This window comes from Shewanella salipaludis, assembly GCF_012911865.1.
Classification (GTDB): domain Bacteria; phylum Pseudomonadota; class Gammaproteobacteria; order Enterobacterales; family Shewanellaceae; genus Shewanella; species Shewanella salipaludis.
In genome coordinates, this window is sequence record NZ_JAAXYH010000004.1 from 288,358 (window position 1) to 332,589 (window position 44,232).

At 58.5% G+C, this 44,232-nt stretch carries 36 protein-coding genes (1 of these 36 only partly in view); 29 read left to right on the forward strand and 7 right to left on the reverse strand.

Annotation, left to right across the window (positions count from 1 at the left end):
• The 25 genes from mshL to HC757_RS08625 all read left to right on the forward strand — a co-directional run.
• Window positions 1-1,119, forward strand: the 3' portion of a protein-coding gene (gene mshL / locus HC757_RS08505) for a pilus (MSHA type) biogenesis protein MshL (RefSeq protein WP_169563885.1). It extends 543 nt beyond the left edge of the window; the window shows 1,119 of its 1,662 coding nt (coding positions 544-1,662); its start codon lies off the left edge, out of view; its stop codon occupies window positions 1,117-1,119.
• Window positions 1,120-1,125: 6 nt separating this feature from the next.
• Complete coding sequence (locus tag HC757_RS08510) at window positions 1,126-2,034, forward strand: ExeA family protein (protein WP_169563953.1); 909 nt, start codon at window positions 1,126-1,128, stop codon at window positions 2,032-2,034.
• The gene (locus HC757_RS08515; protein ID WP_169563886.1) at window positions 2,031-3,293 is read left to right on the forward strand and encodes a tetratricopeptide repeat protein; all 1,263 of its coding nucleotides are present in this window, start codon (window positions 2,031-2,033) and stop codon (window positions 3,291-3,293) included. Before HC757_RS08510 ends, HC757_RS08515 begins: the two co-directional genes overlap by 4 nt.
• Window positions 3,290-5,050, forward strand: coding sequence for a GspE/PulE family protein (locus HC757_RS08520; protein WP_169563887.1), 1,761 nt, complete (start codon window positions 3,290-3,292; stop codon window positions 5,048-5,050). The genes HC757_RS08515 and HC757_RS08520 overlap by 4 nt, the downstream gene beginning before the upstream one ends.
• A gap of 1 nt (window position 5,051) precedes the next feature.
• Window positions 5,052-6,272: a type II secretion system F family protein gene (locus HC757_RS08525; protein ID WP_169563888.1), complete on the forward strand. Its 1,221-nt coding sequence runs from the start codon at window positions 5,052-5,054 to the stop codon at window positions 6,270-6,272.
• A gap of 36 nt (window positions 6,273-6,308) precedes the next feature.
• Window positions 6,309-6,797: an MSHA biogenesis protein MshF gene (locus HC757_RS08530; RefSeq protein WP_169563889.1), complete on the forward strand. Its 489-nt coding sequence runs from the start codon at window positions 6,309-6,311 to the stop codon at window positions 6,795-6,797.
• Between the two features lie 79 nt (window positions 6,798-6,876).
• Complete coding sequence (locus HC757_RS08535) at window positions 6,877-7,479, forward strand: type II secretion system protein (protein WP_169563890.1); 603 nt, start codon at window positions 6,877-6,879, stop codon at window positions 7,477-7,479.
• A gap of 169 nt (window positions 7,480-7,648) precedes the next feature.
• Window positions 7,649-8,158 carry a prepilin-type N-terminal cleavage/methylation domain-containing protein gene (locus HC757_RS08540; RefSeq protein ID WP_169563891.1) on the forward strand — a complete coding sequence of 170 codons (510 nt, stop codon included), beginning with the start codon at window positions 7,649-7,651 and terminating at the stop codon, window positions 8,156-8,158.
• A gap of 151 nt (window positions 8,159-8,309) precedes the next feature.
• Window positions 8,310-8,795, forward strand: a complete 486-nt coding sequence (locus HC757_RS08545) for a prepilin-type N-terminal cleavage/methylation domain-containing protein (RefSeq protein ID WP_169563892.1) — start codon at window positions 8,310-8,312, stop codon at window positions 8,793-8,795.
• Window positions 8,785-9,309 carry a type IV pilus modification PilV family protein gene (locus HC757_RS08550; protein WP_169563893.1) on the forward strand — a complete coding sequence of 175 codons (525 nt, stop codon included), beginning with the start codon at window positions 8,785-8,787 and terminating at the stop codon, window positions 9,307-9,309. The genes HC757_RS08545 and HC757_RS08550 overlap by 11 nt, the downstream gene beginning before the upstream one ends.
• Window positions 9,309-10,157, forward strand: coding sequence for a PilW family protein (locus HC757_RS08555; RefSeq protein WP_169563894.1), 849 nt, complete (start codon window positions 9,309-9,311; stop codon window positions 10,155-10,157). The genes HC757_RS08550 and HC757_RS08555 overlap by 1 nt, the downstream gene beginning before the upstream one ends.
• Window positions 10,147-10,608 (forward strand): MSHA biogenesis protein MshP, encoded by a 462-nt coding sequence (locus tag HC757_RS08560; RefSeq protein WP_169563895.1) that lies wholly within the window; start codon window positions 10,147-10,149, stop codon window positions 10,606-10,608. Before HC757_RS08555 ends, HC757_RS08560 begins: the two co-directional genes overlap by 11 nt.
• Entirely contained in the window at window positions 10,601-15,022 is a 4,422-nt protein-coding gene (locus HC757_RS08565; protein WP_169563896.1) for a DUF6701 domain-containing protein, read from the forward strand. Before HC757_RS08560 ends, HC757_RS08565 begins: the two co-directional genes overlap by 8 nt.
• A gap of 308 nt (window positions 15,023-15,330) precedes the next feature.
• On the forward strand, window positions 15,331-16,380 hold the full coding sequence (locus HC757_RS08570; RefSeq protein WP_169563897.1) for a rod shape-determining protein: 1,050 nt from the start codon (window positions 15,331-15,333) through the stop codon (window positions 16,378-16,380).
• Between the two features lie 51 nt (window positions 16,381-16,431).
• Window positions 16,432-17,316 carry a rod shape-determining protein MreC gene (mreC, locus tag HC757_RS08575; RefSeq protein WP_244623330.1) on the forward strand — a complete coding sequence of 295 codons (885 nt, stop codon included), beginning with the start codon at window positions 16,432-16,434 and terminating at the stop codon, window positions 17,314-17,316.
• On the forward strand, window positions 17,313-17,801 hold the full coding sequence (gene mreD, locus HC757_RS08580; protein WP_169563898.1) for a rod shape-determining protein MreD: 489 nt from the start codon (window positions 17,313-17,315) through the stop codon (window positions 17,799-17,801). The genes mreC and mreD overlap by 4 nt, the downstream gene beginning before the upstream one ends.
• Before the next feature lies 1 nt (window position 17,802).
• Window positions 17,803-18,387 (forward strand): Maf family protein, encoded by a 585-nt coding sequence (locus HC757_RS08585; RefSeq protein WP_169563899.1) that lies wholly within the window; start codon window positions 17,803-17,805, stop codon window positions 18,385-18,387.
• A 259-nt stretch (window positions 18,388-18,646) separates the two neighbouring features.
• Window positions 18,647-20,155, forward strand: a complete 1,509-nt coding sequence (gene rng / locus HC757_RS08590; protein ID WP_169563900.1) for a ribonuclease G — start codon at window positions 18,647-18,649, stop codon at window positions 20,153-20,155.
• Window positions 20,155-24,414, forward strand: a complete 4,260-nt coding sequence (locus HC757_RS08595) for a YhdP family protein (protein WP_169563901.1) — start codon at window positions 20,155-20,157, stop codon at window positions 24,412-24,414. The genes rng and HC757_RS08595 overlap by 1 nt, the downstream gene beginning before the upstream one ends.
• Window positions 24,338-25,174, forward strand: coding sequence for a carbon-nitrogen hydrolase family protein (locus HC757_RS08600; RefSeq protein ID WP_169563902.1), 837 nt, complete (start codon window positions 24,338-24,340; stop codon window positions 25,172-25,174). Before HC757_RS08595 ends, HC757_RS08600 begins: the two co-directional genes overlap by 77 nt.
• A 120-nt stretch (window positions 25,175-25,294) precedes the next feature.
• On the forward strand, window positions 25,295-26,743 hold the full coding sequence (gene tldD / locus HC757_RS08605; RefSeq protein WP_169563903.1) for a metalloprotease TldD: 1,449 nt from the start codon (window positions 25,295-25,297) through the stop codon (window positions 26,741-26,743).
• A gap of 312 nt (window positions 26,744-27,055) precedes the next feature.
• Window positions 27,056-28,483 carry a TolC family protein gene (locus HC757_RS08610; RefSeq protein WP_169563904.1) on the forward strand — a complete coding sequence of 476 codons (1,428 nt, stop codon included), beginning with the start codon at window positions 27,056-27,058 and terminating at the stop codon, window positions 28,481-28,483.
• The gene (locus HC757_RS08615; RefSeq protein WP_169563906.1) at window positions 28,473-29,444 is read left to right on the forward strand and encodes an HlyD family secretion protein; all 972 of its coding nucleotides are present in this window, start codon (window positions 28,473-28,475) and stop codon (window positions 29,442-29,444) included. The genes HC757_RS08610 and HC757_RS08615 overlap by 11 nt, the downstream gene beginning before the upstream one ends.
• A gap of 5 nt (window positions 29,445-29,449) precedes the next feature.
• Window positions 29,450-30,613: an ABC transporter permease gene (locus HC757_RS08620; protein WP_425313956.1), complete on the forward strand. Its 1,164-nt coding sequence runs from the start codon at window positions 29,450-29,452 to the stop codon at window positions 30,611-30,613.
• Window positions 30,610-31,746, forward strand: coding sequence for an ABC transporter permease (locus HC757_RS08625; protein WP_169563910.1), 1,137 nt, complete (start codon window positions 30,610-30,612; stop codon window positions 31,744-31,746). Before HC757_RS08620 ends, HC757_RS08625 begins: the two co-directional genes overlap by 4 nt.
• A 140-nt stretch (window positions 31,747-31,886) precedes the next feature.
• Here the strand turns inward: HC757_RS08625 and yjgA are convergent, their stop codons facing one another.
• Entirely contained in the window at window positions 31,887-32,420 is a 534-nt protein-coding gene (yjgA, locus tag HC757_RS08630; protein WP_169563911.1) for a ribosome biogenesis factor YjgA, read from the reverse strand.
• A gap of 161 nt (window positions 32,421-32,581) precedes the next feature.
• Between yjgA and pmbA the strand changes: the two genes are divergently transcribed.
• Entirely contained in the window at window positions 32,582-33,925 is a 1,344-nt protein-coding gene (pmbA, locus tag HC757_RS08635; protein WP_169563913.1) for a metalloprotease PmbA, read from the forward strand.
• Window positions 33,926-34,305: 380 nt separating this feature from the next.
• Window positions 34,306-34,509 (forward strand): ribosome alternative rescue factor ArfA, encoded by a 204-nt coding sequence (locus HC757_RS08640; RefSeq protein ID WP_211164339.1) that lies wholly within the window; start codon window positions 34,306-34,308, stop codon window positions 34,507-34,509.
• Between the two features lie 72 nt (window positions 34,510-34,581).
• Here HC757_RS08640 and HC757_RS08645 read toward each other — a convergent pair whose 3' ends face one another.
• The 3 genes from HC757_RS08645 to HC757_RS08655 all read right to left on the reverse strand — a co-directional run bounded on the left by HC757_RS08645 (window position 34,582) and on the right by HC757_RS08655 (window position 38,038).
• Window positions 34,582-35,451 (reverse strand): EamA family transporter, encoded by an 870-nt coding sequence (locus tag HC757_RS08645; RefSeq protein ID WP_169563915.1) that lies wholly within the window; start codon window positions 35,449-35,451, stop codon window positions 34,582-34,584.
• Between the two features lie 164 nt (window positions 35,452-35,615).
• Entirely contained in the window at window positions 35,616-36,527 is a 912-nt protein-coding gene (locus HC757_RS08650; RefSeq protein WP_169563916.1) for a ribose-phosphate diphosphokinase, read from the reverse strand.
• Window positions 36,527-38,038 carry a thymidine phosphorylase family protein gene (locus HC757_RS08655; protein WP_169563917.1) on the reverse strand — a complete coding sequence of 504 codons (1,512 nt, stop codon included), beginning with the start codon at window positions 38,036-38,038 and terminating at the stop codon, window positions 36,527-36,529. The genes HC757_RS08650 and HC757_RS08655 overlap by 1 nt, the downstream gene beginning before the upstream one ends.
• A 470-nt stretch (window positions 38,039-38,508) precedes the next feature.
• Between HC757_RS08655 and HC757_RS08660 the strand changes: the two genes are divergently transcribed.
• Window positions 38,509-39,225 carry an oxidative stress defense protein gene (locus HC757_RS08660; protein WP_169563918.1) on the forward strand — a complete coding sequence of 239 codons (717 nt, stop codon included), beginning with the start codon at window positions 38,509-38,511 and terminating at the stop codon, window positions 39,223-39,225.
• Between the two features lie 78 nt (window positions 39,226-39,303).
• On the opposite strand, the gene HC757_RS08665 is transcribed toward HC757_RS08660, so the two are convergent.
• Window positions 39,304-40,368 (reverse strand): M43 family zinc metalloprotease, encoded by a 1,065-nt coding sequence (locus HC757_RS08665; RefSeq protein WP_169563919.1) that lies wholly within the window; start codon window positions 40,366-40,368, stop codon window positions 39,304-39,306.
• A gap of 341 nt (window positions 40,369-40,709) precedes the next feature.
• Here HC757_RS08665 and HC757_RS08670 point away from each other — a divergent pair, with 341 nt between their 5' ends.
• Window positions 40,710-41,189, forward strand: coding sequence for a host attachment protein (locus HC757_RS08670; RefSeq protein WP_169563920.1), 480 nt, complete (start codon window positions 40,710-40,712; stop codon window positions 41,187-41,189).
• Between the two features lie 154 nt (window positions 41,190-41,343).
• On the opposite strand, the gene HC757_RS08675 is transcribed toward HC757_RS08670, so the two are convergent.
• Both HC757_RS08675 and HC757_RS08680 read right to left on the reverse strand, forming a co-directional pair.
• The gene (locus tag HC757_RS08675; protein WP_169563921.1) at window positions 41,344-42,819 is read right to left on the reverse strand and encodes a phospholipase D-like domain-containing protein; all 1,476 of its coding nucleotides are present in this window, start codon (window positions 42,817-42,819) and stop codon (window positions 41,344-41,346) included.
• 386 nt (window positions 42,820-43,205) lie between these two features.
• Window positions 43,206-44,066, reverse strand: coding sequence for a CAP domain-containing protein (locus tag HC757_RS08680; protein WP_169563923.1), 861 nt, complete (start codon window positions 44,064-44,066; stop codon window positions 43,206-43,208).
• Window positions 44,067-44,232 lie beyond the last annotated feature (166 nt).

The window sequence follows — 44,232 nt, forward strand, 5'->3', positions numbered from 1 at the left end:
AGCAACAACAACGGAGGCAATTCGAGCAACAACAGCAACTCGAACAACAGCGGCTCGAACAGCGGCAACAGCAACAATAGCGGTAACGATACAGGCAACGGCACCTTCATCCGCTCCAGGACCAAGACAGACTTCTGGGGGGAATTGCAGGCGACCCTGGTGTCCATCATAGGCAAGACGGGTGAGGGCCGGCAGGTGGTGGTGACCCCCCAAGCCGGCCTGGTGACAGTGCGTGCCTACCCCAATGAGTTACGCCAGGTGAAGACCTTCCTCAGCAGCGCCGAGCAACATCTGCAGCGGCAGGTGATCCTCGAGGCCAAGATAGTCGAAGTCACCCTGTCGGACGGCTATCAGCAGGGCATTCAGTGGGATAACGTGCTTGGGCATGTGGACAAGAACAATGTGACCTTTTCCACTTCGGCCGGCCCTGGGCTGACGGATCAGATTGCCACCGCCCTGGGCGGTCTCACCAGTCTCAAGATCCAGGGTACGGATTTCAGCACCATGATCAATTTGCTCAGTACCCAGGGCGATGTGGACGTGCTCTCCAGTCCCAGGGTAACCGCCTCCAACAACCAGAAGGCGGTGATCAAGGTCGGCCAGGATGAATACTTTGTCACCGACGTGTCCTCGACCACGGTGGCGGGCACCACGCCCATTACCTCACCCCAGGTGGAGTTGACGCCTTTCTTCTCCGGCATAGCCCTGGATGTGACGCCGCAGATAGATAACGAGGGGAATGTGTTGCTGCATGTGCATCCCTCGGTGATCGATGTGAAGGAGCAGACCAAGGACATCAAGGTCAGCGATGCCTCACTGCAGTTGCCACTGGCGCAGAGTGAGATCCGCGAGTCGGATACTGTGATCCGCGCCGCCTCCGGCGATGTGGTGGTGATCGGCGGCTTGATGAAGAGCGAGAACATAGAGACTGTGTCCAAGGTGCCGCTGCTGGGGGATATCCCCTTTCTGGGCGAAGCCTTCACCAATCGCAGCCGTTCCAAGAAGAAGACAGAGCTGATCATCTTGCTTAAACCCACAGTGGTCGGCAGCGATACCTGGCAGAACGAGTTGAAGCGTTCCAAGGCACTGCTGGATCGCTGGTATCCAGAGGCGCAATAGGTGTCCATGTACCTGCAGCATTTCGGTCTGGCCCAAGCGCCTTTTTCCCTGACCCCAAACACGGGTTTCTTCTTCGGGCTGCAGCCCCATGTCGAAGCCTTGCAGGTGCTGCAGATAGCCTTGCAGACGGGGGAGGGCTTCATCAAGGTGACCGGAGAAGTAGGCACAGGCAAGACGCTGATCTGCAGGAAACTCATCAACGAGCTGCCGGAAAAATTCCGTTGTGCCTATCTGCCCAACCCCTATCTGACACCGTCGGAGTTGCGCTGGGCCGTGGCTCTGGAGCTTGGGCTTAAATACGCCGCCAACATAGATCAACAACAACTGACCAGCCTGATCCAACAGCAATTGCTGGCGCTCAGCGCCCATGGCCATTCCATCGTCTTGGTGCTGGATGAGGCCCAGGCCCTGCCGGACGAGAGCCTGGAAGCCCTGCGGCTGTTTACCAATCTGGAAACCGAACAGCGCAAGCTATTGCAGGTGGTATTGTTCGGTCAACCCGAACTCGATGACAGACTGGCATTGAAATCCTTTCGGCAACTGCGCCAGAGGATCACCTTCAGCTATGGTCTGCGGCCGCTGACACTGGACGAGAGCGACGCCTACATCAGGCATAGGCTGGCGGTTGCCGGCCGTCAGGGGGAAGCCCTGTTTGGCAAGCGTGAGACCCTTAAGCTGGCCAAGGCATCCAGAGGGATCCCCAGATTGATCAATATCATCGCCCATAAGAGTCTATTGCTCAGCTTCGGCGAAGGTTGCAGCACTGTGGCGGCGAAACACTGTCTGGCGGCTATTCGCGACACAGAGGATGCCTATCCGGCGCGGCGCCGCGGCTGGCGCTGGCTGACCCTGAGCCTCATGGGGAGTGCGCTGCTGGCATTTGGCTTGAAGCTGTTACCCGGAGCCTGGCTATGAGCGTGATCAACCAGATGTTACAAGACTTGGACAAACGTCAGCAGCCCCATGCCCTGGCTGCCACTGCGCCGGGACAACTCGGCTATCCTGGCAGGGCGCCAACCCATAGAGGTTATTGGCTCCTGGCCTGTGGCCTGTCGCTCGTCCTGGGGGGACTCGGCGTCTACGGCGGGCTGCAGCTCTTCTCCTCGTCTGCCGCGGCCCCAGCCCTTGAGGTCGGGAGCCGACAGGCGGCCAAGCTGGAGATGGCGCCGCCTCAAGCCTTGACTAAAACTCAGGCCCAGACTCAAGCTCAAGCCCAGACTCAAGCTCAAGCCCAGACTCAAGCTCAAGCCCAGACTCAAGCCCAAGTCTTGACTCAACCCCAGGCTGAGGTCGAAACACAGAATGGCACGGCAGGGCAGACGTCGGCTCAGGGGCGTCAGTCACAAGCAGTCGCCGAACCGGGCACAGCATTTGAATCGAGCGCAGCACTTGAATCGAGCCCAGCACTTGAACCGAGAGCAGCGCAGCCGACAGAGCGGCGTGAACGTCCGTCTGCGCCTGTGCCTGTCGATACGCTTGCCAGCGGGCAGGTATCCAAGAGTGTGCAGCTCAGGCGGGCAAGGCTCGGGGATGCGGGGGAGAGCCAGCTTGCCTCACCCAAGGGCCGGATGGCGGTGACAGAGGTCAAGTTGACTCGGGTGCAGCTGGCGCAGAAACGCCTGAGCCTGGCGACCGAGGCGGAGCAAGGGGGCCGGCTGCATGAGGCCGCGACGCATTATGTCGAGGCCCTGGCGCTGGATCCCGCCCTGCATCCGGCCAGGAAGCAGTTGGCCGCGTTGCATTATGGTCAGGGCAGACTGAACGAGGCGGCCGAGATACTGCAGCAGGGACGCATGCTCTTCCCGCAGGAGTTCGAATTGACCCTGCTGTTGGCTAGGGTACAGGAGGCCGGCGGCCAGGGCGCCGCCGCGCTGGCCACCCTGGAACAGCTCCCGGATTCGAGTGAACTGGCAGGGCAGAAGTGGCTGCAACAGAGCGAGCTGGCCCAGAAACTGGGGCAATACGCCGTCGCCGAGCAGGCCTATCGTCTGCTGCTGCAACGGGAGCCCCGGCAGGGCCGCTGGTCCATGGGGCTGGGCTATGCCCTGGATTCACAACAGAAATATTCGCAAGCGGCCGAGGCCTATCGTTATGCCCTGGCACAGCCGGGCCTGTCGGCGGCGGCCGTGGCCTATGTAGAACAGCGCTTGGCACAGTTAGAGGGCAAGCCATGAAACTTAAATTAAAGATGCGTCTGGGCGATCTCCTGGTCCAGGAGCAGATCATCGGCGAATCACAACTGCAGGCGGCATTGACCGAGCAGCGCAGCACGGGCAAGAAGCTGGGCCGTACCCTGATAGACATGGCGGCGCTGACCGAAGATCAGCTGCTGAAGTTCTTGTCGCAGCAGCTCAATCTGCCTTATTTGGATATCAGCAGGCGCGCCATCGCGCCCGAGGTCGTCAACCTGCTGCCAGAGGTACAGGCCAGGCGTTATCGCGCCTTGGTGGTCGAGGCTCAAGAGGATGGCGTGCTGGTGGCCATGAGCGATCCCGCGGATCTGCAGGCGCTGGATAACCTGGAGATACTGCTGGCCCCCAGAAAACTTGCCATAGCTGTGGCCCCAGAGCAGCAGCTACTGCAGGCCTTCGATCATCTCTATCGGCGCACCGAGCAGATTGCCCAGATAGCCGGCAAGCTCGAAGAAGAGTATGCCGCCGATGACATCTTCGATCTCGCCGGTCTGACCCAGGGAGACAGTGATAACGAGACCACAGTGGTCAAGTTGCTACAGTCTATTTTCGAAGATGCGGTGCAGATGCGCGCCTCGGACATACACATAGAGCCGGGTGAGAAGGCGCTGCGCATTCGGCAGCGTATCGATGGCCAACTGCATGAAAACCTGTTGCCCGAGGTGAACATAGCCGCGGCGCTGGTGCTCAGGCTCAAGCTGATGGCCGGGCTGGATATTTCGGAGAAACGTCTGCCCCAGGATGGGCGTTTCCACATGGAAATCAAGGGCCATAAGATAGACGTGCGTATGTCGACCATGCCCATCTACCATGGGGAATCCGTGGTGATGCGTCTGCTGGATCAATCCGCCGGACTGTTGACCCTGAATGAAACCGGCATGCCGCCACAGATACTGGCGCGCATTCGCAAACAAATTCAACGCCCCCACGGCATGTTGCTGGTGACAGGGCCCACGGGCAGCGGCAAGACCACTACCCTCTATGGCATCCTCAGTGAGCTTAACACTGCGGATCGCAAGATCATCACGGTCGAAGATCCCGTGGAATACCAGTTGCCACGCATCAACCAGGTACAGGTCAACCACAAGATAGGCCTGGATTTCTCCAACGTGCTGCGTACCACGTTGCGCCAGGATCCCGACATCATCATGGTGGGGGAGATGCGTGATCAGGAGACGGTGGAAATCGGCCTGCGGGGCGCCTTGACCGGCCACTTCGTGCTCTCGACCCTGCATACCAACGATGCCGTCACCAGCGCCTTGCGGCTGTTGGACATGGGCGCCGCCAGCTATCTGGTGGCCAGTGCCCTGAGGGTTATCATAGCCCAGCGTCTGGTGCGGCGTGTGTGTAATAACTGTGCCTGCGACTATCGGCCGACGGCCCAGGAGAGCGCCTGGCTCGCCAGTGTCAGTCACAGGGACTTTTCCCGGGCCAGGTTCCGTGCCGGCAACGGCTGCCAGAGTTGCAATGGCAGCGGCTACCGTGGCCGTATCGGCATATTCGAGATCCTCGAACTCGACGACAACATGATAGAGGCCATGCGTACCGGCAATCCGCAGGCGTTTGCCAGTGCCGCCCTCAGCAGCAAGCATTTTACCCCTCTGGCCGAGTCGGCCCTGACATACCTGAGCGAAGGCATGACCACCCTGGAAGAGGTTGCCAAGTTGGTGGAGGATGTCAGCGAGACCAGGGTGCCGCTGTCCGAAGATCTCATGAGTCGTCAGAGCCTGGCAGACTGACATGGCCAACTACCAGTATCGCGGCCGCGGGGCCCGCGGCGAAGAAGTGAAAGGTTATCTCGAAGCGGCCAGCGAGAGCGCGGCCGCCGATCAGCTGTTGGCGCGGGGGGTGATCCCCATAGAGTTGCAGCATGCCAAAGAGACCAAGGAAATTAATTTCTCGTCCTTGTTTGGCCGCAAGGTGAGCCTGGATGAGCTGCAAATTTTTACCCGGCAGATGTACTCGCTCACCCGCTCTGGCATCCCCATACTGCGTGCCATCGCCGGTCTGTCGGAAACCACACATTCGCAGCGCATGAAGCTGGCATTGAATAATATTTCCGAGCAGCTGGTCTCGGGACGGCCACTGTCGTCGGCGATGAATCATCATCCGGATGTGTTCGACGCCCTGTTTGTCTCCATGATCCATGTGGGGGAGAACACGGGTAAGCTGGAAGATGCTTTCATCCAGTTGTCCGGCTACATAGAACGTGAGCAGGAGACCCGCAGGCGGATCAAGTCGGCCATGCGCTACCCCATGTTCGTGCTGTTCGCCATCGCCATCGCCATGGTGGTGCTCAACATCATGGTGATCCCCAAGTTTACCGCCATGTTTTCCCGCTTCGGCGCCGAGCTGCCCTGGGCGACCCAGCTGCTGATCGCGACCTCGAATCTATTCGTCAATTACTGGCCGCTGATGCTCCTGGGGCTCGGCGGCGGCTTGGTCGGCATACGTTACTGGCATAAGACGGAGCGTGGCGAGAAGCAGTGGGATCGCTGGAAGCTGCGCATTCCCGTGGTGGGCAGCATAATAGAGCGCTCGACCCTGTCGCGTTATTGCCGCAGTTTTTCCATGATGCTCAGCGCCGGCGTGCCCATGACCCAGGCCCTGAGCCTGGTGGCCGATGCCGTAGATAACGCTTATATGCACGACAGGATAGTCGGCATGCGCCGCGGCATAGAGTCGGGCGAGGCCATGCTGAGAGTCTCGGCCCAGAGCCAACTCTTTACCCCGCTGGTGTTGCAGATGGTGGCCGTCGGTGAGGAAACCGGGCAGATAGATCAGTTGCTCAACGATGCCGCCGACTTCTATGAAGGCGAGGTGGACTATGACCTCAAGAATGTGACCGCCAAGCTGGAGCCCATATTGATAGGCATAGTGGCTGTCATCGTCTTGGTGCTGGCACTGGGGATCTACTTGCCCATGTGGGACATGCTCAATGCGGTCAAGGGCGGCAAATAGGCGGATAGCTTAAGTCTGGTCGAGGGAGGTGACAGGATGCGGCGTGAACAGAAGGCCGAGAGTGAGTTATTGGGGGTCTATGGCGGCATGATGACCCTGGTGCCTGTGCTGGTCATAATGGCGATTATCGGATTCAAATATTTTGCCGGGTTGCCGCAACTGGCGAGTCGCAATTTGGAGCAGGAGCATACACGCCTGTTAAACGTGCTGGCCATGGTGCGTTCCCAATGGCTGTTATTGGGTAAACCCCGGGCGCTGCCGCTGAACTGGCAAACCACGGCTGACCAGCCAACTCAGGCTCCGGGGCGGGTGCGTATGAGTGGGCAGGGCTGGCCTCTGCCCGACAGCCTGGATGAGGCAGGTTGTCGGGCGCTGTGGCAGCAATTGATGGGCAAAGATCCCGCAGCCGATGCCCTGACGGCCAGTTACCGGGCGAGCGATGACACTTGTCGTTTCGCACTGGAACAGGGTGACAGCCTGGTGTATCGCCTTAATTCCGGCGGAGTCATTTTTTTGACTAATTAATAAAATATTGTTAAAACAGGGGGTTTTTTAAACTGCTTTAACTGGTAGAATAAATGCTCTTGTTATTGGGGTGCAGCAGATGAAACGTAAACAAACCGGTTTTTCACTCATAGAACTGGTGATAGTGATAGTGATATTGGGCCTGTTGGCCGCAACGGCGATCCCGCGTTTTTTAAACGTGACAGATGAGGCCGAAGATGCCAGCGTCGACGGTGTCGCCGGTGGCTTGTCGACCGCAGTCAGCTTTGTGCGCTCCCAGTGGGAGGTCGATGGCCGTCTGAACACCAGCGTAGTGCTGGACGGCACCCGCGTGTCGCTGGACCCACGTTTTGGCTACCCTACGGGCCTGAGCAATACCTCTGCGACCGCAATGACGAACGCTAGCTGCCAGGAGGTCTTCGATGCCGTGCTCCAGAGCTCGCCCCGTAACGTGCTGATCAACGCGGATGCGCGTAATCAACGCTATGTGGTGCAGGTGCTGGGAGCGGGCGGCGGCGACGCGACTTCTATCGCGGGAGCGGCGGTGACTGGTGTGGACCTGTGTCTGTATTACCAGGTGACATCGCTCGTGCTCAATACCACCAGTGGCGTGCCGTCACCCGTGCCAACCCAGACTACGGCAGGCGCCAGGGGCATTACTTATAACCCTGCTACCGGCCAGATAGACAGCTTCAGCAATTGAGTGTTAGTTTTACAATACTTATTTTTAAAGGCTTGGCTTTAAATATTGATTTTTAAAGACCTAGCTTTAAAACCTAGTTTTAAAATTTAGCTTTAATGAACGATTTTCATAATCGGTTTCAACAAACCAATAGATTCACAGTTAACAAAAATACGGATAGAGGTCTTTAATGCAAAAGCAACAAGGTTTTACCCTGATCGAATTAGTGGTAGTCATCATCATCCTCGGCATCTTGGCGGTTACCGCCGCGCCCAAGTTCATCAACCTGCAAAGCGATGCCCGGGTTTCAACCCTGCAAGGTATGCAAGCTGCGATTCAGGGCGCCAACAGCCTGGTGTACTCTAAGGTGATCATTGCCGGTAATGAGAATGCGGATACTGCAACGGTAAACATAGGAACAGGCACGGATGCGAATGTTGCTTATGGTTATCTAGTAGCGACCACGGCCAACTTGCAAAACGCACTGGAGCTGACTTTTGGAGACGATTGGAGCGTACAGGGTACTCCTACAGTTCGTGTCGCGGGTGATCCTACAGCCGACCCAGTTACCGATGCTACGCCGGGTGTGATCCAGATCAGGCCGACAGATGCGCCTGCAACCTGTATCCTGACCTATACCGAAGCGGTCAATGGTACTAGCCAACCTACATATACCTTAGCAACCGCTGACGCTTGCTAATTGTATTTTGCAAAAAGGCCTGCTCAGCAGGCCTTTTTTGTTTAAGGATTCAAACTTCGGGGATTTTTTGACATACTCAGCGAGTTAATTCAGGCCGAGTCTGTACTGCGCGCTATGGCCGCCTCCAGGCAAAGATAAGGATATTATCCAGGTGACACTTGTTGGAAAATCCCCTGCTTCAGCCGGTTTCACCCTGGTGGAGTTGGTGACCACTATCCTGTTGATTGCCATCATGGCCGTGGCTGTCCTGCCGCGCCTGCTGGGGACCTCTGCCTACAGCGCCTTCAGCCTGCGCAACGAGTTTATTGCCGAGCTGCACCGGGTGCAGCTGCAAGCCCTGAATAATACCGACAGATGCTTTCGTGTTGCCGTGAGCACCACAGGCTATCGATTGCAGCAGTTTCCCGGCCGGTCAGGCAAGGCCTGCAGCGGGACTGTGCTGGGCACGGATGCCGAACAGAGGTTCCAGGGCGGCGCCTCGCTGGCATTGCTTGCCTCCAATGGCCAGAGTTTCAACCTGGACTTCGATGCCGATGGCCGTAGCTCGCTGAACTGCAATGGCGACTGCATCGAGGTGCGTGCCGATGATACCCTGATGATCGCCATTTCCTCCGAGGGCTACATCTATGCCAACTAGCCCAGCGCGCTTTCGCTCTTCGGCCAGGCTGAAGGGCTTTACCCTGATAGAGTTGGTCGTCGGCATGCTGGTGATCGCCATCGCCATGGTGCTGCTGACCGGCATCCTATTCCCCCAGGCCGACAGAGCCGCCGGGACCCTGCATAGGATGCGCAGCGCCGAGTTGGCCCACGCCATACTGAACGAGATCTGGGGCAAGAGGTACGATGAAAATACCGCCAGCGGCGGTGTGCCCGCCTGCGGCAGCCCCACAGGCGAAGCCTGCTCAGGGGTTTTGGGCCCGGATGGCACCGAGGGGCGCGACGATTACAACGATGTCGATGACTACAACGGTCTCGGCCAAGCCAGCCGCATGCTGAACTCGAGCCAGACCTATGCCGATGCTTATCCCAACTACCGCCTCTCAGTGGTTGTGGCTCTAGGCGCCGTGCTCAATACCAAGCTGGTGACCGTCAATGTCACCACCCCCAGTGGCGAAGTGATCACTTACCATGCCGTCAGGAGCAATTACTGATGCGGCTGAACTCACGCGCCTTGCCCCCAGGTTCGGCATCAGGTTTCACCCTGGTCGAGCTGGTGACTGTGATACTGATCCTCGGAGTCCTGGTGGTCGGGGTCAGCAGTTTCGTCATCTTCGGCACCCGCATCTTCGTCGAATCCAGTTCGGTCGATCGGGTACTGAGCCAGAGCCGTTTCGCCATGGAGCGACTTATCCGGGAGATCCGCTCCGCGGTGCCGGGCAGTGTGCGACTGCGAACCGAGGCAGGTTATCAATGCCTGGAGTTGCTGCCTATTGCCGCCAGCTCCAGCTATCTGGATATGCCATTCAAACCCGGGGCCAAGGCCGAGGTGGGCACAGGCATAGCGACAACAGCCAGTGTCGCGGCCGGGCAGTTGCTGCTGATCTATCCGCTGACGCCGGCCGATGTCTACGCAGACTCCGCCGCCAGCCAGGGGAAAATGTTCAGCCTCAAGGCGGTGCAGCGCAGCGGCGACAGCTGGGATTTCACCTTCACACAACAGATCCGCTTCGATGAGGCTTCGCCCAGGCAAAGGTTCTATGTTGCCAGCGGGCCCGTCAGCTATTGTATCTTTCACGGCGGCAGCAACGACGGCGATCTGCTGCGTTACGCCGGTTACGGCATCAATCACCCCAGCCAATTGGCGCCGACGGACATGGGCGCAGGGGTGTTGATGGCGCAGGGCATAGTCAACGATTTCTCGCAGCCGGCGCAGTTGCCTATCGAGCTGACGCCCGCGACCCTGGTCAACAATGCCTTGGTGCAGCTGCGGCCCAGATTTGCGGTCAACGGCGAGAGTTTTCAGTATCAACATCAGGTGCAGGTGATCAATGTTCCTTAAGTCTGCCGGCGGATATCCACACTTTCCCATGGGGCGCCAGCGTGGCAGCGCCCTGGTGATCGCCATCTTCGTGATTACCGTCATGTCCCTGTTGGCATCGGCCCTGATCCGAATAGTCCAGGATGCGGACGCGGGTTTGACTCAGGAAGTCTGGGGCACCCGCGCCCTCGCCGCCGCCAACAGCGGCGCCGATGCGGCCTTGGCGCAGTTATTCCCGCTGACGGGGGGCGCGGGTGTCTGCAATAGCGCCGACACTGCCTGGACACCGCCGGCTTTGGTGGGATTTCATGGCTGCCGGGTCAGCTACCGCTGCACCTCGGTCAGTGCCGCTGGCTTCACCCAATACAGTATCGACAGCACAGCCACCTGTGAGAGCGGCAACTGCAGCGGCGGCGATGAAGGCAGCTGCCTGCGGGTCAGCCGCAGTGTCGAGGTCGCGGCCCGTGACTAGAACCCTGCAAATCCTGACCGCCTTGCTGTTGCTGTTGCCGACGTTGCTGCAGGCGGCGCCCCAGTGTGATGCCATCTTCACCTCGGAGCCCAGCGACAACCAGGGCACAGTGTTGACCCCGCCGGCCGATATGCCGTCACTGGGGGACCTGTATTGCAATAGAAATGGTTGCAGCGGTCACAGCAGTAGCTTCAGTCCGGGGGACTATAACTTCGGCTCAGGTTATCTGGGGAGCAAGTCTTCCATCTCCACTCAGGGGCCCACCACCAGGTTATATTTCGATTCCCTGACCATGGACAACGCCACCATGAATGCCTTCGGCAACACGGAGAACTTGTTCATCTATATCAGGGGCAGCCTGTCTATCTCGGGCAAGAATTATATCAATGGCATAGTCTATGTCGCCGGCTCGGTGAGCCTGTCCGGCAATGCCAGAATCGATGGGGCCCTGGCGGCGGGCGGTGCCATGTCTATCAGCGGTAACAGCGGGGTGAATTATGATGCCGCAGCCGTGGACAATGCCGACTTCGGTGGTTCCTGTGAAAACGCCCAGAACCCGGGGCCCGGGGAGGCGCTGGCGCTGCAATTTGGCAAGGCGAGTTCCACCAGTGTCAGCTTCGACACTCCCTTCCCCGACGGCGTGACCCCGCTGGTGTTCCTGATGCCGACCATAGACAGCAATGCTCCCAAGAGCAGTGACGGCCCTGCCTCTGTGTTTCTCGGCACAGTATCCGGCAGTGGTTTCAGCTGGTCACAACAAGAGCCGCCGGGCAACACAGTGGCTTCCCAGACCATGGCCGAGGTGCATTGGCTCGCGGTGGCACCTGGCACCTACACCCTGCCGGACGGCAGTAAGCTCAAGGCCGGCAGCGTGACCACGAATCATGCCCTGAACCTGGCCTACTCAGACTGGGTCGATGTGCCGTTGGCTACCGGCCTGGATGTGGTGCTCAACCAGTTGCAGAGCCGCAACAACAGCTGCTGGCTCACCAGTGTGTCTCAGCCCTATACCGGCGGTATCCAGCTGAATCTGGATACTTCAGAGGCCTACGACTATTACAATGGCACAGTATATTGCCGGCCAGGCGGCAATTGGGCGCTGCCCCATGACGAGACCATAGGCTATCTGGCGCTGCAGCCGGGCAGCGGCAGTCTCACGCTCAATGGCGAGCAACTGAATTATCAATTCGGTACGGGTGTGACCCATGGCGGAGGCAGCAACGATGCCAGCCTGTCGCAACAGTGTAGCTACCATACTGACTTAACCGGCTTCGGCGCTGTGCCGACTCTGGTGGCCGGCAAGAGTTCCCGTGCCGGCGTCAATGGTGGCTGGCTCAGGCGCTGCGACTTGAGTGCCACCCGGGTCAGCATGGTCAACGACGAAGATACTTATTACTACTCGGATCGTGAGCACGGGGCCGAAAATTATGGCTTCGTGGCACTGGAAAAGGTACAGCCGTCGCTGACTTGCATCAGTGACAGCTTCTCCGGCAGTTCGCTCGGGGGCAATTGGGTCAGCTCCCGCAGCAGCGGCGACTTTACCCCCTCAGTGGTGGACAACAAGTTGCGCATGACCCAGGCCGAGGTCGAACAGGCGACGGCTGTGACCTTTCAGCGGCTGTTTCCGGCGGCGGATAACCTGATCACCCTGGAGTTCGATCAGTATGCCTATGGCGGCAGTGGTGCAGATGGCATGGCGCTGGTGCTTTCCGATGCCGCGGTGACGCCGCAGCCGGGGGCCTTCGGCGGTCCCCTTGGCTATGGTTTCAAGCCGGGTATTCCCGGATTCGCCGGTGGCTGGCTGGGGGTCGGCATAGACGAGTACGGTAACTTCTCCGCCGAAGGCGGAGGAAACAGCATAGGCACCAGACGCCAGGCCGTGGTGGTGCGCGGCTCAGGCTCGGGTGAGAGCGGCTATAACTATCTGCATGGCAGTTGCAACGATGGCAGCAGCAACAGCGGTGGCGATTGCCTCAGCCCGGCGGTGGATAATAACTATGTCACCCCGGCCCATCGCTACCGGCTCACCATAGACTCCCGGGTGGCCGGGCACTCCTGGGTAACGGTCGAGCGCGATAGCGGCAGCGGTTTTGTCGCCCTGGTCCCGACTTTCGATGCGCTGGCGGAATCCGGCCAGGCGCAGGTACCGGATAAGCTGCTGCTGTCACTGACCGGCTCCACCGGCAGCGAGACCAATGTGCATGAAATCGACAACATTGAAGTCTGTGCTATCCAATCCGACCCCGTCGATGCCCAAATAGATCACTTCCAGTTCGAGCATACCGGCAATGGACTGACCTGTGATGCCTCAAGCTTGACCCTCTATGCCTGTGCCAATGCCGATTGCTCCGAGCTGGTTAGCGGGGAGGTGACTGCCAACCTCAGCCCTGCCACGCTGCCGGGCGGCGGTTGGGTCGGCGGCAGCGTGGCGCGATTCAGCGGCGGTAGCACCCAATTAAAACTGCGAAAAAATTCCGCCGGCAGCGTCACCGTGGGCGTGACCGGCTCGACGCCCAGCACCAAGCCCCTGAGCCAGACATTATGCCGCCAGGGTAGCGGTCCGCTGAGCCGCGATGCCTGCACCCTGGACTTTGCCGATGCAGGTTTCATCTTCGATGTGCCGGACAAGCTGGCCAATAAGCCGGCCGACAACATTTGGCTCAAGGCGGTGAAGAAGGATGACGGGACCCAGGCCTGTGTTGCCGCTTTCGCCGGCGAAGATAAGCCGCTGGAGTTCTGGAGTGATTACGTGCTGCCGACGGTGCGTGCCGCCAGCCAGGAAGTCACCCTAGCCACGGGAAGCTCTGGGCCTGTGCCGGTAAGCAATCAGGCGTCGGTGGCGACAGACATCACGCTCTCGTTCGATGCCCAGGGGCAGGCCTCCTTCTTGGTCAATTATCCCGATGCCGGCAAGATGCAACTCAATGCCAGGTACACAGGCACGGGAGAAGAGTCAGGGCTGGTGATGACGGGCGCGGATCAGTTTGTCAGTGTGCCCGTGGGCCTGTGTGTTAAGGCTGTCGGTACTGATGCGAGCTGTTCTGCGGGGGACGTGAGCTGTTCTATATACAAAAAAGCCGGCGAAGAGTTCGATTTAACTGTGCAGGGCATGGCCTGGCAGGCTGGTAACACCAAGACATCGGATTTTTGTGCTAACAGCACAACGACACCCAACTATGCTCCCATAGGCAAGATCAAGTTGGCCAGTGAGCTGGTGGCGCCTAGCTCCGGTGTGGCAGGCGGGGTGGGGCAAACTGAATATGATCATGTCGCAGCCGCGAGCAACCTCAATCTTGTTAAGCAGTCTATCAACGAAGTCGGGGTGTTTAAGTTTACCGCCGAGTCGCCTGCCGACTATCTTGGAGCAAACTTAAGCACCGAAGACCTAGGTATTCAAAATCTTTTGGCGAAAACGGCCAGTGTGGGACGTTTTACGCCTGGTTATCTGGGCATCACCCCCAATACCCCCAAGCTGGCCCCAAGTTGTGGTGTATTTACTTATCTTGATCAACCCTTCAGCTTTACGACGGGGGCAGAACCTAAGTTGGATATTCAGGGTTATTCGCTCAAGGGGGAAGTCACTCATAATTATCAAGTTGAAGATTGGTGGCGTTATCAAAATGCCTGGACGGGACGCAGTTATCAGGACCAATCTGGCTCTGCCTCGGTTGAAGCTGGGGCGGTGGCTCCTGGTACCGTCGAGCTGAGCCCAACAGATGCGGCGGCCGTGAAGAACGCCTACTTAATGAATGCTCGACTCCTGTATCACAAGATCCCGCCATTGTCGGTTACGCCTTTCAGTGGGCAGTTGGATCTCGTGCTGACAGCAGAGGATCTAAAGGATGCAGATGGGATTTGTTACCAACTCCAAGCTGCCGGCGCTTGCATTGGCTATGTATTCGAGGGCATCCAGTTCGATGAAAGCAGGAGTCAGTCATCTGACATGCGCCACGGCCGTATCCAGATGGACAACACCTATGGCGCCGAGACAGAGCGGCTGACCATGGCGGCGCGCACCGAGTATTGGAGTGGCGCAAGCTGGGTCACCAATGTCGATGATGCCTGCACCAGTGTCGTGCCTGGATTAACATCGCAACTCGACGATGCCGACGGCTACAATTATGCGCCGGATCTGCTGACGGATCAGAGTGTGACCCGCAGCGATGAGGCGGCCAGCGGCATGGCAAAGGCTGCCGCCGGCGAGTTTTCCCTGTATTGGCGGGCATTGGCTGCAGGTGACGCAGCGCCTTACCGTGGTCAGGTGACTGCACCTTTGCCCGTGCCCGATTGGCTCAAGTGGTATTGGAATTGGGACGAGGCGGATGCCAATGCCTTATCCGATCCCCGCGCCAGCGCCTATTTCGGTCGCTACCGTGGCCATGACAAGATCATCTATTGGCGCGAACTTCACTGATAAGGCATGGTACCCGGGAGGGGGCTTTTTTTGCCCCTTAACCGCACATCTTGGGCTAATTTGAAGATAAGCCGAATCTTGAGCCGAATTGGCCCGGTTTTTCACTGGCTTGATTCGGTGGTTTTTTAGCCTGACTCGGGCCTTAACAGCTCAAAAATTGCGTAAAACCCTCTACGAACCTGCATATGGTAAAAAAAAACACCTCATTAGCGATTGTTAACCTCATCAGTCTTGTGGAATCTGGGTGGCGTTGATAAAGTTAGCTGATTTTTCTTTTCTTCTGACTCCACAGAATACAGGCTAGTTACATGTTCAAGAAGCTACGTGGCATTTTTTCTAACGATCTCTCGATCGATTTGGGTACGGCAAATACATTAATTTATGTACGTGATGAAGGCATAGTGCTCAATGAACCTTCGGTTGTTGCTATCCGTGGCGAGCGCAATAGCTCTGGTCAGAAGTCTGTTGCCGCGGTTGGCACAGAAGCAAAACAGATGTTGGGCCGGACCCCCGGCAACATCCAGGCCATTCGTCCCATGAAAGATGGGGTGATTGCCGATTTTTATGTGACCGAGAAGATGTTGCAGCACTTCATCAAGCAAGTGCATAACAACAGTTTCTTCCGTCCCAGCCCTAGGGTGCTGGTGTGTGTGCCTGTCGGCGCCACTCAGGTAGAACGCCGTGCCATCCGTGAATCGGCCATGGGCGCGGGTGCCCGTGAGGTGTATCTGATCGAAGAGCCGATGGCGGCGGCGATCGGTGCCGGCTTGCCGGTCTCAGAGGCGACCGGCTCCATGGTGGTCGATATTGGCGGTGGCACCACGGAAGTGGCCATCATCTCCCTCAACGGTGTGGTGTACTCTTCGTCTGTGCGCATCGGCGGCGATAAGTTTGACGATGCCATCATCAACTATGTACGTCGTAACTACGGCAGTTTGATAGGTGAAGCCACGGCCGAGCGCATCAAGCACACCATAGGCACGGCCTATCCGGGCGATGAAGTGCTGGAAATCGAAGTCCGCGGCCGCAACTTGGCCGAAGGCGTACCGCGCAGCTTTACCCTCAACAGCAACGAGATCCTCGAAGCGCTGCAAGAACCTCTTTCAGGCATTGTCAGTGCCGTGATGGTGGCGCTGGAGCAGTCTCCGCCGGAACTGGCCTCGGACATCTCAGAGCGTGGCATGGTGCTGACGGGTGGTGGCGCTTTGCTGCGGGATCTGGACAGGCTGCTGATGCAAGAGACGGGCATTCCCGTGATGGTGGCCGAAGATCCTCTGACCTGCGTCGCCCGTGGCGGTGGCAAGGCGTTGGAGATGATCGACATGCACGGTGGCGATCTTTTCTCCGAAGAGAATTAAGGGTACGGATAAGTTAAGTCGAGGCGGTTAATAGCCGCCTTACTTTTTTCTATGAAACCAATTTTCGCTCGCGGTATATCCAATCAATTCAGGCTCACACTGGCAATCATATTGTCGGTGGTCCTGCTCGTGGCCAATCATAGGCTGGAGCCGGTGCGCCAGTCCTTGTCGTCCCTGCTCAGTCCTCTGCAGTATCTGGCCAATGTGCCGGGCGCGCTGCTCGACTGGTCCGCCGAAAGCTTTGCCACCCGCAACATGCTGGCGGTCCAGAATAAGGAGCTGCTCAGGCAACAGCTGCTGATGAGCGAACGCCTGCAGAGGTTCGAGCACGTCAGGCAGGAGAACGAACGCCTGCGGGCCTTGCTGGGCTCGCCCGTGCATCTGGACTCGCGCAAGATGGTGGCCGAGGTGATGGAAGTCGCCAGCGATCCCTTCCACCAGTATGTGGTGCTCAACCACGGCGCCCGCAGTGGGGTATTTGTCGGCCAGCCTGTGGTCGATGCCCTGGGGGTGGTCGGCCAGGTGGTGGAAGTCAGCGAACTGACTAGCAGGGTATTGTTGTTGTCGGATGTGACCCATGGCTTGCCCGTGCGTATCACCCGCAACGATGTGCGCATGGTGGCCAACGGCACCGGCGAGCTGGATGAAATTGAACTGCGCCATGTGGCCAAGAGCACGGATGTGCGGGTCGGCGATCTGCTGGTGACCTCGGGTCTGGGCAATCGTTTTCCCGAGGGCTATCCTGTGGCGCGGGTGATCGAAGTCGCGACCGAAGACGGCCAGAACTATGCCAGGGTCACGGCCCAGCCGCTGGCCGCCTTGGACAGGATCCGCTACCTCCTGCTGATCTGGCCGGGTGAAGCGACCCAGCCGGAGGCGGCCGCTGCGGCGCCCGCCGACCGGCCAGCTGCCGTTGAACCCGCGGAGGGCCAATGAATATACAAGCCGCCAATGGCCGCATGGCCGTTTGGGTGACCTTGTTTCTCGGCATCCTATTCCAGATCATGCCTCTGCCCGAGGTGGTCGAGTCATGGCGCCCGGATTGGCTCCTGATGGTCATCATCTATTGGGCCGTGGCCCTGCCCCACAGGTATAATATTCTCACCGCCTGGGTGCTGGGGGTGGCATTGGACATCTTGCTTGGGGCCAACCTGGGGATCCGGGCGTTGGCGCTGTCCCTGGTCGTCTATGTGGTGGTGTTGCACTTCCAGCGGATACGGCATTTTCCCCGCTGGCAACAGACTCTCCTGGTCATGTGTCTGGTACTCTTGTATCACCTGGTGATTTTCTGGCTGGAGTTTGTCATCAGCGGCGCCAAATTTGAGCCGGACTTCCTGTTGCCGGCGGTCTCCAGCCTGGTCATCTGGCCTTGGCTATTCTTGATATTGCGCCGGGTGCGGCGTCTTTATAAGGTGCGTTAGTATGACCCTGGTATTAGCCTCGACTTCTCCCCGTCGCCGCGAATTGCTCGGTCAACTGGGATTGGGCAATGAAGGTTTCAGCTTCGAGCAGGTGTCGCCCGACATAGACGAAGCCTATCTTGAAGGAGAAACCGCCGCGGAGCATGTGTTGCGCCTGGCCGTTGGCAAGGCCAGGGTAGGCTTGGATCTATGCCGCCAGCTGCCCGAGCCTGTGGTGCTGGGATCAGATACCATAGTGGTGTTGGGCGAGGAGATCCTGGGTAAGCCTCTGGACGCTGCCGACGCCAAGGCCATGTTGACGCGTTTGTCGGGCCGGACCCACAGGGTGATGACGGCGGTAGCGATCACCGACGGTAAGCAAACACTCACTCGCTTGAGTGAAACCTCGGTGCGTTTCAGCCCCATGTCTGCCGGCGACATAGATGCCTATGTGGCCACGGGAGAGCCGCTGGATAAGGCGGGTGCCTACGGTATCCAGGGCCTTGGCGGCTGTTTCGTGGCCGCCATAGACGGCAGTTATTCGTCTGTGGTCGGCCTGCCCTTGGTGGAAACCCGTGAATTGCTCTACGCCATGGGCTGCCTGTGAGTTAACGGCTTACGAGTTAACTGCCTGCAAGTTAACCGCCTGTGCCTCGGTCTTTATCACGAGGAAAGGGATGAGGCAGTGAACCGCGCCCGGGCAGGCGTTGTCTATAAATTAGCTATGCTTTATCGACTCGGTTGCTGCAGGGCATGGCATTCAAGAGCCCGTGCCCGAGTCACGAATTTGTTTTGCATGTTTTATTAATCTTATGTCATTGGAGCTAGCATGCTCCAAGAGCCAAGTTTCCCAAATGGGGTGAGTCGTGAGTAGCAGCCGCTTGAGTCAGCACAAGACACAGAGCAAGATAGGGTCGGAGTTACTGATCAATGTAACGCCCTCCGAGGCAAGGGTTGCCTTGGTCGAGCATGGTGTTCTGCAGGAAGTGCACATAGAGCGGCGGATGAAGCGCGGCCTGGTCGGCAACATCTACAAGGGCAAGATCAGCCGGGTATTGCCCGGCATGCAGGCGGCCTTCGTCGACATAGGCCTGGAAAAAGCCGCCTTCCTGCACGCCTCCGACATAGTGCCCCATACCGAGTGCGTCGCCGAGGTAGAGAAAGGCAACTTCGTGGTGCGTGACATAGCCGAACTGGTGCGCCAGGGCCAGGACATCATGGTGCAGGTGGTCAAAGATCCCTTGGGCACCAAGGGTGCCCGCCTGACCACAGACATCACCTTACCCTCACGCTATCTGGTGTTCATGCCCGGCTCCAGCCATGTCGGGGTGTCCCAACGCATAGAGCAGGAGGAAGAGCGCGTCCGCCTGAAGAACATTACCCTGCCTTATGTGGATGCCGACGGTGGTTTCATCATACGTACCGCCGCCGAAGGCGTGGGTGCCGATGAACTGGCCCAGGATGCGGCCTTCCTGCGACGGGTCTGGGCCAAGGTCAGCGAGCGTCGCAAGCGTCCGCGGGTGTCCTTGCTGTATCAGGATCTGGCCCTGCCGGTACGCATAGTGCGGGATTTTGTCGGTACAGAACTGGATCGCATTCAGGTCGACTCACGTCGTACCTTCAGCGGACTGCAGCAGTTTGCCCTCGAGTTCATGCCGGAAATCGCCGCCAAGATAGAACATTACCAGGGGCCGGCACCGCTGTTCGAACTCTATGATGTGGAAAATGAGATCCAGCGGGCCCTGGGGCGCAAGGTCGAACTCAAGTCGGGTGGTTATCTCATCATAGATCAGACCGAGGCCATGACGACCGTCGACATCAATACCGGCGCCTTCGTCGGTCATCGCAACCTGGAAGAAACCATCTTCAATACCAACCTGGAGGCGACTCAGGCCATAGCCCGTCAGCTGAGGCTGCGTAACCTGGGGGGCATCATCATCATAGATTTCATCGACATGATGAACGCCGAGCATAAGACCCGGGTGCTCAACAGCCTGACCACGGCGCTGGCCAAAGACAGGGTGAAGACCAATATCAGTGGCTTCTCCGGACTGGGCCTGGTGGAGATGACGCGCAAGAGAACCCGCGAGAGCCTGGAACATGTGGTCTGTGGCGAGTGTCCTTCCTGCCAGGGCACAGGCAGCATGAAGACCATAGAAACCGTGTCTTACGAAGTGTTCCGCGAGATCATTCGTCTCAACAGGAGCTATGATGCCGATGAGTTCCTGCTCTATTGCTCGCCGGCCGTGCACCAGAGTCTCAGCGGCGATGAGAGTCATTTGCTCGCCGAGCTGGAAGTCTACATAGGCAAACGCATTCGGCTGCAGAACGAGCCCATGTATGCCCAGAATAAATATGACGTGGTGATGATGTAGTGCGACTGCCTTTCTGTCCGTTCAAATTCAGCCGTTATTGCTGGCAGGCGCTGGCAATATTCCTGGTGCTGTTCGCTCTTGGGGTCAGCCTGATCCGCGGTCTCCTGCCGCAGCTGGGGCAGGTGCGCCAGCAGGTGGCCATCTATCTGCAGGATGAGTATCAGTTGAAGCTGCAACTGGGACAGATTTCGGCCCAATGGGAGGCCTTCGGTCCGGCGCTGACCGTGGACAATCTGGTGATCCCGCCGCAGGAAAGCTTGCCCGTGACCCTGATAGTGGGCAAGGTGCAGATCAAGCTGGATTTCTGGCAGACACTGCTGACGGCGTCGCCCCAGGTAGAAACAGTGATCTTCAACGGTGTGCACCTGGCACTGGATCTCGATGCCCTGGGCCAGAGCGGGGAGCCGCAGAGTTCGGCCAATACAGATTGGCTCTACCGCCTCCTGCTCGAGCAGCTGGGGCGCTTCTCCCTGTCCGATGTTCGCCTGCAACTGCTCAGTGCCCAACACCATTTCCCCCCCCTCTATATCAAAGATCTCAAGTGGCGCAACACTGGGGCACGGCACCAGGGCTCGGGCATCCTGCAACTGGCCGCCAACGCCTCGAGCCATGAATCCCTGAGTCTGAGTCTGGACATAGATGGCGACGCCAATGCGCCGGATAGCCTGACGGGACAAATTTATCTGGCGGCCAAGTCGCTGGATCTGGGCGAGTGGGCCTCCCGCCAAGCCAACCCCAAAGCTCCCGGCAATACTCTGCCCTTGCAGGGGGTGGTCAACCTGGAAGCCTGGGTGACGCTGGCACAGCGCAAGATAGAGTCCGGCCTGGTGCAATTCGAGCCCAGTTGGTTGCAGTGGTCGCTGGATAACCAGGAACAGAAATTTGCCATCCAGGGCGGCACCATCGCCTGGCGCCCCGACGCCCAGGGGTGGCGGGTGCAGAGCCAGGGACTGGATTTTGTGACCAATGGCGTCGCTTGGCCGGCACTGACGCTGGCGGCCAAGCAGAGCGACGATGAGCTGTTCGCTTACCTGAGTCCGCTGGATACCCGTATGCTGTTGCCGCTGTTGCCCCTGTTTCCCGGGGTCGATGCCGCGAGTCTGCGGCATTGGCAAGCATTGCAGCCCGAGGGCGAGATAGGGCCGCTGCGCCTGTATCGCCACGGGGGTGAAGCATTGCAGGCGAGCGTGGATATAGCGCAACTGGGCTGGCACAACGCCGCCGGCCTGCCCGGCAGCGCACCGCTGGATGCGACCCTGGGCTGGCGGGGGCAGACCCTGTATTTCTCCGCCCCGCCCCAGAGCTATGAGCTGAGCTGGAAGGAAGAATTCCAGGCGCCGATTCACTTGGATGCCGCGGCCCTGCAGGGGCAATTCGATGTCGAGCACCAGGCCTTGAGCCTAAGCGGATTACAGCTGGAAAATGAGGACCTGGCGCTCGATGCGAACCTGCGTCTGGATCTGAGTGACGGCGCCCTGTTGGCCTTGGCCGCCAGGTTACAGCTCAAGAATGCCGCCAACGCCAAGCGCTATTTCCCCCGCCATGGCATGGGTGAGCCTCTGGTCGATTACCTAGGTGGTGCCATCCAGGCGGGTAAGATAGAGGATGCCAAGTTGCTGTGGCATGGGCAGCTGAGCAATTTTCCCTATGAAGATCACTCGGGTGTTTTCCAGGCGGACTTCAATTTGACCCAGGCCAAATACCGCTTCCAACCCGACTGGCCGGCGGTGACAGACTTGAGTCTGGCGGCGCTTTTCGAAAATGCCCGCATGGATCTCTGGGTCGATAAGGGGCAATTGTTGCAGGTGCCTGCCGATGGCGCCCATGTGTATATTCCCCACCTGGGACACGAGTCTGTGCTGAAGGTGCAGGCAGATCTGACGACCCAAGGCGCCGCCGCCACCCAAGTGCTGCAGGCCTCTCCCTTGGCCGCCAGCGTAGGTGCGACCCTGGAGACGGTGCAGATCCAGGACAGGGTGAGCGCCAATCTGGATCTGACCATACCCCTGTATCTGGGGGGGGAGCCCGACATCCGCGGCCGGGTGCAGTTCGACAAGACCCCAGTGTATCTGCGGCAACCCGGGGTGCAGCTCGAGGCGGTGACGGGCGAGGTGAGATTCGCCAACGAGCTGGTCGAAGGCCAGGACATAGGTGCCCGCCTGTTTCAGCAGGCCGTGACCTTGTCGTTCGATACTGAAAGGGTGAATCGGGATTTGGGCCTCAATCTCAAGATCAATGGCAGCTGGGATCTGGCGGCCCTGCCGGATAGCCTGGACAATCCCCTGAGTGCCTATTATTCGGGTCGGCTGGATTGGACCGGCGGCATGACCTTGGTCTTCGCTCCCGAGGGCTATCGCTTGCAGGCCAGTGTCGGTTCAGATCTCAGCGGCGTCGGGCTGTCATTGCCCGGCGCCTTTGGGAAATTACCCCAGGAAGCGCGCCGTTTCAATGTCGACCTGGTCGGCGACAGCGAGAGCACCTCGCTGGATATTATCCTGGGTGATCAGGCCGAGTTCTGGGGCGGCTTCGACTCGGCCTCCGCCGGCCGGCTGACAGATTATCACCTCTTGCTGGGGCGGCTGTTCCAGCCGGGTGACGAGGTCCATAGGGAGGGCGGCTATCTGCAGCTGGCACTCGATGAGGTCGAGTTTCAGCCCTGGTTGCCCTTGATCCGCAGCTTCCTCGGCAAAGGCGCCGAGGCCGAGGTGGCACAGTCGGAGCCCGGAACGCCAAGCGCAACTGCAACCCAGTCACAGGCAGGTGCCTTTCCGCCACTCAAGGCCGTCGAGGCCAGGATAGCCAAGCTGGATCTCCTGGGCCAGGCCTTGACGGATCTCAGCTTCGATGCCGCGCCCCAGGAGAGTGGCTGGCGTTTCAACGCCAAGGCGAACGAATTCGAGGGCTGGATAGACTTTTATCCGGATTGGTTGACCCAGGGGTTGAAAGTGGTGGCGCAGAAGTTCGATTTCGCCCCCCAGGCCCAGCAGAGCCCGGCCGGGAACTCGGTCCAGGATCAGGCCCAGCTGCTGGCGAACCTGCCGCCGGTGGCGATAGATGTGGACGCATTCAACTTCTACGACAAGCCATTCGGGCATCTGGTGTTGCAGGCCAGGCCGGAGGGCGAAGCTTATCATATTCAGACCCTGTCACTGACGACCCCGGATGCCAGCCTGCAGGGCCAGGGCTATTGGAAAGTTCGGCAGGGAGAGAGTCTGACCCAGGTCACCTTGACCCTGAAGGCCGACAAGTTCGATACCCTGACCGACCGCTTGGGGCTGAGCCCTGGACTCCAGGATGCGCCGCTGGATCTGACCGCGTCCCTGTCCTGGCGGGATGCGCCCTATGCCTTCTCCCTCGAGAGCCTGGGCGGCAAGGTGAGGTTCGACTTCGGCAAGGGCCATCTGTCGGAGATCAGCGACAAGGGCGCCCGTATCTTTTCACTCTTCAGCCTGGATTCCCTGCTGCGTAAGCTGTCACTGGATTTTTCCGATGTCTTCGGCAAGGGCCTGTACTTCGACGCTTTCAAGGGGGATCTGCTGCTGGAAAATGGGGTAGTCAAGACCACCAACACGGCCATGGATGCCGTCGCCGGTGACATGAAGGTCAGGGGCTATACGGATCTGATCAGCCAGAGCCTGAATTATGATATTCGTTTCGTGCCTCAGTTGGCGTCCAGTGTGCCGACGGTGGTCTTGCTCAGCACCAGTGCCTGGACCCTGGGTCTGGGGGCCTTTGCCCTGACCAAGGTGCTCGAACCCGTGATCGAAGTGATCTCTGAAATAAGGTTCCGGCTGACAGGCACCATGGATGACCCTAAACTGGAAGAGCTGGAGCGCAAGAGCAAGGAGATAGAGATCCCCGAGTCCATATTGCCACGCAAGCCGGCAGTTGCCGCAGACGCCCCGGCCGAAGCCGGTACCGAGGCTGTGGATAAGGCGCCGGCATCCGAAGGAACTCAGCCGGTCCAGCCCGAGACCCCTACTCCGGCAGAGCCAGAGCCTAAGAAAGAGCTTAAGTCAGAGCCTCAGCCCGAGTCTAAGTCTAAGCCAGAGCCAGAGCTCAAACACGAGTCTGAGCCGGCAGCCGGCCAGGTCCCTGTGGCGCTGAGGCCGGCTAATGCCATACTCAAGCTGGTCGGGGGAATTGATGCCTATGCCCGAGAAGGGATACCTGGAGACAAAGATGCAGATCAGCTTGTTACAATGCCAGAGCAGCCGCGATGTGGTGGCCAATCTGGAGTTTATCGAATCGCAGCTTGAGTGCTTGCCCCGCGAAGCCAACGAACCTCAGTTGGTGGTGTTGCCCGAATGCAGTCTGTTGTTTGGCGGTCATGAGCGCCAGCAGCTGCAATATGCAGGTGACGAGCGCCAGAGTTCGCTGAAGTCGGCACTCGGTGCCCTGGCCAAGCGCTATGATGTGTATCTGGTGGCAGGGACCATTCCCATGCGGGCCGACGAGGGCCGGGTCTACAGCCGTTGTTATCTTTTCGATAATTCGGGCGAGGTCCTGGGCCAATACGATAAGCTGCATCTGTTCGATGTGGATGTCGCCGACGGTACCAAGGAATATCGTGAGAGCGATACCTTCTGCCCGGGTGAACATATCAGCGTGGTAGACACCCCCCTGGGTAAAATCGGCCTGGCAGTCTGTTATGATCTGCGTTTTCCCGAGCTGTTTCGCGCCATGCGTCTGGCGGGCGCCGAGTTTATCGCCCTGCCATCGGCCTTCACCAAGGTCACGGGCGAGGCGCACTGGCAGAGCCTCATTCAGGCCAGGGCGATAGAGACCCAGTGTTTCCTGCTCGCCGCCGCTCAGTGGGGCCAACATAACGAGGGCAGCCGCGAGACCTGGGGTCAGAGCATGATAGTCGACCCTTGGGGACAGATAATGGCGCAGCGCCAGACAGGCACAGGCTGGATACAGGCCAAGCCAGACATGCTGCAGTTGCAGCGCATCCGCCGTCAGATGCCCGTGATGGAGCATAACCGCTTCGCGGCGCCAAGCTTGACAGCCAGGTAGCGGCTAACCGAATACAGGAGTGATGCCGGGCGTCACTCATAACCCTTTGCCGCGGCGCGATCTAAGCCATCAAGCCGCAGCCATAATTGCAACCGATCGACAGGATCGAAGAGAGAATCTATGCCGTTTTTAGCACAAGTTGGACAGAGTTTATTGCAGTCGGGCCTGGCACTGGACGAACTGCAAGGCTATTTGGATACCATACACAAGCACAACATAGACTTCTCGGATCTCTATTTTCAGGGCAGCCGCCACGAGTCCTGGGTGCTGGAAGACGGCATCATCAAGGAAGGCAGTTTCCACATAGAGAGGGGCGTAGGTGTCAGGGCGATCAAGGATGAGAAAACCGGCTTCGCCTATGCCGATGAAATTACCCCGGCGGCATTGAGTGCGGCGGTCGATGCGGCGCGCAGCATAGCAGGTGCCGGTCGCCATTGTCAGGTGCAGGCCCTGAAACGCCAGGCAGTGCATCCCCTCTATGCCAGTGCCGATCCCATAGCCGCCATGGAAGAAGTCAAGAAGATCAACCTGTTGAAAGAGGCCGACGCCTACATACGCAGCCTGGACAGCCGCATCATTCAGGTGGTGGTGAGTCTGTCCGGCGTACATGAAGAAATCCTGGTCGCCGCCAGCGACGGCACCCTGGCCGCCGACGTGCGCCCTCTGGTGCGTTTCAACTGCAGCGTGATCCTCGAAGAAAATGACAAGCGCGAACGTGGCAGCGCCGGTGGCGGTGGCCGTCACGATTACAGTGTCTTGCTGCAAAGCGATGACACTGGCCTGCCAAGCTGTTTCGGCTTCGCCCGCGAGGCCGTGCGCCAGGCCCAGGTCAATCTCAATGCCATAGATGCGCCGGCGGGCGAGATGCCCGTGGTGCTGGGCAACGGCTGGCCCGGGGTCCTGTTGCACGAGGCCGTGGGTCATGGCCTGGAAGGCGACTTCAACCGCAAGGGCAGCAGCGCCTTCAGCGGCAAGATAGGCCAGCAGGTAGCCTCCAAGCTTGTGACAGTGGTCGATGACGGCACCCTGGCCAACCGCCGCGGCTCCCTGAGCATAGACGATGAAGGGGTGCCAGGGCAGAAAACCGTCCTGATTGAAGACGGCATACTCAAGGGCTATATGCAGGACAAGCTCAACGCCCGCCTGATGGGCATGATGCCGACGGGCAACGGCCGGCGCGAATCTTACGCCCATCTGCCCATGCCGCGTATGACCAATACCTATATGGAGGCCGGCGAGTCGCTGCCCGCCGACATCATCAAGTCGGTGAAGAAGGGCATCTATGCCCCCAACTTCGGCGGTGGCCAGGTGGATATCACCTCGGGCAAGTTCGTGTTCTCGGCCTCAGAGGCCTATCTCATAGAGAATGGCGAGGTAACCCGGGCCATCAAGGACGCGACCCTGATAGGCAACGGCCCCGAGGCCATGCAGCAGATCTCCATGGTGGGCAACGATCTGGCATTGGATCAGGGCGTCGGCGTCTGTGGCAAAGACGGCCAGAGTGTCCCGGTCGGTGTCGGTCAACCAACGCTGAAATTGGATCGCCTGACGGTGGGCGGCACCGCCTGATAGCCTGAGCCAGACATAAGGGCCGAGGCATATGCCCCGGCCTCTTAGATCTTATCCCTCGCTCGCCATCCGCTATGCTTGCCGGCCAAGCCAGAGTCAGCCGGCGCTGCTTCCACCTGGGTCCGAATTTCGGCTACGACCGCCCCCTACCTTGGGCTGCGGCACTGCAGAGTGTGCCGTCGCTCCCGGACTGCCAATTTATTTATAGAGTGATATCAATCACCTGCCAACTGCTGTTAGGCTGGGGCAGAGGATGTTAGAATAGCGGCATAATTTAGAGCAATAACTCTAGAGGTGGGAATGAGACTTCCAATGAAAAGCGTGTGGGTGAGCCGGGTAACTCAAGCCGCCAGGGGCTGGCTGCTGGCGGGGCTGGCCCTGTGCGCCTTCGCCGCGCCGGCAGAGCCGCTGAGCTTCGATGCCGCCTGGCAGCAGTTGCTCAAGGTGAGCGACAAGCTGCTGGCCCAGTCCCAGGAGCTCAATCGCGCCAAGGGAGAGCAGGAGGCGGGCGAGAGCCTGAGCCTGCCGGCGCTGAGCATAGCCGGCAGCTACACCCGGCTGGAGCAGCCTGTGGAGATGGATCTCAGGGATCTCAACCCCTTGGCATCCCTGGATCCCAAGACACTGCCGCCGGCCCTGGGCGGCGCCCTGGCCAGCATTCCCGGCAATTTGTTCGTCACCCCCTTCACGGAGCAAGACATCTTCCGTGCCAGCCTGCAGGCCATGTGGCCCATATATACGGGCGGGCAGATCAGTGCCGCCCAAGGGATACACGAGGCCATGGTGGCCGAGAAGCAGCAGGCGTTGCAACTGGCGACCCGCGAGCTCTTCACCCAGTTGGTGCAACGCTACTTTGCCGTGGCCGTGACCCAGAGCCTGGCCCAGACCCAGGCACAGCTGGTGGCATCACTCACAGAGCATGCCGAGCATGCCATCAAGCTGGAGCAACAGGGGCAGATAGCCAAGGTGGAACGCCTCAACGCCCAGGTGGCGCTGGAAAATGCCAGGGTGGATCTCGGCAGTGCCCGCCGTCAGCATGAGATGGCCCAAATTGCCCTGGCGCGCCTGCTGCACGAGCCAAACATCAGCCCAAGCTCAGGACTCTTCATCCTGCCCGAATTGCCTTCGCTGCCGGCCCTGAGCCAGCTGACCCTGAAGCAACACCCGGCGTTGCGGCTGTTGGCGGCCAAGGAGGCCCAGGCCCAAGGCCTGGTGTCGCTGGAGCAGGGCAAGTATCGGCCGACTGTGTTCCTGTTCGGCAACTACACCTTGTATGAAGACGACAGCCTGTTCGCCAAGATGGAACCCGACTGGATGCTGGGCCTGGGGGTGAAGATCCCCCTGCTGAGCCGTGACGGCCCGGGCGGCAAGGTGCAGGCGGCCAGGAGTGCCCTGCTGCAGGCCAGATACACCAAGGCCCAGACCCGGGAAGATCTCAGCCTGCTGCTGGAGCAGAGTTACCGCCGGCTGCTGCAGGCCAAGGAAGAGGTCGAAGCGCTGACACTGTCACTGAGCCTGGCCGAAGAAAACCTGAGGCTTAGGGAGTTGGCCTTCAATCAGGGCCTGTCTACCTCCATCGACAGGGTCGACGCCGAGCTCAAGCTCAGCGCGGTCAAGAGCCGTCAGTTGGGTGCCAGGTATAACTACATTCAGGCCTATGCCAGTCTGATGACCATCAGCGGTCAGTTGGATGAGTTCATCGGCCATACACGAGAGCAGGAGACGCAAGATGCGCGCTAACAGAATCTTTGCCGTAGCGGCGCTGGTTTTTCTCATTCTGGTATTGGCCTATGGCCTGGTGCTGGCCTATAGCCCCAAGCCCAGGCTGCTGCAGGGACAGATAGAGGCCAGGGAATACAACATTTCTTCCAAGGTGCCGGGCCGGTTGGAGCAGGTGCTGGTACGCCGCGGCGATAGCGTGGCGGCGGGGGATCTCCTGTTCGCCATCCACAGCCCTGAGCTGGATGCCAAGCTGATGCAGGCCCAGGGCGGCTTCGACGCCGCCAAGGCCATGCAGCAGGAGGCCGACAGCGGTGCCAGGGCGCAGCAGATCCTGGCCGCCAAGGAACAGTGGCTCAAGGCCAAGGCGGGGGCCAGCTTGGCGCAGACCACCTACGACAGGATAGAGAATTTGTTCGGTGAAGGCGTGGTGGCGCGGCAGAAGCGTGATGAAGCCTTCACCCAGTGGCAGGCCGCCAAGTACACTGAGCAGGCCGCCAAGGCCATGTATCAGATGGCCGAGGAAGGCGCCCGCAGCGAGACCAAGGCCGCGGCCGCGGGCAATGCCCGCCGGGCCGAGGGCGCCGTCGGCGAGGTCAGCGCCATATTGGCCGACAGCCAGATGCGCGCACCGCGCGCCGGAGAGATAAGCGAAGTGCTGTTGCAGCCGGGGGAACTGGCCCCAAGCGGGTTTCCCGTGGTCAGCCTCATAGACATGCAGGATGCCTGGGCGGTATTCCAGGTGCGTGAAGACGAGCTCGAGCGCTTCAAGCAAGGCGCCGTCATGACCCTGGAGCTGCCGGCACTGGGACGGACGGCCGAGTTCAGGGTCAGCCATGTGAGCGTGATGGGCGACTTCGCCACCTGGCGCTCCACCGAGAGCGGCCATGACTTCGACATGCGTACCTTCGAGGTAGAACTCAGGCCAACCCAGACGATAGCGGATCTGCGGGTCGGCATGTCGGCGCTCCTGACCCTCTGAGTGGCATGCAGATGACAGGCCCGATCCGCCGCGAACTCCACGCCCTGTGGCATTCCCCCTGGCAACTGGCGTTGGTGACTTATGTGCCCTTGCTGAGCGTGCTGGCGCTCTGGTGGCTGTTCAGTGCAGGTTTGCCCAGGCAGTTGCCCGTGGCGCTGGTGGATCTGGATCACAGCCGGGTTAGCCGCATGCTGGGACGGCAACTGGCGGCCAACGCCGTCACTGCCCCGGTGGCCTTCGCGGATCTGCCCGCTGCCGTCGCCGCCATGCGCCGGGCCGAGGTCTATGCCCTGGTGCTCCTGCCCAAAGATCTGCAAAGAGACTTGCTCAGGGGCGCCGGCCACAGCCCCAGTATAGACATACGCTACAACAGCCAGTTCCTGCTGATGGGCAAGTTGCTCTCCAGCCAACTTCAGCAGAGCCTGGGGGCCGGCTTGCTGGAGCTGGCCGGGCTGAAGCAGCTGGTATCCGGGGTGCCCAGGGCCAGGGTGGCGGTGAACCTGAGGCCGGTACAGAGCCAGACCACGGCGCTGTTCAATCGCAACAGCAACTATGTCGGCTTCCTGGTGCCGCCCGTGCTGATCGCCCTGTGGCAGCTGCTGGCCATGCTGGTGTTTGCCAACAGTTTCAATCGCGAGCTGACCCCGGCCCCCCATGACTCTGGCCTGAGCTTGGCTTTCTGGCCCAAGCTGCTGGCCAAGCTGGGCGTCTATCTGCCGCTCCTGGCGCTCCATGGCGCCGGCATCCTGTGTTTCCTGTATCTCTATCTGGGCTTGCCCTTCGCCGGCAGTCTGTCGGTGCTGGTTATCGCCCAGTGCTGCATGTTGCTGGCGATCTGGTGCCTGGTGCTGACCGTCTTCCTGCTAATGGCCGACAGCGCCAGGGTGGTGAGTTTCTGCACCGCGCTGTTCGCCCCCGCCTTCGCCTTCATGGGGATCACCTTTCCCGTGCATGAGATGCCCTCGGCGGCCCAATACTGGCGCCTGCTGATGCCATCGAGCCACTATATAGACGCCCACGTGGCTCAGGTCAGCTATGGCCTGGGCTGGCCGAGTCTGCCGGCCCAACTGGCATCCTACTGGGGCTACCTGCTGCTCTTGCCCGTGATTTACCTGTTGGGACGCAGGCTGCAGACGCGCCTGCAACCCGGCTGTGAGGTCAAGCCATGAGCCTGCTGCAGCTGGTCATCAATGAACTCAAGGCCATAGTGAGCGACAAGGCCATAGCCGTGACCCTGTTCGGCGGCGTGCTCTTCTATTCGATCTTGTATCCTCTGCCCTATCTGCATCAGGTGCCGACCGAGCAGCAGTTGGTGGTGGTGGATCTGGACCACTCATCCCTCAGCCGCCAGTTGCTGCGCCATGCCGACGCCAGCGCCAAGATCCGGGTGGTGGCCAGGGTCGATGCCATAGCCACGGCGCAGCAGTGGATAGCCGCAGGCAAGGCCCATGGTCTGCTGGTGATCCCCGCAGGCTTTCGCCGGGATCTCTTGCTCGGCAAGGGCGTGGTCTTGAGCTATGGCGGCGACGCCAGTTATTTCCTCATCTATTCCGCCGTGGCCGAAGGCCTGGTGGCGGCAGGCCTGGAGGCGGGCAAGGGGATCCAGTTGCTGGGCCTGCTGGCAAGGGGCGAGCAGCAGGCCGAGGCGGAACGGGTCTTGAATGCGGTCAGGCTCAACAGCGTGCCCGCCTTCAATCCGGGTCTGGGCTACACCCCCTATGTGGTCCCAGGCTTGTTTCTGCTGATACTGCACCAGACCCTGCTGATAGGCACTGGCATACTGGGGGCGGGCCAATGGCGTACCGCCGGCTACTGGCGCGAAACCTCTCCCTTGAAGCTGGTGTGCGGCCGCATCCTGGCCTTTTCGCTGCTCTATAGCCTGTTTACCAGTTTCTATGTCGGCTGGTGTTATCACTGGTATGGGGTGACGGTACAGGCGAGCCTGGGACGGGTGGCGCTGTTTCTGCTGCCTTTCCTGCTCTCGACGGCGGCGGCTGGCATCGCCTTGAGTTGCCTGTTCCGGCGGCGCGACTTGCCGACCCAGGTGTATCTGCTGGTGTCCATGCCTATCCTGTTCGTCAGCGGCTTCGTCTGGCCGCTGGCCTTGATCCCGGATCCCTTGGTGTGCTTGTCGCAGCTGGTTCCGGCCGTGCCCGCCATCTCGGGTCTGCTGCAGCTGAATCAGCTCGGCGCCGCCTGGACTGATGTGCTGCCCAAGTGGCTGCAGCTGTGGGGCCTGTTCGGCCTATTCTTTGGCTTGGCCGTCAGGGGGATTGCGGGAAAGCGGGCTAGCCTGCAATAGCCGCCACCGAATATCAGTGTTGAGTTTGCAGACTGGGGTTCTGGCGATAAAGGCTGGGGTAATGAGGCGTTTTACTGTGGATTTGCCGACGACAGCCACTAAGACAAAATCTCTGTGGCTGTTGCCGCAGCGGCCGAAGACTAGTCTATAATTTCGCCGCGCAGGTATTTGAAAATTTCTTTGGCCGCTTTGGACTCTGGGCCTTTTTCCAGTTCTTTCTTGGCTTGGCGTACCAGCTGACGCAGCTTCTGCCTGTCCAGTTGTGGATGGGCTTCGACCAGGGTCTGGATCTCGTCGTCGCCCTGGCTCAGCAAACGCTCGCGCATCTTCTCGAAGATCTGCAGCTGGGCGCTCTCGTTGTTGTTCTTGTTGAGCACCTTATCCAATGCCGCTTGAATGGGTTCAATCTCTGCGCTGCGCATCAGCTTGCCTATGTACTGCATGTGGCGGCGATAGGCCTCAGTCTTGGGCTTGATGCTGCGCGCCTTGACTATGGTGTCGTACAGAAACTCATCCAGCTCTATCTTATCCAACTGAGTCTTGCTCAGGGATACCAGCTGAAGCCCCAGCGCCTGCAGCGCTTCGCTCTCGCGTTTCTGCTCCGTTCTGCTGACGTAATCGTCATCATTGTCATAGGGCTGTTTAAAGTGTTCTGAATCGCCAACAATTTTCATATGGATAAAGCCTCGAGTTATATACCCGCCAATAATACCATCTCAGGCAATTATTCGCCTAGGTATTCTCCCGCCCGGGCGGCTCTAGCGGCAATATTTAATGTGATTGGGATCTGTGTTTGTTATGCTATTGGCATTGCCGATAACCTAAGAGTAGATTTGTGTCCTCCAGCAGCCTAGATATTGAATTAGATGCACTCAAGCATGCCGTCGCCACGGCACTCGAGTATGCCGATAAACTCGGCACCAGCGCGGCCGAAGTGGCGATCAGCAAACAGCAGGGCCTGTCAGTTTCGACCCGGCTGAAAGAAGTTGAGACGGTCGAGTTCAACAAAGACGGCGCGCTCGGGATCACCGTCTATCGCGATGGCTGCAAGGGCAGTTCCTCGACCTCGGATCTCAGCCCTGAGGCTATCCGCGTCGCGGTGAAAGCGGCCGACGACATCGCCAGATTCACCTCGCCCGATCCTTTCAGCGGCCTGGCGGATAAGAGTCTGATGGCCACAGAGTTTCGCGACTTGCAGCTCTATTATCCCCAGGATATAGGGGCCGACGAGTTGGCCCAGCTGGCAATACGCGCCGAAGCCGCGGCCATGGAGGCCGACCCGAGGATCAAAAACTCGGATGGGGCCAGTGCCAACGCCCACACATCGGTCAAGGTCTATGGCAACAGCCATGGCTTCCTCAATGGTTACTGCAGCTCACGTTACAGTCTCAGCTGTGTGGTGATAGGCGAAGAAGCCGACGGCAACATGCAGCGGGATTATGACTACACAATAGCGCGCAAGTTCGACGAGCTATGGACTCCTGAGGCTGTGGGCCTCAAGGCGGCGCAGAAGACGGTCAGTCGCCTCGGCGCCCGCAAGATAGCCACAGGGCACTTGCCCGTGTTGTTGGCTCCCGAGATAGCGACAGGTTTGATAGGGCATCTGGTCGGCGCCATCAGTGGCGGTAACTTATACCGTAAGTCCAGCTTCCTGCTCGACTCTATCGGCACTCAGCTGTTTCCCGACTGGTTCAACATAGAAGAGCAGCCGCACCTGCTGGGCGCGCTCGCCAGTGCCAACTATGACAGCGAAGGCGTCGCCACCCAGGACAGGCGCATCATAGATGCCGGTACCCTGCAGACCTACCTCTTGACCAGCTATGCGGCGCGCAAGTTGGGCCTGACGACCACGGGTCATGCCGGCGGCATCTACAACTGGACACTCGGCCACACGGGGCAGACCTTCGATGAGTTGGTCAAGGCCATGGGCACAGGCCTGCTGGTGACCGAGGTCATGGGTCAGGGCGTGAACATGGTGACCGGGGATTACTCTCGCGGCGCCGCCGGTTTCTATGTCGAGAATGGCGAGATCCAGTATCCGGTGGAAGAGATCACCATGGCGGGTAACCTGAAAGACATGTTCCGCGGTATACAGGCGGTGGCCAAAGACAGGGATCTGCGCTCCTCCATCCGTACCGGCGGCATCTTGCTGAGCGAGATGAAGATCGCCGGCAACTGATGCGCCGGCCGCTGGGCGCTGCATCCAAGATGAACGCATCCAAGATGAAAGCGCCTGAAATGAACAGCCACTGAGATGAAACACTCAGCTGAAAACGCCGGTCGATATCTGTATCGCCGGCGTTTTTTATGCCTGCTGCCCGCACTTTGTGACAGTCTTTGCTGAAATAGTGTACAAAATGTTAGAATGGCGACGGCCCGATGGCATAGGGCCGTCAACATCAGTGCCATCAACATCAGGGCCGCCAACATCAGCACACAGAAGATATAGAGGATAAAGAGGGTATAGAGGCTATGAGTAAAAGACATAGAAAGGCGCAACCGGCTGCAGCCGGTTCAGCTGAGCCTGCGGGTGACCAAGGGCGCGCGCAGTCCCATGACATGGGCCGGGGGGCAATTCAGGACAACGCCCTGAAGGCGTTAGTCACCAGCCCCCTGTTCAGGAGCCGGACCGAGAGGCCGAAGAAGGGCAAGGGCGCATACAGCCGCAAGGCAGCAAACCGAAAGGGGCATCAGCACAAGGGCTATGCCCCTTTCGACTTTCTTGGGGCCGTGTCTTTGCCATCCTGTCCCGCCCGGGCATGAGTTTCCTCAGTTCTTGTTAGCCAGCTCCAGGCTCACCCCTGCCGCATTACCGCCATTGCCTCATTTCAGATGTCATTCGGCTTCAATTCTCGCTGCCATTGCCAGCTGCGCTTTCGCATCGCTCTGCCTGGGACGGTTCAGATAGATGTTGAGACATAGCATGGCGATCAGCGCAGCGTAAATCAGTCCCTTCTCCAGTGGAAACGCCTGTTGATATAGCTCGACAGCTATGAGTGTACCTGTAATGGGGGCAACGAATTGGTACAGGGACAGGTGTTTGAAGGCCACCCGCTTGCTGCCTATGATGAAGAGTAACAGTGGCAGGCAGGTCAGCACTCCGAGCAGGGGCAGCAAGGCCATCTGGGTCCGGGTGAGACTCAGGTCCTGGGGGATGAACAGCAAGCCGATCGCCAGCGGCAGCATCAGGCTGGTTTCGTGCTTGAGGGCGACCAAGGGATCTAAGCCTTGTTTTCTATGCCAGAGGATATAGGCGACGAAGGCCATGGCAATCAGGAAACCGGCAATGGGAACCACGCCTTGCATGATTGCATCCAGGACTATGATGCCACCGGTTGCCAGCATGCAGCCCAGCATGGCGGGATTTTTCCTGTTCGCCGGGGCGAAGCAATCCAGGGCGGCGAACAGCACTGGGGTGATGAGATAGGCAAAACTGGCTTCGAGTGCCTGGCCGCTTTGTACCGTCATCGCATAGATGCCCCAGTTGGCAGCCAGGAAACAGGCCGAAGGCACATAGGTGCGCCAGGATCTGTTGGGTTGCGATGCCTGTTGGGGTTTGGCCCTGACGAAGAGTGCCAGCACCAGCCAGGTGGCGATGATTTGCATCGCCAGCATGAATAGGGGGGAGACCCTATCGTAGAAATAAAAATACAACGGCAGCGCGCCCCAGATGAGGTTTGCCAATAAGATTTGCAGGTGTGACATGGGTCTTCGTCCTTGATGTTTGCCGGCATCCAAAATACCCGGCTAGCATAACCTCTGTGTGCGGCGATATCCAGGCATATGCCATATCCTCATGATTCATATCCGCTTAGTCAGACAATTCCGCTCCGTTAATTCGAGTTGTTGCCCGGCTGCCGCCGGGCAGCCTATTTGCCCAGCAGGGCTATGCATTGACGAATGGGTTTCAGCAGCAGCGGCGTGACATCTATGGCATTGGAGGGGTGCGGCAGGGTGTTGCTGGTGGCGAGACACTCGAGCCCGGCTGCCATCAGCTCGGCATAGACGTCGTCGGCGAAGATGCCGTGCACCGCGGCGCATTGAATGCGGGCCATCCCTTGGCGTTTCAAGGCCAGGATGCATTGCAGCAGGGTCTGACCGCTGGAAATGACGTCGTCTATGATCACCGCGCTTTTGTTGCCATGCCCGGAGATGTCCGGCAGGCTGACCTCGACATGCCTGTCACCCAGGCGCTGTTTCTGCCCTATGACGAAGGGATGACCACTGGCTTCGGCAATGCTCGAGACCCACTGGCGACTCTCGGCATCCGGGCCCACCAACAACAAGTCCGGCCGGCCCTTGAGCCAGCTCGCCAGTGCCGGTGCGCCTTGTACCACCTTGCTGGGGATCCGGTAGATCTCATCCAGTGAATGGTATCTATGCAGATGGGGATCCACTGTCACCAGCCAATCACAATGGTTGGATAAGGCGCGGGCAAACAGCCGGGAGGTGACGGCTTCACCCTCGATGAAGCTGCGATCCTGGCGCATGTAGCATAGATAGGGCGCAACCAGACCCACGGACGCCGCCCCCTGTTCCTTCAGGGTTTCCAGCAAAAACAAGAGCGGCAGGTACTTGTCGTTGGGGTGCGACAAGTCCGCCAGCACCAGACAATGTCGCCCGGCGACCCGAGTGGTGATCCTCAGATAGGATTCGCCATCGGGGAATTGACGACTGTCATAGCTGCCAGGCGTTGCCTGCAAGGCCTTGCATAGGCTGGGCTGCAGGGGATGGGCTGTCAGTGAGAAGAGGGTCAGTGGTGGCTGGGCTTGGCCTCGCATCAGGCATCCTCCAGGGTAAAGATATCCAGGTTGCTCAGGTAGTACTGCAGCGCATAGTCAAGCTCCCCCGTGCTGTCACTGAAGAGACGAAACAGGGTCTGGCCCCGATGAATGGTATCGCCGACATTGACCCGCAGCCGTAACCCGGCCGCCGGACTGAAAGGGGCACCGGCCAGCTTCGCCAGCCTGGCCAGTTTTCGATTGTCTATGGCCGTGATACGGCCGTTGCGCTGTGCATGCTGATCATGATGGAAGTGGGCTTGGGGCAAGCTCTTGAGCCCGCCCTGGGCGGCTATGATGGCCATGAACTGTTGATAGGCACGGCCGCTGTCCAGCAGGGAGCGCGCCTTGTCCATGGCTTCGTCCAGGCCGGAGTTTTCTGCCAGATCCAGCAGCTCGGCCGCCAGCAGCAGGGCGCGCTCACGCAGATCTTGTGGTGCCGATTTTTGGCATTGCAATACCGAGAGCAGATCCCTGGCCTCTTCTACCGGGCCTATCCCATAACCCACAGGCTTGCTGCCGTCGGTGATCACGCAGCGAATACGAATGTTACAGGCGCTGCCCACCCGGGTGAAGAGGGAGGCCAAGCGCTCGGCATCGGTCCGGGTGCGTACCTTGGCGGTGTCGCCGACCGGGATATCGATCAACGCATGGGTCGAGCCGGCGGCGATCTTCTTGGAGAGCACGGAGGCGATCAACTGCCCCTCACCATCGAGATCCAATACCCTTTCCAGGCGGATCAAGAGATCGTCTGCCGGGCTCAGGTTGACCGCTCCGCCCCAGGCAAGACAGCCACAGGTCTTGGCGACCACGGCTTGAATGTCGGCCATTTTCAGCGACACATTGGTCAAGGCGCCCATGGTGTCGGCGGTGCCGGCAGGGGAGGTGATGGCCCTGGAGGAGGTCTTGGGTATTATGTGACCTGCGGCACTCACGATGGCGACGACTATGGGGGTGGTGCGGTTGCCCGGCAGACCACCGATGCAATGCTTATCGAAGATCCGCTCGTGTCCCGGCCAGCTTAAACGTTTACCTGATTCGACCATGGCCTGGGTCAGGCTGATGATTTCTTCTATGTCCAGGCGCCCACCGGCACAGATGGTGAGAAAGCTGGCGATTTCCATGTCACGGTAACCATGGGTGCTGATGTCCTGAATTATGTCTTTGAATTCCGCCCGGGTGAGCTTATTGCCGAAGATTTTCTTGCGCAGCAGCCCCAGGGAGGCGAGCACGGGCGCATGTTGAATGCAGAGCCTATCGCCCGACTTCACCTTCAGGCGTTGCATGGCTATTTTTGACAGGCCGACCTGATCCTGTTTCAGCACACCTGTGCTGGTGACATTCAAGGTGGCTATCAGGCTGCAGTCACCGTAAGACAAGACCACGCGGCGGCTGGCATTGAAGCCTTCGGCCTTACAGACGTGGCAATCCCGGCGCATATAGACCACGGGTTCCTGATGGGTATCTATGCCCATGTCGACGACGACAAGTGAATGAGTTGGTTGCTGCATGCATTGCATCCTGGCAATTGATGTTAGTCATAGTCTGATGTCAGTCAGAGCCCGGGCGCCAATCCGGCTGCGCTCTGGGGTATCAGTCTGGCCCGAAAACCCGGGTGATGCCTTGTCTTGGATCACTTTATGGTGCGTCGGCCTGCGCTGGCTTGCCATCCCTTGGAGCCGGCTTGGCAATGAGCCTTTAACTTTGGTGCCCGATACTCTGATGCCTGATATCTTGGGTGCTTGAGTATTGAATATAGTCGCTTGGGAGCCCGTTGCCGTCGTGGAGCGAATTTACCGGCCTCATGCGGCACGGATTTTCAGCCGGCGGAAAAAATGTCGCCGCGGATAACCCTTTCTCTCCTATGCCGCGTTAATAGCAGGAGTTGCCGTTGGCTCGCCCTATAATCTGGGGATGCCGCCGGGTTATTCGCAACACCTAGATCCGCAACACCTAGATTCGCACACAACAGGAGCAACAGATGAAACATGCCTTATTAGCAGGACTCTTAACCACGACTCTGGCAACCACTGCGACCTTGGTCAGCCCAGGGCTGAGCGCCGCCGAGCTGGCATTTGCGCACCTGGAGACAATCGGGGTTGGCAAGGTGACTGTGGCGCCGGACATGGCGGAGATCAACGTCGAAGTGACAGTGACAGAGGCGAGCGCCAAGGCGGCCAAGGATGCCTCGGATGTGGCGGTGGCGGGTTTTATCGCCCGTTTGCAGGCCGCAGGCATCACCAAGGACGAGATCCAGAGTGCCAATTTGAATCTGCAGCCGCAATACCATTATGAGAAAGATCAGCCGCCCAAGTTGAGCGGTTACCAGGCCAGCCGGCAGCTGACTGTGACTGTGAAGGACTTGCCTCGGCTGAATGAGATCCTGGATTCGGCATTGGAGGAGGGGCTGAACAAGGTCAATAACATCGGCCTCAGGTCGAGTAAGGAGATGGAATATGCGGCCAAGGCGCGTCAGGCGGCGATCGAGGATGCCAAACAGAAGGCCAGGTCGTTGGCCCAGGGCTTCGAGCTTAAGCTCGATGGGGTGTGGCAGATCCGTTACTTAGAGCAACACCCGGTGCAACCCATGATGCTGCGGATGGCGGCCAAGGCCGACTATGAAATCTCCGAGAGTTATCAATACGGTAAGGTCAGCTTCGAAGACAGGGTCGAAGTGGTGTACCGTTTGAAGAAATAGCATAAGCAGACGCAGCATAAGCATGATGCAAAACGCAGCTTGAAGCTGCGTTTTGCATGTCTGCGCCAAGCGAGTGGATTAATTGTCGGCGCCTGTGGCCGCCAAGTTAGCCGGTGACCACAAGGTGTTGCGCGCGGCGCTGCTTAAGCCATTGACCATGCGATCCACCTGATCTTGGGTGTAGTTGGCGTATTGATCCGAATAGGCCATGAAGTTCTGCCAGTTGATGGTTTCGCCCAGGCAGTTGAGCACACCGCCATCCCCAGGATTCATCTGCCAGCCGTTCTGTTGCGGGGTATCGCAGATATCATCCCCTGTGGTTGAACAGCGACGATTGGCACCGCGCTTACAGCCCCCCTCGAAGGTGTGGATCAGGTCGAGGAAGTGACCAAATTCATGGGTGAGCACAGAGCGGAAATTCTCGTCGGTATTGCTGCCCAAATACGCGCCATTGTAGGTCACGCGTGCCAGGCCTTCGTCGGACATGGCGGTATCAGGATACCAGGCTACCCCGGAGTTATTGGTCACGCCATCGGCGTATAAATCATTCTGAATGTAGACATTCATGTACTTGTAGTTGTCCCAGTGGTCGCGTTTCACATCCGAGCTTGAGTAGTTGCCTGCGCCGGAAGATTCAGGATGGTAAATGATGCCCGTGGTGGGGTTGCCGTCGGGATCCAGGCTTGCCAAATGAAACTCGATGTCCAGGGTATCTTTCACCGCGGCAAATTCGCTGTCGACATCGGCAAAGTCGGCGGTTTGTCCCTTGAAGTCGGCGTTGGTTTTGCTCAATGCATCCATGATCACCGCATCGTTGACCAGATGACCATTCTGCATCGTGCCATAGACATGGAAGACCACGGGGATGATGTAAGTTGGGGTGCCTGCAACACCGGTCACATAGGGTGAGGCGTCATTCGTTTCGACCGCAGCTCCTTGTTTGGCGCGGGCGGCCTTTACCTCGGCAATCCTGGCGTGACGCGCCTGCGCTTCGGTCAAAGCCGCGGGAAAGTTGCGATAGTACTGGGCATTGCTCTCGGTCGCCTGGCAATGATGCGGGGCGAATTCGGCTTGTTTGGCATAGGCAGCAGAAGATGCAGCTACCAGGGCAGCCAATATTGAGGTGTTGAATTTATTCATCATATTGTTAATCACTCTTGTTTTAGCCTGGGTGAATGTTGGCAGCCGCGGTGCCATAGAGTGGCACCGCGGCCCAAGGGAATAACCGCATTATTCAAAGTGTTTGAATAAAATATCCTGGATACAATATCCAATGATTGTAATTTATACAATCCCAAGTTGTAATGAGAATGTAAATGGCTGGCTGGCGCAGCCAGTGCCAGGCCCTGGGGCTCCCGGAATGCCCAAGGTATATGGGGGCGTCGGTGGCGGTAATTTTCGCCATACCCTATTCTTTTTAAGCGGCCTATCCTTTTTAAACCGAGCATCACAACCGCGTCTTGCTATTGCATCTGGAGGGTATTATGAACTTTAACAACAGTGTCCTGGTGTTGGCCGATCTGGGCCAGCTGAAAGCCTACCGGGTGGCGCATGTGCAGGGAATAGACAGGCATGAGGGCGCCCAGGTGGGCCATACCCAGAATCGCGGGACAGAAAAGAACGCCGTGGTGTTGGACCTGATAACAGACATTGACTACATAGACGGACACAAGAAAGCCAGTGAGCGCGTCAGCGATCAGGCAGGCCGTTTCCGCGCTTCCAACGGCGAAGCTCATAACCTGAAGTCGGAGCAGGAAAAGCAAATGCTCAAGGTTATCAGTGAAGACATACGCTCCATCATAGAAGCCGAGTCTCCCTCCTCCTGGTATCTCGCCTTTCCGAAACAGACCCACAAGGAACTGCAGGAGATGTTGAACATCGGTATCAAACACAACCTGCAGAAGGTCGTGCCATCGGATCTGACCAAAACGGCCAAGGATAAACTCTTGGCACATTTTCAGTAGCTTGTATGAGCCAGAGCCCCCCTCGTGATGACATGGTGAACCTGTATCGCGCCAATTGGCTGGGCGGCAGGATGAGCCGAGGTAAAAAGAAAAAGCGGTCACCCGAGTGACCGCTTTTTTATTGCATGGCTGTTAGCCGTGACTCACACAGGCATTACTTGCTCTGCCAGGTGTTGATGTAGTCCTTGAGATCCTGCATGGCGGCGGCGCCAACATAAGACACTGCGGCCAGGGTATCCATGCCGTCTATGGGGCGGGCGGCTATGATGTTGGACGCGGCTGTCTTATTCATGCCTGCATCTATGTCCAGCTCGGTCAGACTGGCATTGTTGACCATGTCCAGCACCACAGCTACCTCGGCCCCGGTGAAAAACACCCCTTCCCAAGTGCCTTCGCCATAGCTGGGCTGAGTGCAATCCGTGCCGTTACCCGCTAAACAGAAGGCATGGCTGAAATGCCCTTCAAACTCGCCGGCGGTCTGCTTGTCGTGAATGATGATGATGTTTTCATCGTTGCCGAAGGCGGCGGCGCCACTGATGTTATGGGATCCCGTCAGTACCATGTCGTCTATGATGATGTACTTATGGTGCCACTTGTCGCCGCCGTTGAGCTTGGCGATGCGCACATCTGCCGGGTTTTCCCAGACATTGTTGACCGCACCTGTATAGCCGTCGACTTCCATGGCCCCGGAGGCATCGGGAGCCGCCTTACCCAACATGTCCTGGAACTCTGAGTAGTAGCGTGAGAAGAAACCTGGGTCGCCTATGCCCTGGACTTCCACTCCTGCGTCATGCCTTAGCTCCATCTCATCGGCCACATCCTGGGCACTGATGACAAATTGTGCCAGATGGATCCGGGTCTTGGCGCTGCGGATATACTGTTGCATGTTGTACAGGGTAGAGCCCTGGTAGACGCTGGATGACTGGGGAGTAAATTGCACATCTATGCGTATGTTGTCGTTATTGGTGTAGACAGTCTCCAGCTGGTGGTCCGGCTTGCCCAGGCCAAACAGCGAATCCTTGGCGCCGCCGGGGCCGTCGCCCCACATCAGGTTGAACTGATGGGTATAGACGCTGGCCAGTTGGTTGGAGTCTATGATCACTATGTGGTTGTCGTTGCCTTCGCTGATGAGGTTGCCGTTGGCATCGAGATCGCCATGGACCCCGGACTGGCTGAAGTTGGTGCTGCCGGACAGCACCTTCTTGCCGTCGACCACGATGAACTTATTGTGCTGAATTTTCGACCCTGCACTGCCATTTTCAGTGTCATCTATCCAGGGCACGCCGCCCTGGTTCAAGATGCCCAGCGCTGTTGCATTTTCGCCGGCGATATTGTCTTCATCGGTGACAAACTTAACATCGACCCCACGTTGCTTGGCCGCCACCATGGCATTGGCAATGCCTGGCAGGTCCAGATCATAGATGGCCATATAGAGGCTGTTGTCGGCAGAGTTGATTAACTCGACAATTTTCTGTTCCAGATCGGCTTGCACCGCCGGAGGGTTAACGCTGTGGTTAAAGTAAACTTCGATATCATCGGCCTGGCTCAGACCGGCAACGCAAAAACTGCCGGCAGCAAGCGATAACTTAAACCCAAAGAACAACCCCATTTTTATTTTATTGAATTTCATGTTTTACCTATTTTTATAATTTAGATGTAAACCAAAAAATGAGTAATCAGAATCCAAGTTTCATTGCAGCCAGGCTACCTAACCCTCCCTGGTATATCGACTCGGGCGCATACTAACAGCCCGAGTGTTATTTTTGTAGACATATTTGTTACATTTAAGCTACAAGTGGGTTGGCATATAAACAATATGAGGTACTCTATATTCGAGCCGGAAATGAAGCGTTACTTAAGTAATGACTCATGGGCGATTAAATGGTGAGGCAATATAAGTAACTCGAGAGATGTCTGTTCCGGATTTCATTATTTTGCAGGGAGTATCCAGGTTATCCTTGAGGCCTTGGTATCTTGAGCGATAGCCGCAGCTATTTCAGCCACTATCCCCAACATTCAGTTTTCTTTAAAGCCTCCGGCGAAGTCGATGACGCAAATGTGGCCGTATTTTGGATGAGTAGCAATTGCCACACCGACGACAGCGAAATCCGGGTTGAGGATGTTTTTCCTATGGCCTCGATCGGGAACTGCATCATCGATCAGTAGATTGACGACGATTTCGCGACCTATACCCGGCCCGTAGACGATGTTTTCGCCCAGTGTGTGTATCCAGACCCCATAGCGCTCTACACGGATGTCCACCGATGAGGCATCGCTACCCGAATGGCCCGTTTGGCCAGTAGCAGACTGATCGGCTGCGTGATCCGCTGCGGCCAAACTCATGCCGTGAGAAGGTGACAGGGGGCCGAGGGGAGCTGTGCTCGCCAGAGCATGCACGGCTTCCGCAACGGCAGTCGTGCCTTCCTGAGTCTCAAGGCCACCTCCATTGTCTGGGCCTCCCGGTTCGCGGTAAAGTTTGGCGTCGAAAAATTTGAGTCTGGGTTCAATAAACTCTTTCGCGTAGCGCCCGGGATCGGCCCGCACCATGTTCAGGTGCAATAGCACCTGTCGTTCCGGGTCGGATAGGTAGTTGATGCCGCTGGTGAGTACAGGTAGCGGCCAACCGCGAAGAGACCAGAGATCTGTATCCTGGTTGTTATCGGCATAGTCACCGTGCGGAGTGGATCCCGGGACAATTTTCCGCCCAGTCGTGCCACTGGGAGCACTATTGTTGCGTTCAGATGCAACAATAGCCGGGGTTGTCGGACTCGGGTTGTTCACGGACCCCCCTGGGGGATCAGAAACTGAGCCGCAACTCGCCAGCAAGGCAATGAAAAAGCCGCCAATGAGCAAGTTGAGGACAGTCATATGCTTCATGGTATTAATCCGTGCATTGAAGTTCTGCCATGGCCAAGGTGTAGTGGCATACTAAATTTGGCCACCTGATTAGAGGTGATATCATCACTTCTGTATTTAAACAGGTGACACAATGACAAAGCAAACCAGACCAACATACAGCCCGGAGTTTCGACTCGAGGCAGCA

Coding starts and splice junctions, on each gene's coding strand:
- HC757_RS08510 (WP_169563953.1), top strand. CDS start 1,126: ATGTACCTGCAGCATTTCGGTCTGGCCCAAGCGCCTTTTTCCCTGACC.
- HC757_RS08515 (WP_169563886.1), top strand. CDS start 2,031: ATGAGCGTGATCAACCAGATGTTACAAGACTTGGACAAACGTCAGCAG.
- HC757_RS08520 (WP_169563887.1), top strand. CDS start 3,290: ATGAAACTTAAATTAAAGATGCGTCTGGGCGATCTCCTGGTCCAGGAG.
- HC757_RS08525 (WP_169563888.1), top strand. CDS start 5,052: ATGGCCAACTACCAGTATCGCGGCCGCGGGGCCCGCGGCGAAGAAGTG.
- HC757_RS08530 (WP_169563889.1), top strand. CDS start 6,309: ATGCGGCGTGAACAGAAGGCCGAGAGTGAGTTATTGGGGGTCTATGGC.
- HC757_RS08535 (WP_169563890.1), top strand. CDS start 6,877: ATGAAACGTAAACAAACCGGTTTTTCACTCATAGAACTGGTGATAGTG.
- HC757_RS08540 (WP_169563891.1), top strand. CDS start 7,649: ATGCAAAAGCAACAAGGTTTTACCCTGATCGAATTAGTGGTAGTCATC.
- HC757_RS08550 (WP_169563893.1), top strand. CDS start 8,785: ATGCCAACTAGCCCAGCGCGCTTTCGCTCTTCGGCCAGGCTGAAGGGC.
- HC757_RS08555 (WP_169563894.1), top strand. CDS start 9,309: ATGCGGCTGAACTCACGCGCCTTGCCCCCAGGTTCGGCATCAGGTTTC.
- HC757_RS08560 (WP_169563895.1), top strand. CDS start 10,147: ATGTTCCTTAAGTCTGCCGGCGGATATCCACACTTTCCCATGGGGCGC.
- HC757_RS08570 (WP_169563897.1), top strand. CDS start 15,331: ATGTTCAAGAAGCTACGTGGCATTTTTTCTAACGATCTCTCGATCGAT.
- mreC (WP_244623330.1), top strand. CDS start 16,432: ATGAAACCAATTTTCGCTCGCGGTATATCCAATCAATTCAGGCTCACA.
- mreD (WP_169563898.1), top strand. CDS start 17,313: ATGAATATACAAGCCGCCAATGGCCGCATGGCCGTTTGGGTGACCTTG.
- HC757_RS08585 (WP_169563899.1), top strand. CDS start 17,803: ATGACCCTGGTATTAGCCTCGACTTCTCCCCGTCGCCGCGAATTGCTC.
- HC757_RS08600 (WP_169563902.1), top strand. CDS start 24,338: ATGCAGATCAGCTTGTTACAATGCCAGAGCAGCCGCGATGTGGTGGCC.
- tldD (WP_169563903.1), top strand. CDS start 25,295: ATGCCGTTTTTAGCACAAGTTGGACAGAGTTTATTGCAGTCGGGCCTG.
- HC757_RS08610 (WP_169563904.1), top strand. CDS start 27,056: ATGAAAAGCGTGTGGGTGAGCCGGGTAACTCAAGCCGCCAGGGGCTGG.
- HC757_RS08615 (WP_169563906.1), top strand. CDS start 28,473: ATGCGCGCTAACAGAATCTTTGCCGTAGCGGCGCTGGTTTTTCTCATT.
- HC757_RS08620 (WP_425313956.1), top strand. CDS start 29,450: ATGCAGATGACAGGCCCGATCCGCCGCGAACTCCACGCCCTGTGGCAT.
- HC757_RS08625 (WP_169563910.1), top strand. CDS start 30,610: ATGAGCCTGCTGCAGCTGGTCATCAATGAACTCAAGGCCATAGTGAGC.
- yjgA (WP_169563911.1), bottom strand. CDS start 32,420: ATGAAAATTGTTGGCGATTCAGAACACTTTAAACAGCCCTATGACAAT.
- HC757_RS08640 (WP_211164339.1), top strand. CDS start 34,306: ATGGGCCGGGGGGCAATTCAGGACAACGCCCTGAAGGCGTTAGTCACC.
- HC757_RS08645 (WP_169563915.1), bottom strand. CDS start 35,451: ATGTCACACCTGCAAATCTTATTGGCAAACCTCATCTGGGGCGCGCTG.
- HC757_RS08650 (WP_169563916.1), bottom strand. CDS start 36,527: ATGCGAGGCCAAGCCCAGCCACCACTGACCCTCTTCTCACTGACAGCC.
- HC757_RS08655 (WP_169563917.1), bottom strand. CDS start 38,038: ATGCAGCAACCAACTCATTCACTTGTCGTCGTCGACATGGGCATAGAT.
- HC757_RS08660 (WP_169563918.1), top strand. CDS start 38,509: ATGAAACATGCCTTATTAGCAGGACTCTTAACCACGACTCTGGCAACC.
- HC757_RS08665 (WP_169563919.1), bottom strand. CDS start 40,368: ATGATGAATAAATTCAACACCTCAATATTGGCTGCCCTGGTAGCTGCA.
- HC757_RS08670 (WP_169563920.1), top strand. CDS start 40,710: ATGAACTTTAACAACAGTGTCCTGGTGTTGGCCGATCTGGGCCAGCTG.
- HC757_RS08675 (WP_169563921.1), bottom strand. CDS start 42,819: ATGAAATTCAATAAAATAAAAATGGGGTTGTTCTTTGGGTTTAAGTTA.
- HC757_RS08680 (WP_169563923.1), bottom strand. CDS start 44,066: ATGAAGCATATGACTGTCCTCAACTTGCTCATTGGCGGCTTTTTCATT.